Source organism: Cupriavidus phytohabitans, from assembly GCF_017815025.1.
GTDB lineage: Bacteria > Pseudomonadota > Gammaproteobacteria > Burkholderiales > Burkholderiaceae > Cupriavidus.
This window is the reverse complement of sequence record NZ_JAGIQB010000025.1, coordinates 1-56,894: the sequence shown is the minus strand read 5'-3', so window position 1 is coordinate 56,894 and position 56,894 is coordinate 1. Positions and strand designations below refer to the sequence as shown.

At 66.3% G+C, this 56,894-nt stretch carries 51 protein-coding genes and 3 pseudogenes (1 of these 54 running past the window's edge); 25 read left to right on the top strand and 29 right to left on the bottom strand.

The window, feature by feature from the left end:
• The 6 genes from J8I34_RS18330 to J8I34_RS18305 all read right to left on the bottom strand — a co-directional run.
• Positions 1-426 carry the 5' portion of a DUF484 family protein gene (locus J8I34_RS18330; protein WP_029047788.1) on the bottom strand. It extends 255 nt beyond the left edge of the window, so the window shows 426 of its 681 coding nt (coding positions 1-426); it begins with the start codon at positions 424-426; its stop codon lies beyond the left edge, outside the window.
• Positions 427-504: 78 nt separating this feature from the next.
• Positions 505-1,647, bottom strand: coding sequence for a rod shape-determining protein RodA (gene rodA, locus J8I34_RS18325; RefSeq protein WP_029047789.1), 1,143 nt, complete (start codon positions 1,645-1,647; stop codon positions 505-507).
• Positions 1,648-1,658: 11 nt separating this feature from the next.
• On the bottom strand, positions 1,659-3,947 hold the full coding sequence (mrdA, locus tag J8I34_RS18320) for a penicillin-binding protein 2 (protein ID WP_029047790.1): 2,289 nt from the start codon (positions 3,945-3,947) through the stop codon (positions 1,659-1,661).
• Positions 3,948-3,994: 47 nt separating this feature from the next.
• The gene (gene mreD, locus J8I34_RS18315; RefSeq protein ID WP_029047791.1) at positions 3,995-4,507 is read right to left on the bottom strand and encodes a rod shape-determining protein MreD; all 513 of its coding nucleotides are present in this window, start codon (positions 4,505-4,507) and stop codon (positions 3,995-3,997) included.
• Positions 4,504-5,463: a rod shape-determining protein MreC gene (mreC, locus tag J8I34_RS18310; RefSeq protein ID WP_209775902.1), complete on the bottom strand. Its 960-nt coding sequence runs from the start codon at positions 5,461-5,463 to the stop codon at positions 4,504-4,506. Before mreC ends, mreD begins: the two co-directional genes overlap by 4 nt.
• 196 nt (positions 5,464-5,659) lie before the next feature.
• A complete protein-coding gene (locus J8I34_RS18305) occupies positions 5,660-6,703 on the bottom strand; it encodes a rod shape-determining protein (protein ID WP_008648066.1) in 1,044 nt (347 codons plus the stop codon).
• Positions 6,704-7,328: 625 nt separating this feature from the next.
• Between J8I34_RS18305 and gatC the strand changes: the two genes are divergently transcribed.
• From gatC to gatB, 5 genes are all read left to right on the top strand, one after another.
• Positions 7,329-7,628, top strand: a complete 300-nt coding sequence (gene gatC / locus J8I34_RS18300; RefSeq protein WP_029047793.1) for an Asp-tRNA(Asn)/Glu-tRNA(Gln) amidotransferase subunit GatC — start codon at positions 7,329-7,331, stop codon at positions 7,626-7,628.
• Positions 7,629-7,731: 103 nt separating this feature from the next.
• The gene (gene gatA / locus J8I34_RS18295) at positions 7,732-9,237 is read left to right on the top strand and encodes an Asp-tRNA(Asn)/Glu-tRNA(Gln) amidotransferase subunit GatA (protein ID WP_029047794.1); all 1,506 of its coding nucleotides are present in this window, start codon (positions 7,732-7,734) and stop codon (positions 9,235-9,237) included.
• Between the two features lie 2 nt (positions 9,238-9,239).
• A complete protein-coding gene (locus J8I34_RS18290) occupies positions 9,240-9,698 on the top strand; it encodes a hypothetical protein (protein WP_029047795.1) in 459 nt (152 codons plus the stop codon).
• A 23-nt stretch (positions 9,699-9,721) separates the two neighbouring features.
• Positions 9,722-10,840: a dienelactone hydrolase family protein gene (locus J8I34_RS18285; protein WP_029047796.1), complete on the top strand. Its 1,119-nt coding sequence runs from the start codon at positions 9,722-9,724 to the stop codon at positions 10,838-10,840.
• Between the two features lie 97 nt (positions 10,841-10,937).
• Positions 10,938-12,395, top strand: a complete 1,458-nt coding sequence (gatB, locus tag J8I34_RS18280; RefSeq protein ID WP_029047797.1) for an Asp-tRNA(Asn)/Glu-tRNA(Gln) amidotransferase subunit GatB — start codon at positions 10,938-10,940, stop codon at positions 12,393-12,395.
• 97 nt (positions 12,396-12,492) lie between these two features.
• Here gatB and J8I34_RS18275 read toward each other — a convergent pair whose 3' ends face one another.
• Together J8I34_RS18275 and J8I34_RS18270 are read right to left on the bottom strand one after the other, a co-directional pair.
• Positions 12,493-13,194 (bottom strand): tetratricopeptide repeat protein, encoded by a 702-nt coding sequence (locus tag J8I34_RS18275; protein ID WP_029047798.1) that lies wholly within the window; start codon positions 13,192-13,194, stop codon positions 12,493-12,495.
• A 147-nt stretch (positions 13,195-13,341) separates the two neighbouring features.
• Positions 13,342-14,313, bottom strand: coding sequence for a magnesium and cobalt transport protein CorA (locus J8I34_RS18270; protein ID WP_029047799.1), 972 nt, complete (start codon positions 14,311-14,313; stop codon positions 13,342-13,344).
• Positions 14,314-14,555: 242 nt separating this feature from the next.
• On the opposite strand from J8I34_RS18270, the gene minC reads away from it, so the two are divergent.
• The 4 genes from minC (at position 14,556) to J8I34_RS18250 (ending at position 17,959) form a co-directional block, all read left to right on the top strand.
• Positions 14,556-15,386: a septum site-determining protein MinC gene (minC, locus tag J8I34_RS18265; RefSeq protein WP_029047800.1), complete on the top strand. Its 831-nt coding sequence runs from the start codon at positions 14,556-14,558 to the stop codon at positions 15,384-15,386.
• Between the two features lie 67 nt (positions 15,387-15,453).
• Positions 15,454-16,269 (top strand): septum site-determining protein MinD, encoded by an 816-nt coding sequence (gene minD, locus J8I34_RS18260; protein WP_029047801.1) that lies wholly within the window; start codon positions 15,454-15,456, stop codon positions 16,267-16,269.
• Positions 16,270-16,290: 21 nt separating this feature from the next.
• Complete coding sequence (gene minE / locus J8I34_RS18255; RefSeq protein WP_006164360.1) at positions 16,291-16,545, top strand: cell division topological specificity factor MinE; 255 nt, start codon at positions 16,291-16,293, stop codon at positions 16,543-16,545.
• A gap of 334 nt (positions 16,546-16,879) precedes the next feature.
• Entirely contained in the window at positions 16,880-17,959 is a 1,080-nt protein-coding gene (locus J8I34_RS18250; RefSeq protein WP_029047802.1) for a porin, read from the top strand.
• Positions 17,960-18,030: 71 nt separating this feature from the next.
• Here the strand turns inward: J8I34_RS18250 and J8I34_RS18245 are convergent, their stop codons facing one another.
• Entirely contained in the window at positions 18,031-18,738 is a 708-nt protein-coding gene (locus J8I34_RS18245; protein ID WP_029047803.1) for a response regulator transcription factor, read from the bottom strand.
• Positions 18,739-19,024: 286 nt separating this feature from the next.
• On the opposite strand from J8I34_RS18245, the gene J8I34_RS18240 reads away from it, so the two are divergent.
• Positions 19,025-19,705 carry a response regulator transcription factor gene (locus J8I34_RS18240; protein ID WP_029047804.1) on the top strand — a complete coding sequence of 227 codons (681 nt, stop codon included), beginning with the start codon at positions 19,025-19,027 and terminating at the stop codon, positions 19,703-19,705.
• Between the two features lie 15 nt (positions 19,706-19,720).
• Here J8I34_RS18240 and J8I34_RS18235 read toward each other — a convergent pair whose 3' ends face one another.
• From J8I34_RS18235 to J8I34_RS18225, 3 genes are all read right to left on the bottom strand, one after another.
• Complete coding sequence (locus J8I34_RS18235) at positions 19,721-20,710, bottom strand: Bug family tripartite tricarboxylate transporter substrate binding protein (RefSeq protein WP_029047805.1); 990 nt, start codon at positions 20,708-20,710, stop codon at positions 19,721-19,723.
• Positions 20,711-20,832: 122 nt separating this feature from the next.
• The gene (locus J8I34_RS18230; RefSeq protein WP_029047806.1) at positions 20,833-21,156 is read right to left on the bottom strand and encodes a hypothetical protein; all 324 of its coding nucleotides are present in this window, start codon (positions 21,154-21,156) and stop codon (positions 20,833-20,835) included.
• A 162-nt stretch (positions 21,157-21,318) separates the two neighbouring features.
• Complete coding sequence (locus J8I34_RS18225; RefSeq protein ID WP_209806649.1) at positions 21,319-22,554, bottom strand: MFS transporter; 1,236 nt, start codon at positions 22,552-22,554, stop codon at positions 21,319-21,321.
• Between the two features lie 127 nt (positions 22,555-22,681).
• On the opposite strand from J8I34_RS18225, the gene J8I34_RS18220 reads away from it, so the two are divergent.
• A complete protein-coding gene (locus tag J8I34_RS18220; RefSeq protein ID WP_029047808.1) occupies positions 22,682-23,500 on the top strand; it encodes an AraC family transcriptional regulator in 819 nt (272 codons plus the stop codon).
• 17 nt (positions 23,501-23,517) lie between these two features.
• On the opposite strand, the gene J8I34_RS18215 is transcribed toward J8I34_RS18220, so the two are convergent.
• The 3 genes from J8I34_RS18215 to J8I34_RS18205 all read right to left on the bottom strand — a co-directional run bounded on the left by J8I34_RS18215 (position 23,518) and on the right by J8I34_RS18205 (position 26,594).
• The gene (locus J8I34_RS18215) at positions 23,518-24,741 is read right to left on the bottom strand and encodes a M20 aminoacylase family protein (RefSeq protein ID WP_029047809.1); all 1,224 of its coding nucleotides are present in this window, start codon (positions 24,739-24,741) and stop codon (positions 23,518-23,520) included.
• A 292-nt stretch (positions 24,742-25,033) separates the two neighbouring features.
• Positions 25,034-25,894 (bottom strand): fumarylacetoacetate hydrolase family protein, encoded by an 861-nt coding sequence (locus tag J8I34_RS18210; RefSeq protein ID WP_029047810.1) that lies wholly within the window; start codon positions 25,892-25,894, stop codon positions 25,034-25,036.
• Between the two features lie 25 nt (positions 25,895-25,919).
• A complete protein-coding gene (locus J8I34_RS18205) occupies positions 25,920-26,594 on the bottom strand; it encodes a GntR family transcriptional regulator (protein WP_245175994.1) in 675 nt (224 codons plus the stop codon).
• Positions 26,595-26,827: 233 nt separating this feature from the next.
• Here J8I34_RS18205 and J8I34_RS18200 point away from each other — a divergent pair, with 233 nt between their 5' ends.
• The 3 genes from J8I34_RS18200 to gstA all read left to right on the top strand — a co-directional run bounded on the left by J8I34_RS18200 (position 26,828) and on the right by gstA (position 29,755).
• Complete coding sequence (locus tag J8I34_RS18200) at positions 26,828-28,126, top strand: MFS transporter (protein WP_209806648.1); 1,299 nt, start codon at positions 26,828-26,830, stop codon at positions 28,124-28,126.
• An 88-nt stretch (positions 28,127-28,214) separates the two neighbouring features.
• Positions 28,215-28,943 carry a maleate cis-trans isomerase family protein gene (locus J8I34_RS18195; RefSeq protein ID WP_029047813.1) on the top strand — a complete coding sequence of 243 codons (729 nt, stop codon included), beginning with the start codon at positions 28,215-28,217 and terminating at the stop codon, positions 28,941-28,943.
• A gap of 185 nt (positions 28,944-29,128) precedes the next feature.
• The gene (gstA, locus tag J8I34_RS18190; protein WP_209806647.1) at positions 29,129-29,755 is read left to right on the top strand and encodes a glutathione transferase GstA; all 627 of its coding nucleotides are present in this window, start codon (positions 29,129-29,131) and stop codon (positions 29,753-29,755) included.
• A 22-nt stretch (positions 29,756-29,777) separates the two neighbouring features.
• On the opposite strand, the gene J8I34_RS18185 is transcribed toward gstA, so the two are convergent.
• The 6 genes and pseudogenes from J8I34_RS18185 to J8I34_RS18160 form a co-directional block, all read right to left on the bottom strand.
• Positions 29,778-30,395: a glutathione peroxidase gene (locus J8I34_RS18185; RefSeq protein ID WP_029047815.1), complete on the bottom strand. Its 618-nt coding sequence runs from the start codon at positions 30,393-30,395 to the stop codon at positions 29,778-29,780.
• Between the two features lie 81 nt (positions 30,396-30,476).
• Entirely contained in the window at positions 30,477-32,030 is a 1,554-nt protein-coding gene (locus J8I34_RS18180; RefSeq protein ID WP_209806646.1) for an MDR family MFS transporter, read from the bottom strand.
• Positions 32,031-32,300: 270 nt separating this feature from the next.
• Positions 32,301-32,741: a CBS domain-containing protein gene (locus J8I34_RS18175; protein ID WP_029047817.1), complete on the bottom strand. Its 441-nt coding sequence runs from the start codon at positions 32,739-32,741 to the stop codon at positions 32,301-32,303.
• 157 nt (positions 32,742-32,898) lie between these two features.
• Positions 32,899-34,308: an ATP-dependent RNA helicase DbpA gene (gene dbpA, locus J8I34_RS18170; RefSeq protein WP_029047818.1), complete on the bottom strand. Its 1,410-nt coding sequence runs from the start codon at positions 34,306-34,308 to the stop codon at positions 32,899-32,901.
• Positions 34,309-34,330: 22 nt separating this feature from the next.
• Positions 34,331-35,237, bottom strand: a pseudogene (locus J8I34_RS18165) (DUF72 domain-containing protein).
• Positions 35,238-35,399: 162 nt separating this feature from the next.
• Complete coding sequence (locus J8I34_RS18160) at positions 35,400-36,602, bottom strand: DUF4382 domain-containing protein (RefSeq protein ID WP_209775910.1); 1,203 nt, start codon at positions 36,600-36,602, stop codon at positions 35,400-35,402.
• 304 nt (positions 36,603-36,906) lie between these two features.
• On the opposite strand from J8I34_RS18160, the gene J8I34_RS18155 reads away from it, so the two are divergent.
• From J8I34_RS18155 to J8I34_RS18135, 5 genes are all read left to right on the top strand, one after another.
• Positions 36,907-38,706 (top strand): methyl-accepting chemotaxis protein, encoded by a 1,800-nt coding sequence (locus tag J8I34_RS18155; protein WP_029047821.1) that lies wholly within the window; start codon positions 36,907-36,909, stop codon positions 38,704-38,706.
• Between the two features lie 122 nt (positions 38,707-38,828).
• On the top strand, positions 38,829-40,283 hold the full coding sequence (locus J8I34_RS18150; protein ID WP_029047822.1) for a DUF3375 domain-containing protein: 1,455 nt from the start codon (positions 38,829-38,831) through the stop codon (positions 40,281-40,283).
• Entirely contained in the window at positions 40,280-40,966 is a 687-nt protein-coding gene (locus J8I34_RS18145) for a DUF4194 domain-containing protein (protein WP_369796445.1), read from the top strand. Before J8I34_RS18150 ends, J8I34_RS18145 begins: the two co-directional genes overlap by 4 nt.
• On the top strand, positions 40,959-44,333 hold the full coding sequence (locus J8I34_RS18140) for an ATP-binding protein (protein WP_209775912.1): 3,375 nt from the start codon (positions 40,959-40,961) through the stop codon (positions 44,331-44,333). The genes J8I34_RS18145 and J8I34_RS18140 overlap by 8 nt, the downstream gene beginning before the upstream one ends.
• Positions 44,330-45,523, top strand: coding sequence for a DUF3322 domain-containing protein (locus J8I34_RS18135; protein ID WP_209775913.1), 1,194 nt, complete (start codon positions 44,330-44,332; stop codon positions 45,521-45,523). The genes J8I34_RS18140 and J8I34_RS18135 overlap by 4 nt, the downstream gene beginning before the upstream one ends.
• A gap of 122 nt (positions 45,524-45,645) precedes the next feature.
• Here J8I34_RS18135 and J8I34_RS34760 read toward each other — a convergent pair.
• Positions 45,646-45,969 (bottom strand): annotated as a pseudogene (locus J8I34_RS34760) (MerR family DNA-binding protein); the annotation flags it as partial.
• A gap of 120 nt (positions 45,970-46,089) precedes the next feature.
• Positions 46,090-46,247: pseudogene (locus J8I34_RS18130) on the bottom strand (transposase); the annotation flags it as partial.
• 13 nt (positions 46,248-46,260) lie between these two features.
• On the opposite strand from J8I34_RS18130, the gene J8I34_RS18125 reads away from it, so the two are divergent.
• The 3 genes from J8I34_RS18125 to J8I34_RS18115 all read left to right on the top strand — a co-directional run bounded on the left by J8I34_RS18125 (position 46,261) and on the right by J8I34_RS18115 (position 49,767).
• Positions 46,261-47,469: an RNA-guided endonuclease InsQ/TnpB family protein gene (locus J8I34_RS18125; protein ID WP_029047826.1), complete on the top strand. Its 1,209-nt coding sequence runs from the start codon at positions 46,261-46,263 to the stop codon at positions 47,467-47,469.
• A 119-nt stretch (positions 47,470-47,588) separates the two neighbouring features.
• Complete coding sequence (locus J8I34_RS18120) at positions 47,589-48,479, top strand: class I SAM-dependent methyltransferase (protein ID WP_029047827.1); 891 nt, start codon at positions 47,589-47,591, stop codon at positions 48,477-48,479.
• A gap of 145 nt (positions 48,480-48,624) precedes the next feature.
• Positions 48,625-49,767, top strand: coding sequence for a hypothetical protein (locus tag J8I34_RS18115; RefSeq protein ID WP_051320508.1), 1,143 nt, complete (start codon positions 48,625-48,627; stop codon positions 49,765-49,767).
• A 20-nt stretch (positions 49,768-49,787) separates the two neighbouring features.
• Here J8I34_RS18115 and J8I34_RS18110 read toward each other — a convergent pair whose 3' ends face one another.
• A complete protein-coding gene (locus tag J8I34_RS18110) occupies positions 49,788-50,321 on the bottom strand; it encodes a lecithin retinol acyltransferase family protein (RefSeq protein ID WP_232232417.1) in 534 nt (177 codons plus the stop codon).
• Positions 50,322-50,744: 423 nt separating this feature from the next.
• Here J8I34_RS18110 and J8I34_RS18105 point away from each other — a divergent pair, with 423 nt between their 5' ends.
• Positions 50,745-51,617 carry a hypothetical protein gene (locus J8I34_RS18105; protein WP_035877839.1) on the top strand — a complete coding sequence of 291 codons (873 nt, stop codon included), beginning with the start codon at positions 50,745-50,747 and terminating at the stop codon, positions 51,615-51,617.
• 69 nt (positions 51,618-51,686) lie between these two features.
• Here J8I34_RS18105 and J8I34_RS18100 read toward each other — a convergent pair whose 3' ends face one another.
• Positions 51,687-52,010, bottom strand: coding sequence for a nucleotide pyrophosphohydrolase (locus tag J8I34_RS18100; protein WP_029047828.1), 324 nt, complete (start codon positions 52,008-52,010; stop codon positions 51,687-51,689).
• 160 nt (positions 52,011-52,170) lie between these two features.
• On the opposite strand from J8I34_RS18100, the gene J8I34_RS18095 reads away from it, so the two are divergent.
• Positions 52,171-52,830 carry a methyltransferase family protein gene (locus tag J8I34_RS18095; protein ID WP_209806645.1) on the top strand — a complete coding sequence of 220 codons (660 nt, stop codon included), beginning with the start codon at positions 52,171-52,173 and terminating at the stop codon, positions 52,828-52,830.
• A 195-nt stretch (positions 52,831-53,025) separates the two neighbouring features.
• Here the strand turns inward: J8I34_RS18095 and J8I34_RS18090 are convergent, their stop codons facing one another.
• Both J8I34_RS18090 and J8I34_RS18085 read right to left on the bottom strand, forming a co-directional pair.
• Entirely contained in the window at positions 53,026-53,484 is a 459-nt protein-coding gene (locus tag J8I34_RS18090) for a DUF2846 domain-containing protein (RefSeq protein WP_029050086.1), read from the bottom strand.
• On the bottom strand, positions 53,481-53,951 hold the full coding sequence (locus tag J8I34_RS18085) for a hypothetical protein (protein WP_245175993.1): 471 nt from the start codon (positions 53,949-53,951) through the stop codon (positions 53,481-53,483). Before J8I34_RS18085 ends, J8I34_RS18090 begins: the two co-directional genes overlap by 4 nt.
• Before the next feature lie 911 nt (positions 53,952-54,862).
• Here J8I34_RS18085 and J8I34_RS18080 point away from each other — a divergent pair.
• Complete coding sequence (locus J8I34_RS18080) at positions 54,863-55,159, top strand: hypothetical protein (RefSeq protein WP_029050084.1); 297 nt, start codon at positions 54,863-54,865, stop codon at positions 55,157-55,159.
• 288 nt (positions 55,160-55,447) lie between these two features.
• Here the strand turns inward: J8I34_RS18080 and J8I34_RS18075 are convergent, their stop codons facing one another.
• The gene (locus J8I34_RS18075) at positions 55,448-56,098 is read right to left on the bottom strand and encodes a reverse transcriptase domain-containing protein (RefSeq protein ID WP_209806644.1); all 651 of its coding nucleotides are present in this window, start codon (positions 56,096-56,098) and stop codon (positions 55,448-55,450) included.
• A partial coding sequence (locus tag J8I34_RS18070) for a recombinase zinc ribbon domain-containing protein (RefSeq protein ID WP_209806643.1) occupies positions 56,088-56,894 on the bottom strand: 807 nt, incomplete at its 5' end. The genes J8I34_RS18075 and J8I34_RS18070, both read right to left, overlap by 11 nt.

Genomic DNA, 56,894 nt, shown 5'->3' with positions numbered 1-56,894 from the left:
CGCGCGCAGGCCGTCGGCAAACAGGCGCAGGTCCTCGCTGGCGCCCTGCGCGACTTCCATATGGGCGTACTGTTCGGCCACGTTCCACAGCCTGAGCGCCACGGCCGGCACGTCGAACACCTGCTGCAGGCCGTCCTGCACGGCGTACGGCAGCGCGTGCGAATCGGCCTCGGCCAGCAGCCGCAGCTGCCAGTCGTGCAGGCGCTGCTGGGTGCGGTCGTTCTCGTGGCCATGGCGCACCAGGTCGGCCAGGCGCAGCTCCAGGCCCTTGTTCTTCTCGCGCAGGATTTCCATCTGGCGTTCCTGCAGCGACACGGCGCGGTGGCTGTGCGGGCTGGTCAGCTGCACCGCGGCCAGCAGCTCGGCGTGCTCTTCGAAGAATTCGGGATGGCTCTGCAGGTAGGCGGCAACGTCTTGGGCGTTCATGAGGCTTGGACCGGTAGAGGAAAATTGGGTGGCAGTTTAGCAAAGGGGCGTCGGTTCCCTTTTTCCGTGCCGCCCGCGCTACGTCTGGATCAACCGTTTCTGCCGCGAAATGCTCAGCAAGATGCCGATGCCCGCCCCCAGCGTCACCAGCGCCGTCCCGCCATAGCTCATCAGCGGCAGCGGCACGCCCACCACCGGCAGGATCCCGCTGACCATGCCCATGTTGACGAAGGCATAGGTAAAGAAAATCAGCGTGATCGACCCCGCCAACAGCCGCGAGAACAGCGTCGGCGCGTTGGCGGCGATGAACAGCCCGCGGAATATCAGCAGCAAGTAAAGCACCAGCAGCAGCGCATTGCCGATCAGGCCGAACTCCTCGGAGTAGACCGCGAAGATGAAGTCGGTGTGCTTCTCGGGGATGAATTCGAGGTGGGTCTGCGTGCCCTTCAGGAAGCCCTTGCCCTCCACCCCGCCCGAGCCGATCGCGATGATCGACTGGATGGTGTGGAAGCCCTTGCCGAGCGGGTCGCTGGTCGGGTCGAGCAGCGTGCACACGCGGTGCTGCTGGTAGTCGTGCAGCACCGGCCAGTTCACGCCCGGCGCGCATATGTCGTTCTGGAACGTGATCAGCAATGTAATTGCCACCACCAGCAGCCCCATCAGCGGCAGGATCAGCTTCCACGACAGTCCGGCGAAGTAGATCACGTACAGGCCCGCCGCCATCACCAGCAGCGCGGTGCCCAGGTCGGGCTGCTTGGCGATCAGGCCGACCGGGATCAGCAGCAGCCCCAGCGCGACAATGAAGTCGAACCACCTGATCACGCCCTCGCGCTTCTGGAAGTACCACGCCAGCATCAGCGGCATCGAGATCTTCATGATCTCCGACGGCTGGATCACCATGCCGACATAGAGCCAGCGGCGCGCGCCCTTGCGGATCAGGCCAAACATCGCCACCGCGATCAGCAGCGCCACGCCGATCGTGTAGATCGGCACCGCCACCCGCATCAGCGTCTGCGTGGGCAGGTAGGCAATCACGAACATCACCACGTAAGACAGCAGGATGTTGCGCAGCTGGTCTTCGACGCGGCCCGGCATGTCGATGGCGGCCGAGTACAGCGCGACGATGCCGGTGGCGAACAGCAGAAAGACGATCAGTGAAAGCGGTTTGTCAAAACCGGTCAGCGCGGTCTTGATCAGGGACATGACGCGGCGGCGATCCATGCGCGTCTCCTTCAGCGGGTGGCGTCGGCACCGCTGGCCGCCTTGGCGGACACGGGCTTGACGCGAGGTTTGGGCGCGGGCGCCCTGGCGGGCTGCACGGCGGGGGCGGAGGCCGGCTGCGGCGCGGGCTTGCTGTGGCCAAGGGCCTGCAGCATGCGCTGGTCCAGCGTCTCGACGGCCGAGGCTGGTGCGATTGCCTCCGCGTTCAGCGCGGCGGCGATGGCTTCCGGCGTCACCGGCTGCGCGCCGGAGGCCGCGGCCACGGCGCTGGCGGCGGCGCCGGAGGACATCACCGTGGCACTGGCGATGCTGGCGGTCTGGCCGGTGGTGAACACGCTCGGCGTATCCACGGGCGGGCGGCCGGCCACGCGCTCGCTGGCCGGCGGCGCCATTGCCTCCAGTTCGGCCGGCCACTTGCCGGTCAGGTAATAGTCCATCAGCTTGCGCGCGATCGGCGCGGCCACCGCGGCGCCGAAGCCGGCGTTCTCGACGATCAGCGCGATCGCGATCTTCGGCTGGCCCGCCGGCGCGAACGCGGTATACAGCGAGTGGTCGCGCTTGTGCTCGGCCAGCGCGTGGTGGTTGTACTTCTCGCCCTTGGACAGGCTGTAGGTCTGCGCCGTGCCGGTCTTGCCGGCCGACTCATACGAGGCGCCGGCGAATACGCGCGCCGCCGTGCCTGAGTGCGTCACCGCAACCATGGCGCGCTTGATCACGTCGATGTCGGCCTGCTTGAACGGGATCGTGTAGCTTTCCTTGGGCACCGTCAGCGTGCGCTTGCGCGTGACCGCGTCTTCGACCGCCTTGACCAGGTGAGGCTTCATCACCTTGCCGTTGTTGACGATCACCGAGGTGGCCTGCGCCAGCTGCAGGATGGTGAAGCTGTTGTAGCCCTGGCCGATGCCCAGCGAGATGGTCTCGCCGTCATACCATTTCTGCTGCTCGGGCTTGCGGTAGGCCTTGCGCTTCCAGTCGGTCGACGGCAGGATGCCGCGGCTTTCGCCCTCGATATCGATGCCGGTGATCTGGCCGAAGCCCAGCGGCTTCATGAAGTCATGGATGCCGTTGACGCCCATGTCGCGCGCCAGCGCGTAGTAGTAGGTGTCGCACGAATGCACGATCGAGCTGTGCATGTCGACCCAGCCGTGGCCGCCCGGCTTGTCGTCGCGGAAGGTGTGGTTGCCCAGCGTGAAGAAGCCCGGATCCGACATGCCCCAGTTTGCGGTGCGCTTGCCGGTGCTCAGCGCCGCCAGCGCCATGAACGGCTTGTAGGTCGAGCCTGGCGGATAGGTGCCACGCAGCGGGCGGTTCAGCAGCGGCTTGTCGGGCGAGCCGTTGAGTTCGTTCCAGGTATTGGTGTCGATGCCCTCGACGAACAGGTTGGGATCGAAGGTCGGCTTGGAAACGAACGCCAGGATGTCGCCGGTGGTCGGCTCGATCGCCACCAGCGCGCCGCGGCGGTCGCCGTAGAGCGCCTCGGCCAGCTGCTGCAGGCGGATATCGAGCGACAGGATCAGGTTGTTGCCCGGCGTGGCGGGCGAGGTCGAAAGCGTGCGGATCGGGCGCCCGCCGGCGCTGACTTCCACTTCCTCGAAGCCGGTCAGGCCATGCAGCTCGGTCTCGTAGCTCTGCTCCAGGCCGATCTTGCCGATGTAGTTGGTGCCCTTGTAGTTGTCGGCGTCCCTGCGCGGATCGTATTTGGCGCTGTCGGCATCGTTGGCCTCGTCCATGGCCTCGATCCGCTCCTGGTCGCGCTGCGAGATGCGCCCCAGGTAGCCGATCACGTGCGAGGCTGACTCGCCCAGCGGGTACTGGCGGAACAGCCGCGCGCGCACGTCCACGCCGGGGAAGCGGAAACGCTGCGCGGAGAAGCGCGCCACTTCCGCATCGGTCAGCTGGCTGCGGATCGGCAGGCTTTCAAAGCTGCGCGACTCTTCCATCAGCCGCTTGAAGCGGCGCCGGTCGCGCGGCTGGATCTCCACCAGCCCCGACAGGCCCTCGATGGTGTTGTCCAGCGTATCGGTCAGCTTGGACGGCGTGATCTCCAGCGTGTACGCCGAATAATTGCGCGCCAGCACGATGCCGTTGCGGTCCATGATGATGCCGCGGTTGGGCTCGATCGGCGCCACCGAGATGCGGTTGTCCTCCGCCTTGGCCGAGTACTGGTCATGCTTGTACCACTGCAGCCACAGGAAGCGCGAGAACAGCAGGCCAAAGCAGATCACCGTGAACAGGGCCGCGGCCGCCACGCGGATGCGGAAGCGGCCGATTTCCAGTTCGACGTTGCGGATTTCGGTCATGGTACTGCGCGGGGCCTGTTAGGGATGAGTGGCGTCAAATCCGGGCGTCAGATCGGACGCGTCTCGTCGACATCGCTCGAACGGCGCTGCGGCGCCAGCAGCAGGCTGGTCGCCAGCGGCCACAGCAGCGCCTCGATCGCCGGCGCGAGCAGCAGCGGCCAGCCCGGCAGCGGCGCGCCCATCGCCAGGCGGATCAGCACCGGCACCGCGTGCGCGATGAACAGCAGCGGCAGCACGTGCAGCGCCTGCGTATAGACCGTGAACCACAGCACGCGGCGGTGGATGGTGATGGCAAAGTAGGCCAGCAGCGTATAGGCCAGCGCATGCTCGCCCAGCAGGCGCGCATCGTGCACGTCCATCAGCAGGCCCAGCGCAAAGGCCACGCCCATGCCCACCTTGCGCGGCTGGTGGATGTTCCAGAACACCAGCACCAGCGCCACCATGTCGGGGATCCACAGCGTGTCGCCCCACGGCATCAGGTTGAACAGGAATGCCAGCACGAAGCTGAGCGCGATAAACGCGGGATTGACGGGCCGCAGCAGGTATTGGGGATTGGTCACCGTTGACCCTCCTTGGCATCCCTGGCCGCCGCGGCGCTGGCCGCGGCCGCGCGTGCCGCGGCGGACTTGGCGCCCTTGGCCGGCGCGTCGGGCTTGGCCTCGACCGATTCGCGCGGCGGGATGGCGGAGTCATAGCGCACCACCAGCAGCTGACGGTGCGCGCGCACGCCGGCCACCGGCTCGCAGTAGATGCGCGAGAACGCGGTGTCGGCCTTGCGCTCGATTTGGACGATCTTCGCCACCGGCAGCCCCGGCGGATAGATGCCGTCCAGCCCCGATGTCACCAGCAGGTCGCCCTGCTGCAGATCGGCGGCGGCGGCCATGAAGCGCAGGTCCAGCTGGCCCGCGCGCGCGCCGCCGAAGGCCACGCTGCGCAGGCCGTTGCGCACCACCTGCACGGGAATCGCCTGGTCCTTGTCGGTCAGCAGCGTCACTTCGGACTGGAACGGCGACACCCGCGTGACCTGGCCCACCACGCCGCGCTCGTCGATCACCGGGTAGCCGGCGCGCATGCCTTGCTGGCTGCCCTTGTCGATCACGATGCGCTGGCTGTAGGGGTCGCGTGCGTCATAGAGGATCTCGGCCGCCGTCACCGGCGTGGCCGATTGCCGGGCCAGCCCCAGCAGCTTGCGCAGCTGGTTGTTCTCGGCCTCCAGCTGTGCCTGGCGCACCGAGGCCTCGGCCTGCTGCACCGCGATCTGGCGCAGCTCGCGGTTCTCGGAGGCGAGTATCGCCGACGACTGCGCGTAGTCGAACGCGGTGCGCAGCGCGTCGCGCGGCACCAGCACCAGGCGCTCGACCGGCATCAGCACGGTGGCGGCCACCTGCCGGCCCACGCTGAGCGCATTGAAACGGGCGTCGACCACCAGCAGCGCCAGCGCGATGCCCACGTAGAGCACCAGCCTGGCGACAGCGGAGGAGCCTTGCTTGAAGAGCGGCGGAGGAGAGTAATCCATTTACCCGAACGCAGGCCGGTGCACGCATGCGAATGCCGCAAACACCGCGCCGCCCGCGGTGCCGCGCCCGGCGGGGGCACGGCGCCGCAGGGCGGCGGGCGTTGCCGGGGCGATCCCCCGGCCGATGCGGCGCCGCGACACCGCCCTGATCCAACGATCCGGCAGCCCGCGCATCGCCACGTGCAGTTCCTGGTGCTTACTCGTAGGAGAAGATGCTGCCCAGCTTGTCCATGCGCTCCAGCGCCATGCCGGAGCCGCGCACCACGCAGGTCAGCGGGTCTTCGGCGACCAGCACCGGCAGGCCGGTTTCCTCGGCCAGCAGGCGATCCAGGTCGCGCAGCAGCGCGCCGCCGCCGGTCAGCATCATGCCGCGCTCGGCGATGTCGGCGCCCAGTTCCGGCGGGGTCTGTTCCAGCGCGATCTTCACCGCCGACACGATCTGGTTCAGCGGATCGGTCAGGGCTTCCAGGATTTCATTGGACGAAACGGTAAAGGCGCGCGGGATGCCCTCGGACAGGTTGCGGCCCTTGACTTCCATCTCGCGGACTTCGGAGCCCGGGAAGGCCGAGCCGATTTCCTTCTTGATCGCTTCGGCGGTCTGCTCGCCGATCAGCATGCCGTAGTTGCGGCGGATGTAGTTGACGATGGCCTCGTCGAACTTGTCGCCGCCGACGCGCACCGAACCCTTGTAGACCATGCCGCCCAGCGAGATGATGCCCACCTCGGTGGTGCCGCCGCCGATGTCCACCACCATCGAGCCCGACGGCTCCGACACCGGCAGGCCGGCGCCGATCGCGGCCGACATCGGCTCCTCGATCAGGTACACCTGGCTGGCACCGGCGCCCAGGGCCGATTCACGGATGGCGCGACGCTCGACCTGGGTCGAGCCGCACGGCACGCAGATGATGATCCGCGGGCTCGGGCGCAGCAGTTTGCTGTCGTGCACCATCTTGATGAATTGCTTGAGCATCTGCTCGGTGACGGTGAAGTCGGCGATCACGCCGTCCTTCATCGGACGGATCGCTTCGATGTTGCCCGGCACCTTGCCCAGCATCTGCTTGGCTTCCTTGCCCACCGCCGTGATCGTCTTCTTGGCGTTGGGACCGCCTTCCTGGCGGATCGCGACGACCGAGGGCTCGTCCAGCACGATGCCCTTGTCGCGCATGTAGATCAGCGTGTTGGCGGTGCCGAGGTCGATCGCCAGGTCGTTGGAGAAGTAGCTGCGGAGAAATCCGAACATCAGGAATCCTGTCTGTGATGGTGTTCGCGGGTAGGCGAAGCGGCCGGCGCCGCGGGCGGCCCGGCCACGAAGTACTTGGGTGTTGAATACGGAACGGTTCTCGGCTTCCCGGCCCGCCCACGCTCCGGCGCGGGGTGCCCGGCCGGGGTGCTGGATTGGAGTCGGGGTCGGCGCCGCCGCCGGCATGCCGCGCGGGCCAGCCCTACGGGAACCTTTGATTAGGCCTCGCGAAAAAGTTCGCGACAATGCGCACGAAAATGTGCAGGCACCGGCGCGTCAGGACCCGTTGAATTCGGGCTGTCGTGGCCGGTGGCAAAGGCCTAATCAGAGGACCCAGGTTCGCCCTTCGGGCACCTTCGGCCGCCAGGCACGGCGGGCCAGCCGGGGAGCGGCCTGCGGCAAAGTGACGAAGGCGTTGCCAAAGGTCGGGAGCACGCAATGATACCTTATAATTCCTGCTGCTTCGGGCGTTTACGGCCTGAAAAACCCTGTAATTCCGACGACTCCGTTGCGCCGTTGCAGCGCTCCGGAGACGCCTTGGCCGACCGCGCGACGTCACCGCCGCACGGCCGGCCGCCGGCCGCTGCCGGCACCTTCCGCATCCGAGCATCCGAACCACCACGCCATGGCCCTCGACCTATCCGACGTCAAGCGCATCGCCCACCTGGCCCGCATCGAAACCAGCGATGCCGAGGCCGAACAGACGCTTGCGCAGCTGAACAACTTTTTCTCGCTGGTCGAGCAGATGCAGGCGGTCGACACCACCGGCATCGAACCGCTGGCGCACCCGCTGTCGGCCGTACGCGACATGGTGCAGCGCCTGCGCGACGACGCGGTCACCGAGAACGACCGCCGCGACGATTACCAGCGTCCCGCCCCGGCCACCGAGAACGGGCTGTACCTGGTGCCCAAGGTCATCGAGTGACCTGCGCCGGCCGCGCGCCTTGCCGAACCTGGCGAATCTCGCAGAACCTTGCCGCCCCGGCCGCCCCAGCCAGTACGCCACCCCGAATGCCAACCCGACTGTCATGCCCTTTTCCGCTGATTCCGTGACCTCCCTGCGCCAGCTCGCCGACGCCCTGGCCGCGCGCACCGTCTCCGCCGAGGAACTCGCGCGCGAGTACCTGTCCCGCATCGAGCAGGCCGCCGCGCTCAACGCCTTTATCCACGTCGACCCCGAGCGCACCCTGGCGCAGGCGCGCGCCGCCGACGAGCGCCGCGCGCGCGGCGAAGCCGCGCCGCTGACCGGCGTGCCGGTCGCGCACAAGGACGTGTTCGTCACCCGCGGCTGGCGCGCCACCGCCGGCTCGAAGATGCTGGACAGCTACGAAAGCCCGTTTGACGCCACCGTGGTCGAGCGCATGGCCGCCGCCGGCATGGTCACGCTGGGCAAGACCAACATGGACGAATTCGCGATGGGCTCGTCCAACGAGAACTCGCATTTCGGGCCGGTGCGCAATCCCTGGGACACCAGCCGCGTGCCCGGCGGTTCGTCGGGCGGCTCGGCCGCGGCCGTCGCCGCGGGCCTGGCGCCCGCCGCCACCGGCACCGACACCGGCGGCTCGATCCGCCAGCCGGCGTCGTTCTCGGGCATCACCGGCATCAAGCCGACCTACGGCCGCGTGTCGCGCTACGGCATGATCGCGTTCGCCTCGTCGCTGGACCAGGGCGGCCCGATGGCGCACTCGGCCGAGGACTGCGCGCTGCTGCTCAACGCCATGGCCGGCTTCGACCCGAAGGACTCGACCAGCATCCCGCCGGAGCAAGGCGGCGTGGAGGAGGACTACACCCGCCTGCTGGGCCAGCCGCGCGCCGGCGCCAGCGCCGAGCGCCCGCTGGCGGGCCTGCGCATCGGCCTGCCGAAGGAGTACTTCGGCAAGGGCCTGTCGGCAGACGTCGAGCAGGCCGTGCGCGCCGCGCTGGCCGAGTATGAAAAGCTGGGCGCCACGCTGGTCGAGGTGACGCTGCCCAAGACCGAGCTGTCGATCCCGGTGTACTACGTGATCGCGCCGGCGGAGGCTTCGTCGAACCTGTCGCGCTTCGACGGCGTGCGCTACGGCCACCGCGCCGCCGAGTACCGCGACCTGCTCGACATGTACAAGAAGACCCGTGCCGAAGGCTTCGGCGCCGAGGTCAAGCGCCGCATCATGGTCGGCACGTACGTGCTGTCGCATGGCTACTACGACGCCTACTACCTGCAGGCGCAGAAGATCCGCCGCATCATCGCCGACGACTTCCAGCGCGCCTTCGCCCAGTGTGACGTGATCATGGGTCCGGTGGCGCCGACGGTGGCCTGGAAGCTGGGCGAGAAGTCCTCGGACCCGGTGCAGATGTACCTGGCCGATATCTTCACGCTGTCGACCAGCCTGGCCGGCCTGCCCGGCATGAGCGTGCCGTGCGGCTTCGGCGATGGCAACATGCCGGTCGGCCTGCAACTGATCGGCAACTACTTCGACGAAGCGCGCCTGCTGCAGACCGCGCATGCGTTCCAGCAGGCGACCGACTGGCACCTGCGCCGCCCCGCCAAGGCCTGACCATGACCCCGACCTTCCTCCGGCTGCTCGCCGCCCTGGTATTCGCCACGCTGGTGGCGGGCTGCATCCAGCTGCCGATCATCGGCAAGCCCACGCCCATCGCCAGCCGCGACATCGACCTGGCCGGCGACTGCCGCCGCACCGAGGAAGACGGCTTCCGCGAGGATGCCCAGTTGCGCGTTTCCGACAACACCGTGCAGCAGCTCTCGTGGAAACTGTGGGTGGGCCGGCGCGGCTCGTGCACCTTCAACCTGGCCGACTTCCGCCAGGTCCAGAAGAGGCCGCATATCGAGCTGCGCGCCAACGACGGCAGCGGCTGCAAGCTGATGGTCTGGCAGGACCCGCGCCGCGTCACGCTGGCGCATGCCAACTGCCAGCAGCGCTGCACGGCCGGCATCTACGAACAGGCCTGGCCCGTGATGTTCGAGCCCGGCAGCGGCGGCTGCGCCGCCACGCGCTGATACCCGCTGATATCGCCACCGCCATGCCGCGCACACCCGCCTTCCGGCCCCGACCCGACACCGCAAGCGCCGTCCGCGCCGCGCGCCGCACTGCGGCAGCGGTGCTGGCGTTCGGCCTGGTTGCATGGTCGGGCGGCGCCGCGGCGCATACACCCGACCTGCCGGCGCCGGCGCTGGTGCAGCCGCCGCTGCTGTCGCCGGCCGGCGCGCTGGCGCCCGGCACGGTGACGCGCCAGGGAGCCGCGCCGGCAACGGCAGCCCCGAGCTCAGCTCCTGTGCCCGCGCAACGCGTGCTGCTGCGCGGCGACGCGGCCACGCCGGCGCTGACCGCCTACTGGTTCGTGCCGCGCGAAGGCGCCTCGCCACGTGCGCTGCCGGTGGTGGTAGCGCTGCATGGCTGCGGCGGCCTGCTGTCCCCGCACGAGCCCATGACCACCGTGGCCGCAGATTACGGCGCCGACGCGTCGGCGCTGCTGCAGCAACGCTACCGCGAATACGCCCAGTGGCTGACCGCGCGCGGCTACGCGGTGCTGATGCCGGACAGCTTCAGCGCCCGTGGCAAGCCTCACGGCACCTGCACCGAGCCGATCGACAACCGCGGCATCGACGACCGCACGCGCCGCGCCGATGCGCTGGCAGCATTGCGCTGGCTGGGCACCCAGCCGGGCGTCGACCCCGCGCGCATCGTGCTGCTGGGCTGGTCCAACGGCGCGCAGGCGGTGCTGGCCACCGTCGACGCCAGCCGTCCGTGGCCGACGGGCACGCCGCAAGTGGAGCGCGCCGTCGCGTTCTACCCCGGCTGCAAGCGCGCGGTGCGCCAGCACGATTACCGGCTGCGCGCGCCCGTGCTGCTGATGATCGGCGGCGCCGACGACTGGACGCCCGCCACGCGCTGCGCCATGCTGCAGTCCGCCGTGCTGGCGCGCCAGCCCAACGCGCGCTTCCGGCTGGAGATCTACCCCGGCGCCCATCACGGCTTTGACGGCACCAGCGAGCTGCACGTCCGCCGCGACGTGCCCGCGAGCAGCAACAGCGCCGGCGGCGTACGCAAGGCGCGCGCGGTTACCGTCGGCGGCGACGCGGTCGCGCGCGCCGCGGCGCTTGCGCAACTCGATTCCTGGCTTGCCAGCCCCGAGCCCTGAGGGCCACAGCCGGACAGACGCCAGACAGACCGAACCCGGGGCGGCCCGCCGCCCCGCCGCAACAGACAGAACGAAAGAACCGAACAGGAATACCGCCATGCAATGGGAAGTGGTGATCGGCCTCGAAACGCACGCGCAGCTTTCGACGGCCTCCAAGATTTTCTCCGGCACCTCGACCGCCTTCGGGGCCGAGGCCAACACGCAAGCCTCGCCGGTGGACCTGGCGCTGCCCGGCGTGCTGCCGGTGCTCAACAAGGGCGCGGTCGAGCGCGCGATCCAGTTCGGCCTGGCAATCGGCGCCACCATCGCGCCGCGCAGCGTCTTCGCGCGCAAGAATTACTTCTACCCTGACCTGCCCAAGGGCTACCAGATCAGCCAGTACGAGATCCCGGTGGTCCAGGGCGGCACCATCACCATCCAGGTCGAAGGCAAGAAGGGCGAATTCTACGAAAAGACCGTCAACCTGACGCGCGCGCACCTGGAAGAAGACGCGGGCAAGTCGCTGCACGAGGACTTTGCCGGCATGACCGGGATCGACCTCAACCGCGCCGGCACGCCGCTGCTCGAGATCGTCACCGAGCCCGACATGCGCAGCGCCGCCGAAGCGGTGGCCTACGCCAAGGCGCTGCATTCGCTGGTAGTGTGGCTGGGCATCTGCGACGGCAACATGCAGGAAGGCAGCTTCCGCTGCGACGCCAACGTATCGGTGCGCCCGTACGGGCAGAAGGAATTCGGCACCCGCCGCGAGATCAAGAACCTGAACTCGTTCCGCTTCCTGCAGCAGGCCATCGAATACGAAGTGCAGTGGCAGATCGCCGAGATCGAGGACGGCCGCAAGATCCAGCAGGCCACCGTGCTGTTCGATCCGGACACCGGCGAAACCCGCGCGATGCGCACCAAGGAAGACGCGCACGACTACCGCTACTTCCCGGATCCGGACCTGATGCCGCTGGAGATCGAACCGGCCTGGATCGAGCGCGTGCGCGATGCCCTGCCCGAGCTGCCGGCCGCGATGCAGGCGCGCTTCGTGTCGCAATACGGCCTGTCAGCGTATGACGCGACCACGCTGACCTCGACCAAGGCATTTGCCGCCTACTACGAGGCCGTGGTTGCCGATGCCGGCACCGCCAACGCCAAGCCCGCCGCCAACTGGCTGATGGGCGACGTGGCGTCGCAGCTGAACCGCGAAGGCATCGCCATCGACGACGCACCGGTCAAGCCGGCGCAGCTGGCCAGGCTGCTGGCGCGCATCGCGGACGGCACGGTATCGAACAACACCGCCAAGAAGGACGTGTTCCCGGCCATGTGGGCGGGCGAGCACGACGGCGATGCCGACGCCATCATCGCCGCCAAGGGCCTGAAGCAGATGTCGGACAGCGGCGAGCTGGAAAAGATCATCGACGACGTGCTGGCGGCCAATGCCAAGTCGGTGGAGGAATTCCGCTCGGGCAAGGAAAAGGCGTTCAACGCGCTGGTCGGCCAGGCGATGAAGGCGACCAAGGGCAAGGCGAATCCGGCGCAGGTGAACGAGCTGCTGAGGAAGAAACTGGGCTGAGAGGCCGCACCTAACCCGATTGTTTGCTCCCTCTCCCGCTTGCGGGAGAGGGAGCCGGCCTTCAGTCAATGAAGGTTTGCGTACTCCGACGCGCCCTTCACATCCCCGCCCTCCCCCTCACCGTCTCCTCCAGCAGCGACCGCAACTTCGCCAGCGCCCCCGGATCTCCGTGTGCCGCCGAGCGCGCGTACCAGATCTTCGCCTGCTCGATATCCCGGTCCACCACGCCAGGCTCGCCGTGCTCATAGAAGCTGCCGACGATGTACTGCGCGCCACCATCCCCCGCACTCGCCGCGCGCCGGTACCACGCAAACGCCTGCGCATAGTCGCGCGGCAAGCCACGCCCGGTGAAGTAATTCGTCGCCAGCTCCATCTGCGCCTGCACGTGCCCGCCTTGCGCCGCGCGCTCATACCAGCGGTTCGCCTCTTCCAGCGATTTCGGCACCAGCTCGCCGCGCTCGTAAAGATCGCCCCAGGTGTATTGCGCATGCGTCATGCCATTGTCGGCCGCCTTGCGCAGCCACACTAATGCCTCTTGTGGCCGCGCGGCAGTGCCCTCGCCACGCAGCAGCATCATCGCGTAGTTGAATTGCGCAAGGCGGTTGCCCTGGCGCGCGGCGCTGGAGAAGCCCTGCAAGGCCTCGTCGAAGCGGCCCAACTCATAGGCGGCAACAGCGTCGCGGGTCTGCGCCTGCGCGGGAGCGGGCGGCTGGGGTGCGGCGGCAGCCGGCGGCAGGCACAGCCATGCGCAGAGGATGCCGGCCAGCACGGCGGCATGCGGGGAACGGGCTTTCGACATGGCGGACTCCGGGCGCGGCGCCTACTTTGCTCCAGTGTAGGAGTCAGCGAAGGCGCCCGGTAGGCCACCAGCTTATCGATACGAATAATCAACCACCATAAAAACATGGATTAATCATTCTTCGCATCGATAAATCATCTGCAAGGATCATATCCATCCCGCGCGGTGCAGCCGGCGCCACAGCAGTCCGCACGCCACCGCCGTCACGCCGATCACCGCCGGATAGGCATAGTGGAATTTCAGCTCCGGCATGAAATTGAAGTTCATCCCGTACAGGCTGAACACGACCGTGGGGATCGCCAGGATTGCACCCCAGCCGGCAAGCCGCTTGACCACCTCGTTCTGGCCCACCGTCACCAGCGCCAGGTTGACCTGCACCGCGGTGGTCAGCATTTCGCGGACCACGTCGAGCGTGCGCACCAGCCGGCTGGCGTGGTCCTCGATGTCGCGAAAGTAAGCGCGCAATTCGCGTGGCACCAGTTGCTCATGCAGCCGGATCAGCTGGCCGCACATGTCCTCTACGGGGCTGACCGCATTGCGCAGGCGCAGCACCTGGCGCTTGACCCGGTACAGGTGCTCGATCGCCCCGCGATCGAACTCGTCGTGGAAGATGCCCTGCTCAAGGTCCTCCAGCGTGTCTTCCAGCCGCGTGACGATCGGCATGTAATGGTCGACCACGAAGTCCATCAGCGCATACAGCACGTAGCCGGGTCCGTTGGACAGGCCCTGCGGATCGCTTTCGCAGCGCTCGCGCACCGGGGTGTAGGCGCTGCTCGCGCCGTGGCGCACCGAGACCACGTAGTTGGGACCGACGAACAGGTGCGTCTCGCCGACCACCACTTCGTCTTCGACCAGCTGCGCCGTGTTGAGCACGACGAAGACCGAATCGCCATAGGCCTCGAGCTTGGGCCGCTGGTGCGCATCGAGCGCGTCTTCCACCGCGAGGTCGTGCAGGCCGAAGGCGAGCTGCACCTGGCGCAGCAGTATCAGGTCGGGCTCATGCAGCCCGAGCCAGACAAAAGTGCCGGGCACGCCAAGCACCGAGGGAATCTCTTCCATGCCGACCGTGCCGAGCCGCTTGCCCTGCCGGTAGGCCACGCAATTGACGATGGCGCCCATGGAACCTCCGCTATCAGATGGCGCAATCGTAACAAGGCTTTGCAAATTGCTACGGCGGCGCGTGCCGGTGCTGCGTGTCACCCATCACTCGGGATTTGATTCGCGAGCCGCCTGAGGCACAACGCGGGCGCGGATGGAACGCACAGGGCACCCATCTCTCTCCGATCTCACGTATCGCGCCAATTGTTACAGTTAGCGAGTAAGAGAACGTTAGAATGTGGCATTTCCACGGTCACCCGGCTATGTCCCAGAAGAAATCGCCACGCTTCGAGCTGCGCAGTGGCAACGTCGACGCCCTCCTTCTCGCCCTCCAGACCGCCGACATGGCTGCGCTGCGGGATGACCTCCTCTCCCGGTTCGAAGCCACTCCCGATTTCTTCTCCAATGACGTGATCGCACTGGACCTGCGCGCGCTCGAGGACGATAGCGAAGTCGCGCTCGGCACGGTGATCGAGACTCTTGCCACGCTCAAGGCACGCGCCATCGGCGTGGTGGCCCGCGCGGGCCAGCGCGAATGGGCCGAGCGCTTCGGCCTGCCGCTGCTCGACAGCCAGAGCCGCCGCGGCAGCGGGGCCGGCGCCGACCGTGCCGCCGAGGCCAAGGCCGCTGCCGAGGCGGAACAGGCTGCCGCACAAGCCGCCGCACAGGCCGCGGCCGAGCAGGCCGCGCGCGAAGAAGCCGCCCGCGCCGCCGCCCAGGCCACCACCGATGCCGCGGTCGCCGCCGCAGTGCGCCAGCACCAGACCCTGCTGATCGACAAGCCGCTGCGCTCGGGCCAGCAGGTCTACGCGCACGGCGACGTGGTGATCCTCGACGTGGTCAGCTATGGCGCCGAGGTCATCGCCGAAGGCAACATCCATATCTATGCCCCGCTGCGCGGCCGCGCGCTGGCGGGAGTCAAGGGCAACACCGCCGCGCGCATCTTCAGCACGTGCATGGAGCCCGAGCTCATTTCCATCGCCGGCATCTACCGCACCGCGGAGCAGACGCTCCCGGCCGATGTGCTCGGCAAGACGGCCCAGGTACGCCTGGCCGAAGAAAAACTGATCCTCGAGGCGCTGCGGCTCAAGTAACCGCACCGGCATCGGGGACCCCAATCAAGCAGCGCAAGCTTCAACCTAATTACTGGACCAAAGAGCCATGGCAAAAATCATCGTTGTGACCTCCGGCAAGGGAGGCGTCGGCAAGACCACCACCAGCGCCAGCTTTGCCGCCGGCCTGGCCCTGCGCGGCCACAAGACTGCCGTGATCGACTTCGACGTCGGCCTGCGCAACCTCGACCTGATCATGGGTTGCGAGCGCCGCGTGGTGTACGACCTGATCAACGTGGTGCAGGGCGAAGCCAACCTGCGCCAGGCGCTGATCAAGGACAAGAAGTGCGAGAACCTGTTCATCCTGCCGGCCTCGCAGACTCGCGACAAGGACGCGCTGACCAAGGAAGGCGTGGAGAAGGTCATCAACGGCCTGATCGAGATGGACTTCGAGTACATCGTGTGCGATTCGCCCGCCGGCATCGAGTCGGGCGCGCTGATGGCGATGTACTTTGCCGATGAGGCACTGATCGTCACCAACCCCGAAGTGTCGTCGGTGCGCGATTCGGACCGCATCCTCGGCATCCTGTCGTCCAAGACTAAGCGCGCCAGCGAGGGCGGCGACCCGATCAAGGAGCACCTGCTGATCACGCGCTACAACCCCAAGCGCGTGCATGGCGGCGAGATGCTGTCGCTGACCGACATCCAGGAAATCCTGCGCATCAAGCTGATCGGCGTGGTGCCTGAATCCGAAGCCGTGCTGCACGCATCGAACCAGGGCACGCCCGCCATCCACCTGGAAGGCAGCGACGTGGCCGACGCCTATGGCGACGTGGTGGACCGCTTCCTCGGCAAGGACAAGCCGATGCGCTTCACCGACTACCAGAAGCCGGGGCTGTTCTCCCGCATCTTCGGCAACAAATAAACGGTCCGGAGGCACATCCCAATGTCGATCCTTTCCTTCCTGCTGGGGGAGAAGAAAAAGTCCGCGTCGGTCGCCAAGGAGCGGCTGCAGATCATCCTCGCCCACGAGCGCACCGGCCATTCCGCCCCCGCCGACTACCTGCCCGCGCTGCAGCGCGAACTGGTGGCGGTGATTTCCAAGTACGTCAAAATCAGCGACCAGGACCTGCGCGTCAGCCTCGAACGCCAGGACAACCTGGAGGTGCTCGAAGTCAAGATCGAGATCCCGCAAGGCTGATCCGGGCCGGCCCGCGCGGCCGGTCCCCATCCGTTCCGCTACAGGCCAGGGCGCAGTGTCTGCGCCCTGGCCTGTCGTCTTTTGCGCACCGCCGTGGCCTCTCAGCCCAGTGCCCAAGCTGCATGGCGGCATTTGCGCGACGCACCAAAACTGGAATATGTAGCGGCCAGACAACGGATTCGCACCAAAATCCTGCTTGAAAGCCGGGCTTGGCGGACATTTGTGTCCTTACTGCTAACGTTTTGTTAAATTTTCGCCGGCGTTTACACGAAACGTAGACCTTCGTCCCTGCCGTGATCCGGCGGAGAACAGTACAAGACAGAAAAGGAGCACCATGAAGAAATCGGCCATCGTCCTCGCAGCCGGCAGCCTGTTGGCGGGTTCGGCATTCGCCCAGTCGTCCGTCACCCTGTACGGTATCGTTGACCAGAGCATCCGCTTCCAGACGAACTCGAGCGCCAACAACGACAACTCGTGGGAACTGACCAACGGCGCAGTGACCAACAGCCGCTGGGGCCTGAAGGGCAGCGAGGCCCTGGGCAACAACCTGAAGGCGATCTTCCAGCTGGAAAACGGCTTCGATCCGGACACCGGCCGTGCCAACCAGGGTGGCCGTCTGTTCGGCCGTCAAGCCTATGTGGGCCTGTCGGGCGACTTCGGCACGATCAAGCTGGGCCGCCAGTACACCGAAGGCTTTAATTTCTTCGGCGACTACGATCCGCTGACCATCGGCAACTACACCAACAACGCCTGGCCGTTCTTCCTGACCAACTTCCGTAACGACAACGTCGTCAGCTACGGCGGCAAGTTCGGCGGCCTGGACGTTGGCGCCAGCTACGGCTTCGGCGAGCAGCCGGGCAGCATGAGCCAGAACCAGTACTGGGGCGCGCGTGCCGCTTACACCTACGGTCCGTTCGGCATCGGCGGCGTGTACCAGGAAGTCCGCAACACCACCGGCCAGAAGCAGCAAATGTGGGGCGCTGCCGGTAAGTACTCGATCGGCCCGGCAAAGATCTTCCTGGGCTACATCGGCGGCCAGGACCGCACCGGCTCGGTCGACGCTTCGCTGAACTTCACCGGCGGCGCGACGCAGAACCCGGTCCCCGCTGGCGGCAACTTCGCGGCTAATCCGCGCAAGGACACCATCGGCTACATCGGCATGACCTACCAGGCCACCCCGGCACTGGCCCTGACCGGCGTGTTCTACGGCGACTACGTCGAGAACGTGAACGGCGTGAACGACAACAACGGCCGCCGCTACACCGGCGTGCTGCTGGCCGAGTACTCGCTGTCCAAGCGCACCCAGGTCTATGGCACCGTGGACTTCAACAAGGTCTCGGGCGGCACCATCACCGAAATGCCGGGCCGCAACAACCAGACCGGCGCCGCCGTCGGTATCCGCCACATCTTCTGAGCGTTACACGATCAGCAGTCGATGGCGAAAGGCACCTCCGGGTGCCTTTTTTCATGGGCGCGCGCCTGCCCTCATGCGGCAGCGCGCTCGATCCGTTCCAGCCGGTAGCCATGCGTGTAGACCGGCGTCAGCCGCAGCGCCCGCGACGCCTGCAGGCCGAGCTTGCTGCGCACGCGCGACACATGGGTATCGATGGTGCGCGACAGCGACGAGATCTCGCGCCCCCAGACCGCGGCGGTGATATGGTCGCGCGTGACGATGCGGCCCTCGTTGCGGAACAACAGCACGGCGAGGTCGAACTCCTTGGGCGTCAGGCAGACAGGATGTCCGTTGCAGGTGGCTGAGCGCATGGCGCAGTCGAAGGCGTATTCGCCCAGCCGCAGCGGGGCGTGCGGCGACTGCACCGCAGGATAGGCGCGCCGCAGCAGGCATTCCACGCGGGCCGAAAGTTCGGCGGGACGCACCGGCTTGACCATATAGTCGTCGGCGCCGGCGGCGAGCGCGCTGATGATGTCCTGCTCGGCATCGCGCCCGCTGAGAAACATCACCGGCACGCGCCGGTCGAGATGCGTGCGCACCCACGCCAGCACCTCGCGCCCGGACAGGTCCGGCATCGACCAGTCGAGCAGCAGCAGGTCGAAGCACGCATTGCGCAGCGCCAGCAGCAGCTTGCGGCTTTCAGTGAAGGTCACGCACTCATGCCCGCCGCCGGCAATGATCCGGCGGATCAGCGCCGCATCGGCGGGCGCGTCTTCCAGCGATGCAATCTTCTTTCCCATGTGTGGTCTCCGGCGACGTTTGCCGGCCAGGGCAGCGCACCATGGCTGCCGGCCGTAGCGGGTCATTTAAGACCGCGCGACCGGCGGGACGAATAGGAAAGACCTCAATTCAGGCTTTCAACAATCTTTTACTTCTTGCCTCGGCACCGTGCCCATAACATGGCATCGCCGCGGCGCCGGGCAACCGGCGCCGATGGCACAACCGCGTCAGCATTTGCGTTTGAGTTCCCGTTTGCATTCCTGCCCGCATTCTTTGCCGGTGGCACGCCCCGGCAGGAGCACGACCGTGAAGATTGCCTCGCTGCAGACCGATCCGACCCTTGCCATCCGCATCGAACAGACCCTGCGCCTGGACGGCCACCAGTGCCGCCGCTACCTGAGCGGCCGCACGCTGCTGGGCGCGCTGCACGCCGAGACGTTCGACCTGCTGATCCTCGATTGCGAAACGCCGGGAATCCCGGCACTGGATGTGCTGGCGTGGGTGCGGCGCTCGCTCGGCCATGACCTGCCGGTGATGCTGACCGGCGGCTCGAACGAAGAGGGCTTTGTCGCGGCCTGCTTTGCGCAGGGCGCCGACAGCTACCTGCCCGCGCCGCTGCGGCTGGGCGAGCTGGGCGCGCGCGCGCAGGCGCTGCTGCGGCGCGTGCGGCCGGCCACGCAGGCCTGCGACGTAGCGCATGGCGCGTTCCGTTTCGCCCCCTCGGAGCGGCGTGCCTGGGTGCATGGCAGGCCGGTGCCGCTGGCGCCCAAGGAGTTCGACCTGGCCGTGCTGCTGTTCCGGAATCTCGGCAGCGTGGTGCCGCGCCAGACCATGGTCGACCAGGTGTGGCGCCACCACGTCGAGCCGACCTCGCGCACGGTGGACAGCCACCTGTCGCGCGTGCGCACCAAGCTGTCGCTGTGGCCGCACAACGGCGTGCGGCTGTCGTCGGTCTATGGGCTGGGAAGCCGGCTCGATACCGCCTGAGCCGGCGGTCGCCGGTCAATCGGCCTTGATGCCGGCTTCCTTGACGATGCGCGCGTTCTCCGCGTACTCCTCGCGGATCGCCTTGGCGAATTGCGCCGCCGTGCCGCCGGTAGGCACTTCGCCGCCCTTGAGCAGGCGCTCGTGGACTTCCGGTTCGGCCAGTGCCTTGTTCAACTCGGCATTCAGGCGATCGATGATCGCCGCGGGGGTCTTGCCCGGCGCGAAGACGCCGAAGGTCGAAGTCAGGTTGGCCTTGGGATAGCCAAGCTCGGCGAGCGTGGGCACCTGCGCCAGGCTATCCAGCCGCCTGGGAGCGCCGACCGCCAGCGCGCGCAGGCGGCCGGCCTGCATATGCTGGGTCAGTGCCGGGCTGGCGTTGGTGCTCATCACCTCGAACTGGCCACCCAGCGCATCGTTCATCTGCTGGCCGGCGCCCTTGTACGGGATCAGCGTGATGTCGGCCTTCGACTTCTGCCTGACCTGTTCCAGCACCACATGGCCGACCGTGCCCAGGCCCGAGGTCGCCCAGCGCACCGAACCCGGCCTGGCGCGGGCCTGGCCGACCATGTCGGCGAAGCCCTTGCCGCTGAAACCGTTGGTGGCGACCACCAGCACCGGCGAGTACATCACGCTCATCACCGGCGCCACGTCCTTCTGCGGGTCGTAGTTGACGTGGCCGACATGCGGGTTCAGCGTCAGCGGGCTGGTCGAGGCGAAGCCGAGCGTATAGCCGTCCGGCGCTGACTTGGCGACGGCGTCGATGCCGATACTGCCGCCGGCGCCGGCCTTGTTCTCGACCACCACGGAGGTGCCCATCTGCGCCGACAGGCGCTCGCCGAGCGCGCGCGCCACGGTGTCGCTGATGCCGCCAGTCGGATAGGCGACGATCAGGCGGATCGGGCGGCTGGGGTAGTTGTCTGCGGCGGCGGCGGGCAGTGCGGCGGCGGCGAGCAGGCCGGCGGCAACGGTGGCTGCCAGCAGGGTCGGGCGGAACAGGAAGGCCATGATGTCGGGAATACCGGGAGAGGGTCTGGGGCGCGCCTTCGCCGGGCAGAGCCGCCGGCCGGCGCGCGACAGCCGCTATCTTAGCCGATCGGTTGCGCGCTCAACGGTGCTCAGCGAACCACTCAGCGCACCAGCGGGCGCTCCGGCACCCAGGAGACAAAGAGTTCATTGGCGCGGTCATAGAGGCGCCAGACCGTGCCGCAGTCGCGGCAGGCAAAGGTCAGCATGCTGAACGGCACGCCCGCGGCGCTCTGGCTGACCAGCGGCGCGGTATTGCGCAGCGCCAGGCAAGCAGGCGGCTCGCGCCGGCGTGGGTCGGCAGCCAGTTCCAGGCAGCGCTCGCAGGCCGGCGTGGCATTGGCCGGCGTCGGGACAGGCTGGGAGCTGACCGGAGTAAGCGGAGTAAGCGGAGGCAGCGGGGGCATGGCGGACTTCATGCTCGCCATGATGCCGCAAAACGCCGGCCGGCAGCAGTCCACCGCAGCAGCGGAAGTGCCCACGCACTCAGCTTGCCGCGCGCTGACCGGGCTCAGCAAGGCCCAGCGCCCCCCGCCGGCGACGGCATGCGCCCCACCCTGCGGCCCCGGCGCACCGGGAAGCCAACCGCGTCAGGCGTGCACGCGCTCGCGCAGGTCCGGCAAGAACACCGTCAGCAGCCCCAGCAGCGGCAGATAGGCACAGTACTCATACACCACGCGGATGCCGTGCGTATCCGCCATTCCGCCCAGCACCGCGGCGCCGATGCCGCCCATGCCGAAGGCAAAGCCGAAGAACAGCCCAGACACCATGCCGACCTTGCCGGGAATCAGTTCCTGCGCGAACACCAGGATCGCCGAGAACGCCGACGCCAGGATAAAGCCGATGATGAAGGTCAGCACCGTGGTCCAGAGCAGGCCCACGTGCGGCAGCAGCAGCGTGAACGGCGCCACGCCCAGGATCGATGCCCAGATCACACGCTTGCGCCCGATGCGGTCGCCGATCGGCCCGCCCAGGATGGTGCCAGCCGCCACCGCGAACAGGAACAGGTGCAGCTGCGCGTTCTGCTGCGCCAGCCCGAAGCGCTCCATCAGGTAGAACGTGTAGTACGAGGTCAGGCTGGCCATGTAGAAGTACTTGGAGAACACCAGCACCATCAGCACCAGCATCGCCCGCACCACCACGCGCGCCGGCACCGCGCTGGCCGCGGCCCCCGCGGCCTTGCGCTTGCGCGCGCCCTGCGCCAGCTGGCGCGAATACCAGCCGCCGATGCGCCACAGCACCACGATGCCCACCAGCGCCGCCAGCGAGAACCACGCCAGGCTGGCCTGCTGGTGCACGATCAGCGCCGCCAGCAGCGGCCCCATGGCGCTGCCGCCGTTGCCGCCGACCTGGAAGATCGATTGCGCCAGCCCGTGCCGGCCGCCCGACGCCATGCGCGCCACGCGCGACGACTCGGGATGGAAGATCGACGAGCCCGTGCCGACCAGCGCCGCCGCAACCAGCAGCACGCCGTAGGTCGGCGCCACTGACAGCAGCAGCAGGCCGCCGAGCGTGAAGGCCATCGCCACCGCCAGCGAATGCGGCTTGGGGTGCTTGTCGGTGTACAGGCCAACCACCGGCTGCAGCAGCGAGGCGGTGACCTGGTACGTCATGGTCAGCAGCCCGATCTGCGTGAAGCTCAGGTTGAAGCCGCCCTTGAGCATCGGGTAGATCGCCAGGATCAACGACTGGATCATGTCGTTGAGGAAGTGGGCGAAGCTGATCGCCGACAGCACGCGGAAGCCGGTGCGTTCGGCCTGTGCCGGCGTGGCGGAGGTACTGGCTGCTGAGGCGCCGGCTGGCGCGGAGTCGATGGTTGTGCTCATTGGCGGCTCTCGACAAACGGAAAACGCCAGCGGGGGCGCTGGCCAGTCAGGACTGTGAGCAGGGATGCTAGCTGGCGCGCACGCGCCTGTCCTGCGAGAATGGGTCCGCAACCTTGGAGAAAAGGACATGCCGCGCGCGCTCCGTGCTTCCGACGACACTGCCCCGCCGGGCGACACCGACAGTAATCCGCCGCGCTACGTCCGCTACGACCGCAGCCCGATGCCGGTCGCCGCGATGGCCGCCGACTACCTGCCCGGCGAAACGACCAGGCCGCACCAGCACCCGCACGCGCAGCTGATCCACGCGGTGCACGGCGTGATGGTGGTGGCCACCGACGAAGGCCAGTGGATCGTGCCGCCCACGCGCGGCATGTGGATGCCGGGCGGCACCATGCACTGGATCCGCATGGTCGGCCACGTGCAGATGCGCACCGCTTATATCCGCCCGGATGCCGCGCCGGGCCTGCCGCAGCGCTGCACCGTGCTCGGCATCTCGCCGCTGCTGCGCGAGCTGATCCTGGCCGCGATCGACATCCCCCTGCCCTATGAACCGGATACACGCGATGCGCGCCTGATGCGCCTGCTGCTCGATGAAGTCCTGCTGGTGCCATCGCTGCCGCTGCACCTGCCGCGCCCGGCGGACGCGGGCCTGCGGCAGATCTGCGATGCGATCGTGGATACGCCCGACACCGCGCTGACACTGGCGGACTGGGGTGCAAAGCTGGGTGTGGATCCCAAGACCATCCAGCGCCGCTTTGCGCGCGAAACCGGCATGACCTTCGGGCAATGGCGCCAGCAGGCGCGGCTGCTGGCGGCGCTGGAAAAGCTCGCGGCCGGCAGCAAGGTGGTCGACGTGGCGCTGGATCTGGGCTACGACAGCCCCAGCGCGTTCGCGACAATGTTCAGGCGGCAGTTCGGCGTGCCGCCGAGCGCATTCTTCCGGTAGGCGTTTGCTTTCTCCGCTCAACGCCCCAGATAACGCTCCACCAGCCGCGTCCAGTACGCCGCCCCCACCGTCAGGTTCTCGTCGTTGAAGTCATACCCCGCGTTGTGCAACAGCGGCTGGTTGGCCCCGTTGCCCAGCCGCACGAAGCAGCCCGGACGCTGCTGCAGGTAATACGCAAAGTCCTCGCTGCCGGTGATGCGCGCGGCCTGCGATACCACCTTGTCGGCGCCGACCAGTTCCTGCGCCACCTGGCGCGCGAACTCGGTCTCGCGCTCGCTGTTCACCAGCACCGGATAGCCGCGCACGTAGTCGACCTCCGCCACCGCGCCATAGCCCTCGGCCTGCGAGATCGCCAGCTGGCGGATGCGGTTTTCCAGCGACGCGCGCACATCGGGGCTGAAAGAACGCACGCTGATCTCCATGCGCGCGCTGTCCGGGATCACATTGGGTGCGTGCCCGGCGTGCAGCGTGCCGATGCTCACCACCGCGGCCTCGTTCGGGTCCACGAAGCGCGACACTACCGATTGCAGCGCCATCACCAGGCTGCCGGCCACCAGGATCGGATCGACCGACTGGTGCGGACGCGCTGCGTGGCCGCCCTTGCCGCGGATGGTGATGGTGACGGTGTCGCACGCCGCCATGAACGGGCCCGAGCGGAACAGGAAGTTGCCCTGCTCCACGCCCGGATGGTTGTGCAGGCCGAAGATCGCGTCGCACGGGAAGCGTTCGAACAGCCCGTCGGCCAGCATGCGCTCGGCGCCACCGCCCGCGCCGATTTCCTCGGCCGGCTGGAAGATCAGGTGGACAGTGCCGTCGAAGTTGCGCGTACGCGCCAGCTGCCGTGCCGCGCCGAGCAGGATCGCGGTGTGGCCGTCGTGGCCGCAGGCATGCATGCGGCCTGCATTGGCGCTCGCGTAAGGCAGCCCCGTGCGCTCGTGGATCGGCAGCGCGTCCATGTCGGCGCGAATACCGATGCTGCGCCTGCCCTCGCCACATTTCAGCGTCCCGACCACGCCGGTCCCGCCCACGCCACGCGTGACCGCGAAGCCCCACGCATCCAGCAGGCTGGCGACCAGCCCGGAGGTGCGGACCTCGTCAAAAGCAAGTTCGGGATTCTGGTGGATGTTGCGCCGGATCGCCTCGAGCTCGGCGCGGCTCTCCAGGGTGTCGGCCAGCCCGCAGTAGCGGCGCTTGAGTGTGGTACCGAGGTAGGACTCGATCTCGGGGGCGTGCTCTGACATGACGTTTGCTCTCTGGCGAAACCTGTATAACCAGTATTTCACGCAGAAAACGCAAGCGAAATGCCAAGTGTGCGATTTCCTGTAAATCGATGCGATCCGGGCGTTTTCGACACCGGAACCGTTGCGCGCACGGCACGCTTTGTATGGAAACCCAACGCTTTGTGTGAAAGCGTTTCGACGGGGAACCATCGAAACGCGCGCTTTTTACCTGCGTTGCAGCATCGCGCAACGCGCGGCGGCATCACCTTGCCGGGTGACGCCGCGCCCTGCCCGGCTTGCGCCGGGACTGCGATCAGCGCTCGCCGTAGGCGACCACGCGCTGGCTCTGCACACCGAGCCCTTCCACGCCCAGGCGCATCGTGTCGCCCGCCTTCAGGAAGCGCGGCGGCTTGAAGCCCATGCCTACGCCCGGCGGCGTGCCGGTCGCGATCAGGTCGCCTGGCAGCAGTGTCATGAAGCGGCTGACATAGCTGACCACCGTCGCCACGTCGAAGACCATGGTCGCGGTGCTGCCCCGCTGCACGCGCTCGCCGTTGACCTCCAGCCACAGGCCCAGCGCCTGCGGGTCAGCCACTTCATCGCGCGTCACCAGCCACGGGCCGGCCGGGCAGAAGGTGTCGCAGCCCTTGCCCTTGTCCCAGGTGCCGCCGCGCTCGATCTGGAACTCGCGCTCGGACACGTCATTGACCACGCAGTAGCCGGCCACGTGGTTCAGCGCCTCCTCGCGCGAGACATTGCGCGCGACGGTGCCGATGACCACGCCGAGCTCGACCTCCCAGTCGGACTTCTCCGAGCCCAACGGCAGCATCACGTCGTCGTTCGGGCCGTTCAGCGAGCTGTTGGCCTTCAGGAACACGATCGGCTCGGCCGGCAACGGCATGCCGGCCTCGGCGGCGTGATCGGCATAGTTCAGGCCAATCGCCACAATCTTGCCGATGCCTGTCCATGGCACGCCGAAGCGCATAGCATCGGGCTCGCCTTCGACCACAGGAAGGGATGCCACATCCACTTGCGCCAGCCGCGCCAGCGCCGCGGGCGCCAGCTCGCCCGGGCCGATCTCGCCCACCACGCCGCTCAGGTCGCGCACGCGGCCCTCCGCATCGATCACGCCCGGGCGCTCGGCGCCGGGATTGCCTACTCGAACCAGTTTCATTGTCGTTGTCTTCCTTGGGGATTGTTCAGGCGGACTGCTTCAGGCCGGCGTCGCGCGCGCCGGCTTCGGCCAGCGAAGCCGCCACCACCGCGAGTACCTCGGTCGCGGTGTTTTCGGAATGCCGGCGCAGCACCTGCGCCAGGCGCGGCCTGCCGGGCTCGCGCAGCGCGGCCATGATTTCTTCATGTTCCTCATGCGACTCCTGCCAGCGCAGGGTGTCGGCATTGGCGGCGCCGCGCGCGCGGTGGACCTTGCTCATCAGCGTGGCGTAGACGCCGGCCAGCACCGGGTTGGCGGCGCCGTCGATGATCAGCTGGTGGATTTCCTGGTTGATGCGGAAATAGTCGGTGCGCCGCCCCGCGGCATGTGCGTCGATCATGGCCTGGTGGCGCCGCTCCAGCTTCGCCATGGCGGCGTCGCCCAGCCGCCGCGCCGCCAGTTCGCCGGCCAGTGCCTCGAGCCCGTGCAGGGTCTCGAAGGTAGCGCGCAACTCCTCCAGGTCGAGCGGCGCCACGCGGTAGCCGATGTATTGCCGGTGCAGCACCAGTCCCTCGGAGACCAGCACCTTGAGCGCCTCGCGCAGCGGCGTCTTGGAGACGTCGAAGGTTTCGCAGAAGGCGCGTTCGTCGATGCGGGCGCCGGGCGGCAACTCGCCCTCTTCGATCATGGTGCGCAGCCGGGCAGCGATGCCGGCGGACATGCCGAGGGTGCGCAGGCGCGTAGTTGGGGAAAGCGTTTGTGTCACAGACGTCACCAGATTGGGGAAATGCACCACGAGAAGGCTATCACATCCCAAAATTGTGCATCCGCAACATCGTAAAATCAATAACTTACGAGCGTTGTAATTACAGATTACGTATCTTATACTCCGGCCTGTTGCGCGACACCCATTAAAACCGCCCACCCAAAGGACCGAGACAAGGAGACGCCGCCATGCAAACGACAAGCCAGGCGACAGTGTTGACGGAGGCCAAGACCTCCGTGCGCTGGAAGATTTTTTTGATGATGCTGTTCCTCATCGCGATCAACTACATCGATCGCGCCTCGCTCTCGGTGGCCATGCCGCTGATCGCGAAGGAGTTCGACCTTAGTCCCACCATGCAGGGCCTGATCCTCAGTTCGTTCTTCTGGACCTACGCCCTGATGCAGGTGCCGGGCGGCATGCTGGCCGACAAGTACAAGCCGCGCATCGTGATCGCCTGCGCCACCGTGTTCTGGGGTCTCGCTCAGACCATCGCGGCGTTCACCACCAATGCCACCTCGCTGATGCTGACCCGGCTTGGCCTGGGCGCTGCCGAAGCGCCGATCTACCCGGCCGGCGGCAAGCTCAACGCGATCTGGATGACGCAGAACGAACGCGGCCGCGGCGCCACGCTGCTGGACGGCGGCGCGCCGCTGGGCGCGGCCCTCGGCGCGATCATCATCACGTGGCTGATCGCCTCGCTGGGCTCGTGGCGCCTGGCCTTTATCGTCGCCGGCGTGGGCACCGTGCTGGCCGGCTTCATGGCCTGGTACTACGTGCGCAATTCCCCGCGCGAGCACCGCGGCGTAAACGAGATGGAAGCGCGCTATATCGAAGAAGCGCAGGCCAACGAGCACCGCGCCGAGCCGGCCAACCTGTCGGGCCGCTCCATGGATTTCTTCAAGTACCGCTCGGTGTGGTGCATGGCCGCTGGCTGGATGTGCTTCAACACCGTGTTCTACGGCCTGCTGACGTGGATGCCCAACTACCTGAACAAGGTGCACGGCTTCGACATCAAGCAGATGGGCGGCGCCAGCTTCATCATCTTCTTCAGCGGCTTTATCGGCGAACTGATCGGCGGCTGGATCGCCGACAAGTGGAAAGAGGCGGGCGGCCGTCCCAACGTGGTGATGCGCACGCTGTTCGGCATTGCCGCGGTCGTTGCCACGGCGTCGATCTTCTCGGTGGCCTATGTCAGCGACCCGATCATCGTGGTGGTGCTGCTGTCGTCCACGCTGTTCTTCCTGCGCTGGTGCGGCCTGTTCTGGTGTGTCCCGTCGATGCTCGGCACGCGCAACAAGGTCGGCTTCCTGGGCGGCGTGATGAACCTGGGCGGCAATATCGGCGGCATCACCGTGCCCATCATCGTCGGCATGATCGTGCAGTTCACCGGCTCGTACTTCCTGGCGCTGATGTTCTTCGCCGCCGCTGGCGTGGGACTGCTGCTGGCCTCGACCGCCATCGACTACGAGACCAAGATTCCGGTCTGATCCTCGCGGATCGCCGCGATCACCGAATTCCAAGACGAACAGGGGGCCGGCAACGTCCCGGCCCCGCATCCACTCCTGAGACCACAACATGACCAAGCAAATCCGACTCGGCATGCTCACGCCGTCTTCCAACACGGCGCTCGAGCCCATCACCAGCGCGATGGTTGCCGGCCTGCCCAACGTCAGCGCGCATTTCTCGCGCTTCACCGTGACCGAGATCTCGCTGCGCGACCAGGCGCTGGGGCAGTTCAACCTCGACAAGATCCTGGCAGCCGCCAGCCTGCTGGCCGATGCGCGCGTCGACGTCATCGCCTGGAACGGCACCTCGTCCGGCTGGCTCGGCTTTGACAAGGATGAAGCGTTGTGCAGGCAGATCACCGAGGCGACCGGCATCCCGGCCACCACCTCGGTGCTGGCGCTCAACGAGATCCTGGAAAAGACCGGCGCGCGCAACTTTGGCCTGGCCACGCCGTACCTGGACGACGTGCAGCAGCGCATCATCGCCAACTACGAACGCAGCGGCTTTCACTGCGTGGCGGAAAGCCACCTCGACCTGCACGTCAATTACAGCTTTGCCGAAGTCGAAGCGGACACCATCCGCGAGATGGTGCGCGGCCTCGCGCAGCACGGGCCGCAGGCGATCACCACGTTCTGCACCAACCTGCGTGCGGCGCACCTGGCCGAGGAGCTTGAAGCCGAGACGGGAATTCCGCTGTACGACACCATTTCGACGGTGGTGTGGAAATCGCTGCGCCTGTGCGGCGTGGATACACGCGAGCTGAAAGGGTGGGGGCGGTTGTTCCGCGAAGTGGAGTAGGTTTGCTGCAGGTTTGCCCCTCTCCCGCACGCGGGAGAGGGGCAAACCATCGCACGGCGAGACGCTGTGCAAATCTGCAATCGCCCTCCGCACGCCCGCGCATTGCCGCACCGAGCCCGCGATCCTAGACTGCCCACACGGCCCCACAACGGCGTGGCGGCCAGCCAACCCCAAACAGGATCGCGATGAAGCTCTACTACTCCCCAGGTGCATGCTCGATGTCCGTCCACATCGCGCTGCGCGAAGCCGGCCTGCCTGTCACGCTGGCCCGTGTCGACCTCCAGCACCACAAGCTGGCGCAGCCCGAGAATGGCAGCGACGACTACTACGCCATCAACCCGCGCGGCTACGTGCCGCTGCTGCAACTGGACGACGGCTCACGCCATACCGAAGTGGCGTCGTTGCTGCAGTACATTGCCGATCTGGTGCCGGAACGCAACCTGCTGCCGGCCGCCGGCACGCGCGAACGGCTGGAAGCCACCGGCTGGCTGACGCTGGTTTCCACCGAACTGCACAAGGTGTTCAGCCCGTGGCTGTGGCACAAAGAAACCGCGCCAAGCACGCAGCAGGAATGCAAGGCCAGGCTGCAGGCGCGCTTCGCCGAGCTTGACCGCCACCTGCAAACCCGCCAATACCTGATGGGTGACCGCTACACCGTGGCTGATGCGTACTGCTTCACCATCCTGGGCTGGGCGCGCATGCTGATGATGCCGCTGAGCGCATACCCGTCGCTGCAGCAATACCTGTCGCGCGTGGCCGCACGGCCCGCGGTGCAGGACGCGATGCGCGCGGAAGGGCTGGTGCGCGACTGAGCCGACCGGGGCAGGGCGCTGCTCAGCGCTGCGCGCCGAGCAGCGATTCGATCTTCGCCACCAGTTCCTTGTCGTCCGGTCTGGTGCGGCTGTCGTAGCTGGCCACCACCTTGCCGTCGCGGCCGATCAGGTATTTGTAGAAGTTCCACTTGGGCGCGGTGCCGGTCTGCCTGGCCAGCAGCGCGTACATCGGATTGGCGTCGCTGCCGCGCACGTGCGACTTGCCCAGCATCGGGAACTTGACGCCGTAGGTGTTGTAGCAGAAGTCCGCGATCTGCTTCTCCGAGCCCGGCTCCTGCGAGAAATCGTTGGACGGGAATCCAAGCACCACCAGGCCGCGCGCATTGTATTTGGCGTGCAGCGCCTCGAGCCCTTCATATTGCGGCGTGAAGCCGCAATAGCTGGCCGTGTTGACCACCAGCACCACCTTGCCGGCGTACTGGCACAGGTTCTGCGGCGCTTCGTCCTGCAGGCGCGGGAAGGTGAAGTTGAGCGATGCGGGGCAAGTGCCGGCCGGCGCCGTGGCAGCGGGCGCTGCGGGCTTGTCGGCGGCGCGGGCAGGCGAGGGCAGCAGTGCCGACGCGGCAAACGCGACGGCAGCGAAGGCGAGGGGATGGACAGTCAGGGAACGACGGAACATGGCGACGGGCTCCAGGGATCGGCTCGCTGTATCGGGTACGCGTAGTCTACGCCGATGACGTGCCCGCTGCCGCCCGCCGCTTCAGTCCATCGCCAGCGTGGCCGCGTGCTCGGTGACGCTGCCGCGCAACTCCAGGTCCGGCATGCTGCGCACGACCAGCAGCGCCAGCACCGACGCGACCGCACCGACGGCAAAGATCAGGTGGAAACCCGACTCGACGCCGCCAGCCAGCACCTGCCGCACCGCCGGCGACAGCTGCGCCAGTGCCTCGCTGCCATGGCGCAGCGCGCCCAGGTCGAGCGCCTGCGTCACGCCCGAAGCCGCCAGCGCATGGCGGAATTCCAGCGTCAGCAGCGTGCCCGCCAGCGCCCCGCCCAGCGCGCTGCCGAGCGAGCGCAGCACCAGCAGCGCGCCAGTGCCGGCGCCGGTATCGCGGCGCTCCAGCACGTTCTGCACGCTCATCAGCGTGGCCACCATGGTGATGCCCAGGCCAACGCCGGCCAGCGTCATCGCCATCAGCACAACAGCCAGCGGCACCGCCGGCGTCACGAGGGCCAGCACGATCAAGCCGAGCGCACCGGCGACATAGCCCGCCGTCAGGATGCCGCGCATGCGGCCCACGCGCGGCGCGACCCAGGCCACGATAAAGTTGCCCGCCACCGTCGCCACCAGGAACGGCATCACCAGCAGGCCGGAGGTCGAGGCATCGGCGCCGCGCACCAGCTGGAAGTGCAGCGGCAGCGCAAAGATGCACAGGAAGATATTGAGCGCCGACAGCGCCGATGCCGCCACGCCCATCACATAGGCGCGGTTGCCGAACAGCCGCGGCGGCAGCATCGGGTCGGCGGCACGGCGCTCCTGCCACGCCAGCAGCGCCACCGCCACGGCCGCGGCGACGAGCAGTGCAGCCAGCTCCGGCGACAGCCAGTCATAGACATCGCCACCCCAGCTCATCGCCAGCAGGAAAGCGACGATGGCCACCGCCAGCAGCAGCGCGCCCAGCCAGTCGACACGCGCGCGACCGCCGCGCGACGGCAGCACCGCCAGGCCGCGATAGCACATCACCATCGCCAGCAGGCCCAGCGGCACGTTGACCCAGAACAGCCAGCGCCACGACATGTGGTCCGACACCCAGCCGCCCACCAGCGGCCCCGCGATCGACGCCACCGCCCACACCGTGGCCAGGTAGCCCTGGTAGCGCCCGCGCTGGCGCGGCGCCACCACGTCGGCGATGGCCGCCTGCGCCAGCGACATCAGCCCGCCTCCGCCCACGCCCTGCAGCGCGCGGAACAGGATCAGCTGCCCCAGCGTCTGCGCCAGCGCGCACGCCACCGAGGCGCCGATGAACAGCGTGATCGCCACCATCAGCAGGCGGCGCCGCCCGAAGCTGTCGGAAAGCTTGCCGTACAGCGGCGTGGTCACCGTCGACACGATCAGGTACGCGGTCACGATCCACGACAGGTGGCCAAACCCGTTCAGGTCATTGGCGATGGCCGGCACCGCCGGGATCACCACGGTCTGGTCCAGCGCCGCCAGCAGGATGCACAGCACGATGCCGCCAATCACACGCATGATGGCGCGATGGTCCTGGAGGGGCGTTGGGATGGCTTGGGCGGCGGATGCGGACGACGACATTGCAGACACGGGTACGCGGCAATGTGCCGCGAGGCAAACATAGGAGAAGGGGAATTGGCGGCCGGAAGGTCCGCCAGGAACGGCAGGAAGCCGCAGCGGAGTGACCGTAATTCAGTAACCGCATAATTATATGCGGTAAGCGCATATCGCGCTGAGCGGAGACTACGGGGTGTCGTCAAACCCCTGCGGCTTTCTCCCCTCTCCCGCCCGCGGGAGAAGGGCCGGGGGAGAGGGCCGGCGCGTCAATTCGCCACGGGGCCCATCAATGCCTTAATGCCCACCCCCATGGATGTAATGCTCCAGCTGCTCGATGATGAACTGCTGCTCGGAGATGATGTCCTTCACCAGGTCACCGATCGACAGCATGCCGACCAGCTCATCGTTCTCCATCACCGGCAGGTGGCGCAGTCGGTGCTTGGTCATCAGCGCCATGCATTCGTCGGTGCTCTGGCCGGCGCTGACGTAGATCACCGAGGTGGTCATGATGTCGCGCACCAGCGTCTCGCGCGAGGTGCGCTGCATCAGGATCACCTTGCGTGCATAGTCGCGCTCGCTCAGGATGCCCATGATGGCCCCGTGCTCGATCACCAGCAGGGCCCCGATACCTTTCTCGGCCATCAGCTGCAGCGCGGCATAGACCGTCGCCGTCGGCGGGATGCTGTAGATGGCCTGAGTCGGCTTGGATTCCAGAACCTGGCGTGCAGTTTTCATCACCAACTCCTCTTCCGTCGAGAAATCATGCGGCTGGCGCTACCTGCCTTGCGGCCAATGGAAACAGAGTAGCAAAGGAATGCGCCGGCTTACAGGGTGACTTACACGAATCTTTGTAAGCAATGTTGTGGTGCAACCACGGCTGCCGGCGCCCCGCTCACTCGGTCATGAGGCGCACCTTGACCTTCTTGCCCTTGACCTTGCCCGCATTGAGCCGCTTCACCGCCTCGCGGCCGATGCTGCGCTCCACCGCGATATAGGTCGACATCTCCAGCACATTGATCTTGCCGATCTGCTCCTTGGTGAAGCCGGCCTCGCCGGTCAGCGCGCCCAGGATGTCGCCGGGGCGGATCTTCTCCTTGCGCCCGCCCAGCATCTGCAGCGTCACCATCGGCGGCAGCAGCCGCTCGTTGCTCGCGGGTGTCAGCTCGGCCAGCGCATGCCATTCGAACTCGCCGCCGTGGTGCTGTTCGAGGTTACCCACGCGCCCCATCTCGTCCATGCTGACCAGGCTGAACGCCCAGCCCTCCTGGTCCGCGCGGCCGGTGCGGCCGATGCGGTGCACGTGCACCTCGGGGTCGGGCGTGATCTCGACATTGATCACCGCTTCCAGCTGCGCGATATCGAGCCCGCGCGCGGCCACGTCGGTGGCAACCAGCACCGAGCAGCTGCGGTTGGCAAACTGCACCAGCACCTGGTCGCGATCCCGCTGCTCCAGGTCGCCATGCAGGGCCAGCGCCTGGTAGCCCTGCGCGCGCAGCAGCTCCACCAGTTCGCGGCAGCGCGCCTTGGTATTGCAGAACGCCAGCGTGCTGGCCGGGCGGAAATGGTCGAGCAGCCGCCCCACCGCGCCCAGGCGCTCGCCTTCCTCCACTTCATAGAAGCGCTGGCGGATGGTGGCGTTGTCATGCGTCGCTTCCAGCTTCAGCGACTGCGGCTTGCGCAGGAATTTGTGGGCAAGCTTGTCGATGCCTTCGGGATACGTTGCCGAGAACAGCAGCGTCTGGCGCTCCTTCGGGCAGCGGCTGGCGATGTAGGCGATATCGTCGAAAAAACCCATGTCGAGCATGCGGTCGGCTTCGTCAAGCACCAGCGTGTTGATCGCCGCCAGGTCCAGGCTGCCGCGATCGATATGATCAAGAATGCGGCCCGGCGTGCCCACCACGATATGCGCGCCATGAATAAGACTGTCCACCTGCGGGCGCATCGGCGAGCCGCCGCACAGCGACAGCACCTTGATGTTTTCTTCGGCGCGCGCGAGGCGGCGGATTTCCTGCGTGACCTGGTCGGCCAGTTCGCGCGTCGGGCACAGCACCATGGCCTGCACGTCGAAGCGGCGCGGATCGAGCCGGTTCAGCAGCGCCAGCGCGAACGCCGCAGTCTTGCCGCTGCCGGTCTTGGCCTGCGCGACCAGGTCCTGGCCGGCCAACGTGATTGGCAGGCTGGCCGCCTGGATCGGCGTCATCTCGTCATAGCCGAGCTGCGCCAGCGTGGCGAGCATGGCGGGCGACAGTGGGAGCGTGGAAAAAGCGGGGCCGGCTTGCGGCTGGGCGGGGGTCGAGTTCATGCGGGATTATAGCGATCCGGCGTCAGCCATCCGCATCGGCGGGCGGCGTCCAGCCAAGCCGCTCCAGCAACGCCTGCGCGGCGGCCGGCGCGCGTTCCTTGGCGCCGTTGATGAAGAAGACAAAGACCTCGCGCTTGCGTGCGGCCGGCTTGCGGTCTTCGAGCACCGGCAGGTCGGCCGGCTGCGCGCCCTGCGCCCATGACTGCGCGCGTTCGGCCCATTCGTCGAGCGCCTTGGGACCATAGCCGGTCTTCAGCTTCTCGCTGCTTTCCATCAGGCGCGCATAGACAAAATCCGCGGTCAGGTCCGCCATCGACGGGAATTTCGGCGAATCGGTGAACACCGTGGCGGCCTTGTACTTGCGTGCGAGCTTCAGGTAGTCCGGCGACATGAAGCTGTCATGCCGCACCTCCAGCACGTGACGCAGTTTCACGCCTTCGACGGACGCCGGCAGCAATTGCAGGAAGCCCTCGAAATCCTCCGCATCGAACTGCTTGGTCGGCGCGAACTGCCATACCAATGGACCGAGCTTGCGGCCCAGTTCGGCAATGCCGCTGTCGATAAAGCGTCCGATCGATTCGGCCGATTCCGCCAGCACGCGCCGGTTGGTGGCAAAGCGCGACGCCTTCACCGCGAACACGAAATCGTCCGGCGTTTCGCCACTTGATAAACGACGAACGCTTCTGCGTGCCGTGATAAGTGCTGTTGATTTCGATCGCGCTGAGGTGCCGGCTGGCGTAGGCCAGTTCGCGCGATTGCGGCAGCCTGGCCGGATAGAAGTTGTCGCGCCAGGGTGCGAAATTCCAGCCGCCGATGCCGACCCGGAACAGGCCGCCGGCCTTGCGCCGCGCCGCTGGCGCCGCTGTGGGCGCAGACGCAGGCTTTGGTGACGGCTCAGGTGCGGACTTGGCCGCGGTGCGTGCTGCCATGGCGCGATCTCCCGGGACGCGAGAATCCAAGTCTAGCGGGAAACCGCGGCCAGCGGGGCGCCAGGCCGAACCGGGGCAGGGCACCAGAAACGAAGAAGCCGGAGGCAGGCTTGCGCCCGCTTCCGGCTGGTCCCCCGCTAAACGACCGCTAACCTGGTCCGCTTAGAACGACAGGTTCTGGATCACGTCGGCGGTATTCACATCGACCTGCTGCGTCACCACCGCACCGCTGTTGCTGGTGGCCTGCACGCTGTACTTGCCGCCCGCGGCGCCGTCAGGCTGCAGCGGGATCGGCAGCGAAGCCTGGTAGGTGCCGATCACGGGCGCGGCCACCGGCAGCGCCGGCTCGGTCGCGAACAGGCTGTAGGCACCGGTATCGGTGGCCGCGGCGGTCGCCGCGATCTCGAAGGTGCCGCCATTGACCAGTTGCAGCGCGCGCAGCGTCGCTTCGGCCGAAGCCGGCGTAACCGTGCCGGAGACGCGGCGGTACGCGGAAGTCGGCAACGTCATCGGCGATGCCGAATTCGAGATCGCCGTGCTGCCGCCAGCCACCACCGGCACGCTACGCACGATGCCCGTGCCGCGGCCATTGGCGGCGCCCGGCACCACCACCACGTCGACCGCGCCGGCGGTGCTGCTCTGCTCGATCGGCGACAGCGTGAAGTTGCCGTTGGCATCGGCCACCGTGGCCTTCACCACCACGCCGTTGCGCTCGGCATAGACGCGCGCGCCAGGGGCAGAGGCCACCACGCCGGTGACCGCGCCGCTGACCACCGTCGGGATCGCCGTCACCACCGGCTTCAGGCCATAGGTGCCGTTACCGCGCGTGACCACCGACTTGCAGGCGTCGAAGTCCAGCACCAGGTCGGTCAGCGTGCCGGACGCGACCGTGAACGGACGGTTGATCTTGATGCCGGACTGCACCGCGCTCGGCGTGTCCAGCGACTGCTCGGTGCCGCCGGTAGGCACCACCGAGTTGGCCAGCGCGCCCGAACCGCCCCCGCGGTTCGCATCGAGCACCAGCCGTACCTGTTGATAGTTGCCGGCCGGCAGCACGGTCTGGCCCAGCGTGGTCAGCACGCCGTTGGTCAGCGACAGCAGGTCGATCTTGCGTGCGGGCACCACATCGATATCGACCCAGCCGCCGGCGCCCGGATCGGCGTTGGCGCTGCTGTGCACGCGCACCTTGTTGACGGTCACAAAGACATTGTCATAGCCGCAGGCGGGCGCATCGGTCATCGAGACCTTCAGCGTTCCCTGGCCACCGGAATCATCTCCACCGCCGCCGCCGCAGGCTGCCAGCGCGAGCGCGCCGCTCAGCGCCAGGATGCGCAGCGGCGTGGATGTATGAGAAAGGTTCAGCACGGCGTCTCTCCGCTTGTTGTTGTGGGGTTGACCGGAGAATATGTTGCGAAACGCATAACCGGTGTAAGCCTTTGTAAAGCGTTGTAAAGAAGCTTCGCCTTCAACACCCTGACAGCCATGCCTTCAACACCCTGACGACGCTCCGATCACACAGCAAACTGGCAGGTTGCGTCGTCAACTTCGGCGAATTCCCGAACATCTCGCGTTCCGCTCTCAAGTCGGCAAGGGGCGCACCCGTATACAGCGGGGTGGAAATCCCACGAGACAACTGCCCCCCACGATTCCCTACAAAGGAACTCCCCAGATGTTCACTACTCTCCGCGCCCGGATCATGGCCCTGTGCGTGGCCATTGTCGTGGCCGCGCTCGCCATCAATACCGCGCTGAACCAGTTAGTCGCCAGCCGCTATAACGAAGACGCCATCGATAGCAGCCTGGCCGCCGTGCAGAGCGGGCATAGCAGCGCCATCGCCGAGTGGGTGGCGTCGCACAGCCAGATGATCGATTCGCTGCAGGACGCCGCGCTGCAGCCCGAACCCGACGCTGCGCTCAGGCAGATCGCCGACGCCGGCCGCTTTGCCAATGTCTACGTGGGCTATGCCGACAAGACTGCCAAATTTTCCAAGCCGGAAGGCATCCCGCCCGACTACGATCCCACCGGCCGTCCGTGGTACAAGCAGGCCGCCGCGGCAGGCAAGCCGGTGGTCACGCCGCCCTATGTCGATGCCGGCACCGGCAAGCTGGTGGTGGCGTTCGCCGTGCCGGTGATCCGCGACGGCGGCGTCAAGGCCGTGGTCTCGGGCGACGTCGCCATGGACACCGTGATCGCCAACGTCAAGGCGATCCATCCCACGCCGGCGAGCTTCGGCATGCTGGTCGCCAAATCCGGCGAAATCGTCGCGCATACCGACGGCAAGCTGACACTCAAGCCCGTCACCGATCTCGTTCCCGCGCTGACCGCCGACAAGCTCGGCGCGCTCGCCGGCGCGAAGCCCCCGCTGCAGGTCGACATCGGCGGCAGCGCCAAGCTGCTCGGCGCGCGCGCCATCCCCGGCACCGACTGGATGCTCATCGTCGCGCTCGACCAGGCCGAGGCCACGGCCGGCATGCGCTCGGTGCTGATCGCCTCGGTGATCGCGCTGGTTCTGATCGCGGGCGTTGCCGCCATCGTGGTATGGGGCGTGGCGACCATGTCGCTGCGCGGCCTCGGCACCGTGCGCGACGCCATGGACGCCATCGGCTCCGGCGACGGCGACCTGACCCAGCGCCTGCCCGCGCACGGGAACGACGAAGTCGCCCAGATCGCGCGCGCCTTCAATACCTTTGCCGACAAGCTCTGCATCACCATGCGCCAGATCCGCGACGCCAGCGAATCCGTGCGCGCCGCGTCCGACGAGATCGCCGCCGGCAATATCGACCTGTCGCGCCGTACCGAATCCGCCGCCGCCAGCCTGGAACAGACTGCGGCGTCGATGGAAGAGATCACCGCCACCGTCAGCCAGTCGGCCAACTCGGCGCAGCATGCCAACGCGTCGGTCAGCGCCGCCTCGCGCGTGGCCGCCGATGGCGGCGTGGTAATCGGCGAAGTCATCGCCACCATGGGGCAGATCGAGAATGCCTCGGTCAAGGTCTCCGACATCATCGGCGTGATCGAAGGCATCGCCTTCCAGACCAACATCCTGGCGCTGAACGCCGCGGTGGAAGCGGCGCGTGCCGGCGACCAGGGTCGGGGCTTTGCCGTGGTGGCCGGCGAAGTGCGCGCGCTGGCCCAGCGCAGTGCGCAGGCGGCCAAGGAGATCAAGACGCTGATCGAATCCACGGTGGGCAGCGTCACCTCCGGCTCGGGGCAGGTCCGGCGCGCCGGCGAGACGATGGACGAGATCGTCGGCAATGTGTCGAAGGTGACCGGAATTATTAATGAGATCACTCACGCTGCGATGGAACAGACACACGGCATTCAAGAGGTGAATAAGGCGGTCAGCCAGCTCGACGAAATGGTCCAGCAGAACGCGGCGCTGGTTGAGCAGTCGACCGCGGCGGCCGCGGCGTTGCAAACGCAGGCAGGAAGCCTGGCGGGGGCGGTAGGTCAGTTCAGGCTGGGATAAGGGAACACCAAAGCCATGTCACACGATCCACGCATCACATCGCGCCTGGTATCGCTGGCGTAAAATCCGGGGCTCACCCTGCCAACCTGCCAGCGCACTGCCGAAGCGCCTGGCTTGTCCCTGTGAGCCTCGATTTCGACACCCTTGAGCGCCTGCGCCAGAGCCATCCCGCCTGGCGCCTGCTGCGCTCCGACCATGCCAGCCTTGTCGCGGCGTTTCTCCATCGTGCATTCGTCGAACCCAATCGTCGTTCGATCGGGCAATCCGATCTCGCCGAAGCGCTCGAGGACGAGTTGTTTGCCCTGCGCGAACGACTTGGCCAGGATGCCTTTCCCAAAGCCGCACTCGATTACCTGAACGACTGGGCCGCCAACGAGAGGGGTTGGCTGCGCAAGTTCTACCGGCAGGGCTCGGACGAGCCGCAGTTCGACCTGACGCCGGCCACCGAAAAGGCGATCGCCTGGCTCGGCACGCTGGCCGAACGCAGCTTCGTCGGCACGGAGTCGCGCCTGCTGACGCTGTTCGACCTGCTCAAGCAGATGCAAGAAGGCACGCAGACCGACCCGCAGGCGCGCATGGCGGAACTGCACCGGCGACGCGACGAGCTGGATGCGGAAATCGCGCGCGTGGCAGGCGGCGACCTGTCACTGCTGGACGACACCGCGCTGAAAGACCGCTTCCAGCAGTTCGTCTCGCTGGCGCGCGAACTGCTGACAGACTTCCGCGAAGTGGAAGACAATTTCCGCTCGCTGGACCGCCGCGTGCGCGAGCGCATTGCGCTGTGGGAAGGCTCAAGGGGCGCACTGCTCGAAGAGATCATGGGCGAGCGCGATGCCATCGCCGATTCCGACCAGGGCCGCAGTTTCCGCGCCTTTTGGGATTTCCTGATGAGCAGCCGCCGCCAGGAAGAACTTTCGTCCCTGCTCGAACATGTGCTGGCACTGCCGCCGGTATCGGAACTCAAGCCCGACACGCGCCTGCGCCGCGTGCATTACGATTGGCTGGAGGCCGGCGAGCATACCCAGCGCACCGTGGCCCAGCTCTCGCAACAACTGCGGCGCTTCCTCGACGACAAGGCCTGGCTGGAGAACCGCCGCATCATGGATATCCTGCGCGGCATCGAGGCCCGCGCGCTGGCCGTGCGCGACGCGCCGCCGCCTGGTGTTGTGATGGCGGTAGACGATACCGCCGCCGATATCGAACTGCCGATGGAGCGGCCGTTGTTCGTGCCGGCCCTGAAGCCGCGCATTGCCGAGCGCGACATCGAAGCCGGCGACGCCGAGGTCGATGCGGAAGCCTTGTTCTCGCAAGTCGTGATCGACAAGGCAGAACTGGCCGGACACGTACGCCACGCGCTGCAAAGCCGCACACAGGTCACGCTGCAGGCGCTGTGCGACATGCGCCCGCTCCAGCATGGCCTGGCTGAACTGGTCGCCTACCTGCAGCTCTCGGGCGACACCTTCCGCACCGTGGTGGATGAAGACGCGACCGACACCGTCAGCTGGACGGTGCAGAGCCCGGAGGCGGGCACCGTGGTCAGGCAGGCCAGCCTGCCCAGGGTAATTTTTGTCCGATGAACATGACACCAGACCAGAATGAAATTGCCGCAGCCGGCTCGTCTTCGGCGCCGCCTGACCTTGCCCTGTCGGCGCTGGTGGTGCCGCTGCTGAAGGGCGTCCTTTACCGCGACGCCGATGCCGCGGCGTGGCATGCGCTGCTCAACCTGCAGCCGACGGTGCGCGACTACGTTGCGGTGCTCGGGCTGGAACTGGTGCTCGATGAGGCCGAAGGCTACGCCTTCCTGCGCTCGCAGCCGGACAGCGACGACGACAGCACAGGGCGCCCGCCACGGCTGATCGCGCGCAGGCAGCTGTCGTTCCCGGTGAGCCTGACGCTGGCCCTGTTGCGCAAAAAGCTCGCCGAGTTCGACGCCACCGGCGGCGATACGCGGCTGGTCCTGACGCTCGATGAAATCGCCGAACTGCTGCGCGTGTTCCTGCCGGCCGGGACAAACGAAGTCAAGCTGATCGACCAGATCGAACTGCATGTGAACAAGATCGTTGAGCTGGGCTTCCTGCGCCGGCTGAAGACGGACCCCGGCGCGCGCGCGGGCAACCGGACCGGCTTTGAAGTACGCCGCATCCTGAAGGCCTTTATCGACGCGCAATGGCTGTCTGAATTCGATTCCCGCCTGGCGGCCTACCAGATCCAGCTGAGCGGCCAGGCAGGCGCGCCCAATGGAGGGCTGTCCGATGCATGAGCCGCAAAACCTGAGCCTGGACTTCACCGACGACGACACGCTGTCCGGCTTTCGCCTGTCGCGGCTGGAGGTCTTCAACTGGGGCACGTTCGACAAGCGCGTCTGGATCATCCGCCCGGAAGGCAGGAACGGCCTGCTGACCGGCGACATTGGTTCAGGCAAGTCAACGCTGGTCGACGCCGTGACCACGCTGCTGGTGCCCGCCCAGCGCATCGCCTACAACAAGGCCGCCGGCGCCGAAAGCCGCGAGCGCACCCTGCGCAGCTATGTCCTCGGGCACTACAAGTCCGAGCGCAACGAAGTCACCGGCACCGCGCGCCCCGTGGCGCTGCGCGACCAGAACAGCTACTCCGTCATCCTCGGCGTCTTCCACAACGCCGGGTACGACCAGACTGTGACGCTGGCGCAAGTGTTCTGGATGAAGGAAGCCCATGGGCAGCCGGCACGCTTCTATGTCGGCGCGGAACAGGAACTGTCCATTGCCAGCGACTTTGCCCACTTCGGTACGGATATCGCCGCGCTGCGCAAGAAGCTGCGCGGGCTGAAGGCCGAGGTGTTTGACGCATTCAATCCCTATGGCGCCTGGTTCCGCCGGCGCTTCGGCATCGAGAACGATCAGGCGCTGGAGCTGTTCCACCAGACCGTGTCGATGAAGTCCGTCGGCAACCTGACCGATTTCGTGCGCAGCCACATGCTGGAGCCGTTCGACGTCGCGCCGCGCATCGAAGCCTTGCTGGGACACTTCGACGACCTGGATCGCGCGCATGAGGCGGTCCTCAAGGCCAAGCGGCAAGAGGCGATGCTGACGCCGCTGGTCGCCGATTGCGAGCGCCATGCCGAACGGGTCGCAGCCTCCGAGCAGCTGCGTGCCTGCCGCGAGGCGCTGCGCCCCTATTTTGCAAAGCTCAAGCTGGCGCTGCTCGACAAGCGCATTGCCGGCCAGACCGAGGAATGGGAGCGCGAAGACTGCCACGTGCGCCGCCTGCAGGAGCGCCGCGACACCCAGCGCAACGACGAGGCAGAACTGCGCCGCAATATCGCCGAGAACGGCGGCGACCGCCTCGGCCGGCTCGCCGAAGACATCCGCGTGCAGACCGACGAGAGCGCCAGGCGCCGGCACAGGGCGGAGCGCTACGGCGAGCTGGTCCGCGCGGTCGGCGAGACGCCGGCGGAAGACGAGCCGGCCTTCCTTGCCATGAAGGCGCGCTTTGCCGCGCTTGCCGACACGGCAAAGTCCCGCCAAGCCGCGTTGGAGAACGACCTGACCGAACACAACGTCGCGTTCCGCCAGGACAAGTTGGATCATGACGCGCTGAGCGAAGAAATCCGCAGCCTGAAAGCGCGCCGCAGCAATATCCCGGCGGCGCAGATCGCGATGCGCAGCGCCATGTGCGAGGCGCTGTCGCTGTCCGAAGACGACATGCCCTTCGCCGGCGAACTGCTGCAGGTACGTGACGATGAGCGCGACTGGGAAGGCGCGGCCGAGCGCCTGCTGCACAACTTCGGCTTGTCGCTGCTGGTGCCCGATGCGCGCTATCCGGAGGTATCGGCATGGGTGGACCGGACGCATCTGAAAGGCCGCCTGGTCTATTTCCGCGTGCGCGAAGGCGCCAGGACGGACAGCGCGGCGCTGCACCGCGACTCGCTCGCGCGCAAGCTCGCCATCAAGCCGGACTCGCCCTTCTACGGCTGGCTGGAACGGGAAGTCGCCGCGCGCTTCGACGTTGCCTGCTGCGCCACGCACGAGCAATTCCGCCGCGAAACCCGCGCCGTCACGCGCGCGGGACAGGTCAAGATGCCGGGCGAGCGCCATGAGAAGGACGACCGGCACCGCCTGGACGATCGCAGCCGCTACGTGCTGGGCTGGAGCAATGCCGCCAAGATTGCAGCGCTGGAAGCGGATGCGCGCGCGCTGGAAACCCGGCTGGCAAAGCTGGCCGCGCTGATGTCCGCGCTGATGAAGGAGCGCGACGCCCTCAGGGACCAGCTTACCGCCCTGTCCCAGCTCGATATTTTTGCCGACTTCGAAGAGCTTGACTGGCAGGCCCCGGCACGCGAAGCCGCGCGGCTGGCCGAAGAGAAGCGTCAGCTGGAATCCGCATCGGATGTGCTGAGGCAACTGACGGACCGGCTGGGCGAGGTCCAGGCCGCGCTGCAAGACACTGAAAGGCAGCTGGACGAGCACCGCGACAAGCGCTCCAAGGCAGAGGGCCGCAAGAGCGACGCCCTGGCATTGCGCGACGAAACCCAGGCAACGCTGGACGCCTGCGCCGACCTGGCGCAAGCCGTGCCGGGCGGCACCATCGATGTGCTGCGCGCGGAGATACTGGGCGAGCACACGCTGACCGTGGAAGCATGCGACGGCCGCGAGCGCGATATGCGCACCGCGCTCCAGGAACGCCTCGACGCCGAAGCCAAGCGGATAGCGCGCCTCAGCGAGAACATCGTGAAAGCGATGTCCGCCTACAAGGATGCATTCAAGCTGGAAACCAGCGAGGTTGATGCCAGCGTCTCGGCTGGCTTTGAATACCGCGGCATGCTCGACAAGCTGCGCGCCGACGATCTGCCCCGCTTCGAGTCCCGCTTCAAGGAACTGCTGAACGTCAACACCATCAACGAGATCGCCAACTTCAACGCGCAACTCGGCAAGGAACAGCAGACCATCCGCGAACGCGTGGAGCGCATCAACGAGTCCCTGACGCAGATCGACTACAACACCGGGCGCTACATCCGGTTGGAAGCACAGGTAACGCCCGATGCAGAAATCCGCGACTTCCAGTCCGAGTTGCGCGCCTGTACCGAAGGCGTGCTGACCGGCTCCGAGGACAGCCAGTACTCCGAAGCCAAGTTCCTGCAGGTCAAGCGCATCATCGAACGTTTTCGCGGCCGCACCGGCCTGACCGAACAGGACCGGCGCTGGACCGCCAAGGTGACCGACGTGCGCAACTGGTTCGTCTTCGGCGCGAGCGAACGCTGGCGTGAAGACAACGCCGAGCATGAACACTACTCCGACTCCGGCGGCAAGTCAGGCGGCCAGAAAGAAAAGCTTGCCTACACCATCCTGGCCGCCAGCCTGGCCTATCAGTTCGGGCTTGAATGGGGCGCGGTGCGTTCGCGCTCGTTCCGCTTTGTCGTGATCGATGAAGCCTTCGGGCGCGGCTCGGACGAGTCGGCGCAATATGGCTTGCGGCTGTTCGCGAAGCTCAATCTGCAACTGTTGATTGTGACGCCGCTGCAGAAAATCCACATCATCGAACCTTACGTATCCAGCGTCGCATTCGTGCAAAACGACGAAGGGCGCGCCTCCAAGGTGCGCAACCTGACGATTGACGAGTACCGCGCCGAGAAAGCCAGGATGACCGCATGAACTGGAGCCGTCCCGCCGACGTGCGCATCCAGGTGCAGCGGCTCTGGGACAAGGGCGACATCCTGCGCGCGCTGCTCGGCCCGGGACCGCAGGAGGCGCTGTTCCCAAGGCGGCTGACGTTGCGCGCACCGTCCTCAGGCGAACTGACGGAGCGCTTCGAGGCAGCGCGCGCCTGGATTGGCGAATTACGGCAACTGCCGCATTGCCGGCTGGAAATGCGCGAATTCCGGCATCGCACGTTTGGTGCCAATGCCATGCCGTGTGCGGCGTGGGTCGATACGCTGGACGATGCCGTCGCACTCCTGGGCAAGCGCCGCGAGGTCGAGCGCTTTAGCGCCATTGCCGCGACCACGCGCGCGACGCAGCCGCTGCTGCTACCCTGGCTGATGCAGCGGCCGTTGCGCGCGCTGGAACTCCACGACGCGTGGGACAGGCTGCTTGCCATCGTCGGCTGGCTGCAGCAGCGCCCGAGACCTGGCGTATATCTGCGCCAGGTCGATCTGCCGGGCGTGCATACCAAATTCATCGAGGCGCATCGCGGCGTGCTGGCCGAGCTGCTCGACCTGTCGCTGCCGCCAGGCGCCATCGCTTCGGAGTACTCCGGCATCCACCAGTTCTCCGCGCGCTATGGCTTTCTCGACAAGCCGCTGCGCATTCGATTCCGCATCCTCGACCGCAACAACCGCACGCTGCCTGGCAACGCACCAACACATGATGTCACGCTGGATGCTGACAGCTTTGCGGCGCTGGCGCCCGGCGTCTCGCGCGTGTTCATCACCGAGAACGAGATAAATTTTCTGGCGTTCCCGGAGGTCACCGACAGCCTGGTGATCTTTGGTGCGGGCTATGGCTTCAGCCTCCTCGCCGGCGCGCGCTGGCTGTCGGATTGCCGGCTTTACTACTGGGGCGACATCGACACCCACGGCTTTGCCATGCTCAGCCAGCTGCGCGGCGTGTTCGGGCACGCCGAATCGCTGCTGATGGACCGCGAGACGTTGATAGCGTTCGAGGCGCAATGGGGCGTGGAGGATAGTCAGATGTTGCGGGATCTGCCCGGGCTGAACGCCGCCGAGCGGGCGCTCTATGACGACTTGCGGGACAACCGCATCCGCAAAAACCTGAGGCTGGAACAAGAGCGTATTGGGTTCGAGTGGGTTCGCGCCGCTGTGTGGAATATCGTGCGCGACTGAGAACCGCCCGTGTTCTCCCCTATGGAGGGCAGAGGACCGGCGCTTCCCATGGCGACGCCCTTCACTTCATGGCACGGCCAGCTTCTTCCTGCCCCCAATCGCCCCCGATGCCGGCCCGCCCGGATCCGCCGGAACGTCGGGCATTCCATATGGCTCAGCGCCGGACACACGGCCGCGTACCGCAGTCAGTCCCGCATCGCCGTGAGCTTGCGGATCGTGCGGTCCAGTTCATTGGCCTTGGCTGCGCGCAACTTCCTATCGACCTGCGACCCGCCCCCCCCGGTGAGAACATCTTGGCGATGTCATCCAGCGAGAACCCCGCCGCCCGCCCCAGCGAGCGCCAGCCGCTCGAGTACTCCGGCTGCGTACACGCGTCACATGCCACGCCGACCGATCGGGGCGAGCAGGCCCTTTTCCTCATAGGAGGGTAGCCTCGACGCAGGTATACTCGCGCGCTACGCCAAGGCGATATCCAGGCTTTTCACCGCTTAACCCTGTGCGCGGCAAGCCCCGCCGTTCAGGGCGGGTAAGGATAGCGCGGACGGCGTAGCCGTCCTTGGGCTTGAATGTTGCGTCTGTTGCTGTTCGATGTATTGGCGCACGATGGAGCTCGGAGCGCCGCCGCAGGATGAGACGAAGTAAGACGGCGACCAGAGGACGCCCAGTAGCGGTTTTGGATGTCGGGCCGTTCCTTGCGCAGCAGGCAGCTGGACATGCCTTTGAGGTATTGTTGAGCCATGCAACGACTTCAAGCCTTCAAGTACGAGTTGATGCCCACCAGCGAGCAGCAGCGCAACATGCGCCGCTTCGCCGGATCGTGCCGGTTCGCGTTCAATAAGGCGCTGGCGTTGCAGAAGGAACGCCATGAGCAGGGCGAGAAGAAGCTCGGCTACGCCGGCCTGTGCAAGCTGCTCACCCAGTGGCGCAACAGCACAGACACCGCCTGGCTGGCCGATGCGCCCACTCATCCGCTGCAACAGACTCTCAAGGATTTGGAGCGGGCTTACGCGCACTTCTTCGCCAGGCGGGCCAGCTTCCCACGCTTTAAGAAGAAGGGCCAAAGCGACAGCTTCCGCTATCCCGACCCGAAGCAGATCAAGCAGGATCAGGCCAACAGCCGCCTGTTCCTCCCGAAGCTCGGCTGGCTGCGCTACCGCAACAGCCGTGAGACGCTCGGCACGGTGAAAAACGTCACCGTGAGCCTGTCGGGCGGCAGGTGGTTTGTGTCGATCCAGACCGAGCGAGAGGTCGAGCAGCACGTCCCCAACGGCGGCGCGGTTGGCATCGACATGGGCGTGGCGCGGTTCGCTACGCTCTCGGACGGCACGTTCTACGCGCCGCTCAACAGCGTCAAGCGGCATGAAACCGCGCTGCGCAAGGCCCAGCAGGCGATGAGCCGCAAAAAAAAGTTCAGCAAAAACTGGAACAAGGCGAAAGCCCGCGTTCAGCACATTCATTCCCGGATCGGCAACGCCCGCCGCGACTACCTGCACAAGACCACGACCGCGATCAGCCAAAACCACGCGATGGTGTGTATCGAGGACTTGCAGGTGCGGAATATGTCCAATTCGGCCGCAGGCACGGCGGAGGCGCCGGGAAGAAACGTGCGGGCCAAGTCTGGCCTGAACAAGGCCATCCTCGATCAAGGCTGGTCCGAGTTCCGCCGCCAGCTGGACTACAAGCTGGCGTGGAACGGCGGCTATCTCATTGCCGTGTCGCCGAAGAATACAAGCCGCACCTGCCCGTGCTGTGGCCACATATCGGCACACAACAGGCAGACCCAAGCTTGGTTCGAGTGTGTGGAATGCGGCTTCGAGGAAAACGCCGATGTGGTTGGCGCAATCAATGTTCTAAGGGCGGGACACGCCCGGTTAGCCTGTGAAGTGAGCGATGCAGTCGGGTCGCCAGCAGCAGGAACCCACCGAAGCGACTCAGGGGCGGTTTAATGCCGCGCCTGAGCGCCGTAGGGATCGCCGGACTTCAGGCCGGCGAGGATGTCAACTCAAGTTGGCTTGAACACACAGTGTAGCTTCAATACCATGAAGGCGAGCAAGGAGAGGCAACCATGGGTGACAAGCAAGCAGAGCGCAGCAATGGCGGCGACCAGGCCGCGTTGTGGAACGGCCCGACCGGCCAGGCCTGGGTCGCGCAGCAGGCGCTGCTCGACCGGATGCTCCAGCCGCTGGAAGCGCTGCTGGTCGGCGCGGTCGATGCCGGCACGGCGCAGCATGTGCTCGACGTGGGATGCGGCGCGGGCGCGACGACGCTGGCGCTGGCGCGGCTGCTCGGGGCGCGCGGGCATTGCACGGGAATCGACATCTCCGGCCCGCTGGTGGACGTTGCGCGGTCGCGCGCGCAACGGGAAGGCGTTCAGGCGGCCTTTGTCCATTCGGATGCGCAAACCCATGCCTTCGCGCCGGGCAGCTTCGACGCCATCGTGTCGCGCCTTGGCGTGATGTTCTTCACCGACCCGGTCGCCGCCTTTGCCAACCTGCGACGTGCCGGGAAGCCGGGTGCCGCGTTGCACTGCCTCGCCTGGCGCAGCGCCGCGGACAACCCCTTCATGACCACCGCCGAGCGCGCCGCGGCGCCACTGTTGCCGAACCTGCTGCCACGGCAACCCGGTGCCCCCGGCCAGTTCGCGTTCGGCGGTCGCCGGTTCGTGCGGTCCATCCTCGAAGGCAGCGGCTGGACCGCCATCGACATCACGCCGATCGACGTGGCATGCGCGCTTCCAGCGCGCGCGCTGGAAGACTATTTCACGAACCTGGGCCCAGTCGGCCTGGCACTGGGTGATGCAGACGCAGGCACGCGTGCCCGGGTTGTCGAAGTCGTCGGCAACGCCTTCAGGCCCTATGTGCATGGCCAGACTGTGCACTTCACCGCTGCCTGCTGGATGATTACCGCGCGGGTGCCTGCCGGCTCGAAGGCAGGGGAGACAGGCTGTCATGGCTGACGCCAGGGTCCCGGGCTTGCCGCGCTCCACCATGAGGAATGTTTGTGTTCCGTGCGCTAACGTACGGAGCATCTGTTGCACAGGGCGAGAATAGGAACCCTTCGGCGCCATCGCGCACCGCATCCCGCTACCGCGGGGTAATTGCATGGCAAGGCTTCCTGGCCGACTGGCCGCCTACGTCGCACTCAGCCTTCTGCTCGCCACCGGTGCGCAGGCTTCGGATATTGCCTGCCATCATGTGGCGGCTCCGCAGGCGGCCCGCTGCGACGGCCAGCCGGCCACAGCGAACACATGCAGGCATGCGGACAAGCCGCCGAGTGGCGTCGCCCTGATCTGCGACTACACGATGCTCCGCGGCACATATGAGCGCGTCTACGCCGAGCAGTTACAGCTCCTGCGCACCGGGGAAATTGGCCCGGATGAAATCGCCGCATGGCGAAGACTGCGCGATGCCTGCACCTCGGTGCCGTGCCTGGACAGGGTCTTTGCCAACTGGCGTGACTACGCGAGCCAGAAGCCTGTTCCCCCCGCTGCCCAGGCGCTCCCGGTACCCGCCAAAGCCGCGAGCAATGCCAGGAAGACCAAACCGGACGCTGGCATGCAGACGGCGGTGCGTCAGCCTCAGCCTGTCGCGAAGCCGGTGCCGCGGGAGAAACAGCAGGAGAGGCAGCAGGAGAAGCCGCAGGAAAAGCAGCGGGACACCCAGCCCGCCACGGCGCGGCCCGCGTCTCCCGCCGCTTCGCAGCCGTTGGCGGAGGCCGTGTTGCCTGCAGAAGGCCGGGAGCAACCTGTCGCCCCTGTCGTGAAGAGCAGGCCGCTCCCCGATACGGTCCCACCACCTGCGCCGCAGCCTCCGCCTGAGTTCGTGGCCGACAGGAAAATCAACGAGCACCCCATCGCTCCGGCCACGACCGATCGGCCGCTCCCGGATGCCGCCCCTCTGGCCGCGCCGCAGCCTCCGCACCGGGCCGTGACCGAAAGAGAAACCCCAGAGCGCCCCGTCGCCCCGGTAGCGACCAATCAACCGCCTCCCGGCCCTGCCACCCGATGGACCCCCATCTACCCCATAGAGGGATCTTTGCCTGGCAGATGGGAACCACTTGGCGCGCTGGCATGGTTGATCCTGTGCGGCGTGTGCGTGGTCCGGTGGTGCCGGAGGAGACGGGTTGAATGGCTACCGGATGCCGCGCGCCGGCGCGAGCGGGCGCGGACCGCGACGCGGATCGTGCTGGTATCGGCGGGACTGATCGCCGTGAACAGCATCGTACTGTTCTGGATCCTGGCGTAACGCCAGCCGTTGCCTTGCGCTCAGGCCGGGACACCGTCCCATGCCTGCCTGGCTGCCGTCTTCCACCAGCAGGCCAGCAGGCTCGCCAACAGCCGCAAGCCACTGAGCGGATGCATCATGCATTGCCGCACCTGCTCGCTGCGGCTTTCGCCATAGAGGCACCACGTGCAGAAGTGCTCGCAGTTGTTGGTCAGCAGCCGGTAACGGTCTTCGCCCAGGCGCGAGCGCGCGCGCCTGACAGATTCGGCGACACCGTAGCGCGCCATCGGCGTGGCCAGCACGGTAATGCCGCGCCCGGCGGCAAACGCAGCCAGGCCCAGTTCCTCCACCGGGCCGCGCTGCTGACGGTGGCAATAGCCAGCGTAGTGGACCACCTTGCCATCGCCGACGTAGATGCCGTGGTGCGCGTAACCGTGGCGCGGCGTCACAAGGTGCGCGCCGAGCGGCGGCTCGACGTCGGCAGCGAACGGCAATGGCGAGGACAGTGAGGCTTCGGCTGGCAGGTAGCAAGCAGACCGTGCCGTCGCCATCCCTATTGTGTTGCAGAGCCTCATTGCCGTCTCCCCTGTTGCCGGCCGCTAGCGGCGGCCCTGCCCGGTAACTGCATGGGGCATGCCAGTCGCGGCGCGGCTGGGAGCCAGGTGCAGCGGGGAACGCGTGGAGCCTTCGTATGCGGACGCCGGGAGACAAAGCCGGCTGGGGCGCAGGCTGTACGCCACCGCATCCGCAGCATTGGACTTCATGAAATGATCAAGCGCCGGGGAGGCTTTTGATCAAATGAGCAAGGCGCGCAGGAAGCGATCGCAAGGGCAGTGCGCCGCGCTCAATATGCAGTCCGCGGTGCGCCAGTGCCCGGGACACATCGCTGCCGTACCGTGTGCGACCGCACCGAACATCCGCGACAGAGCCGCAGAATAGGAGCCCATCGACGCCCCGTTTGCGCCGCCCCTCCCTCGGCATGCCCCCGGGGCGACAGGATGAAAAGGCTTCCGGCCCGTCTGGCCGCCTGCATCTCGATCAACCTTCTGCTCACCGCCGGTGCGCAGGCGTCGGATATCGCCTGCAAGCACGCGCTGCGTCACCCAGCCGCCCGCTGCGACGATCTGTTCGCCTCAGGAAGCCCATGCAGGGAAAGCCGGCAACCAAGCGCCGCCACCCTGATCTGCGACTACGCGATGCTCTATCGCAATCATGAACGCATTCATGCACAGCAGCAGCGACTGCTGCGCGCCGGCGCAATCGGGCAGGACGAGGTCATCGCATGGCGCCGGCGCCGGGATGCCTGCACGTCGGTGGCATGCCTGGACAGCGTCTTTGCCAGCTGGCGCCCGCACAGGAGCCGCAAGCCGGCTCCGCGCGCCACCGCATCGCAACCCAACGCGCCCGAGGCGCCTGTGCACAACATTGCGAAGAACGAGCCGCAAGCGACGCCAAAGATGGCGCCCAGGCTGACGCGCCCAGGCCGGCCGCAGCCCGCGCCCCCGGACATCGCGCCCCAGCCTCCGCCTGGTTCCGTAGCCGGGTCGGGCGTTCTTGAAGACCCCGTCACACGCGCCGCAATCGATCGTCCGCCCCCGGCTCCCATACCGCTACGTACATCGCCGACTCGCGTGCAGGCATCGCGGCAAACCGGATGGGAATCGCTTGGCACGCTGGCGTGGCTGGGCATGTGCAGCGCGGGTATTTGCTGCTGGTCCCGCCGGACGCGGGGGGAATGGCTGCCGGGCGGACACCGCCTGCGCGAGCGCCTGCGCGACGCGTCGGCCATGGTGCTGACGGTCTGGGGGCTGTCGATGCTGAATGCCGTGCTGTTCCTGTGCATCCTGGTGACAGGAGCATCCGCCTCATGAGGCCAGGCCGCCGTCGCGCAATGCAACGCAGGCCTGGGCTTTCGGCATCAGTTCATCCAACCCGCTGACTCACTCCGGCAACGGGTACTTCCTGGCATTCATCTCCATCTTGGCGCGCACCGCGGCATCAAGGTCGACACCCAGCGCCGTCACCAGTTGCGTCAGGTAGATGGTGATATCGGCCAGCTCCTGCTCCACGTGCTCGCGCTTGTGCGTCGACATGACCTGGCGCGACTCATCCTCGGTCTGCCACTGGAAGATCTCGACCAGCTCGGCCACCTCCACGCTCAGCGCCATCGCCAGGTTCTTGGGGCTGTGGTACTTGCCCCAGTTGCGGGCCTCGCCAAAGGCAAGGGCGGCTTGCTGGAGGTTATGGATGTCGATCAGTGGCATGACGGGATGGCGTTGGGGCTTCATGGCGGGCGGCCCTGCGACGGCGGCGCATCCGACAGCGGGGCGAAGCCGCAATTTAAGCACGTCCACGCCCGCTCGACAGCCCGTCATGCCGGGCTTACGCTACACGGGTGCATCGATCGTCGCAGCGGAGGTCCCCATGCGCCCGACTCCCGGCCTGGCATTCGCCACCCTTGCCGGCACCGTTGCCTACCTGGCCATCGCGATCGCAGGCTGGGGCGGCATCGGCGCCTTCTTCGCGCATCCCGCGCGCGTGGCCCTCACCATCGTGCTGTTTGCACTGGCCGTGGCCGCGCTGTTCTCCGGCGGCAACATCAGCAGCGGCATGCGCGAAGACCGCGGCAACCGCTGGGTCTTGGGCGCGTTCGGCGTGCTGGGGCTGCTCGCGGCTTACCTCCCGGCCTATACCGACCGCATCGGCTTCTGGACGCTGGATGGCGATACCGTGCGCTGGATCGGCGTGGCCCTGTTTGCAGCCGGCGGCGTGCTGCGCTTGTGGCCGGTGTTCGTGCTCGGGCGCCGGTTCAGCGGGTTGGTGGCGATCCAGCCCGGGCATACGCTGGTGACGACCGGCATCTACGGCGTGATCCGGCATCCGAGCTACCTCGGGTTCGTGATCAGTTCGCTGGGATGGGTGCTCGGATTCCGCTCGGGCGTGGGGGTGGTGCTGACGCTGGCGATGGTGCCGGTACTGCTGGCGCGCATCCGGGCGGAGGAAGCGCTGTTGCTCGACCAGTTTGGCGACGAGTACGCGGCGTACCGCGCCAGTACGTGGCGGTTGTTGCCGGGCCTCTATTGATTACCGCCCGCGGAGCCGGCCCACGCCGGAGGCAACCAGCGCTAGACTTTCCCGGTGCGCCGGGCCACAAGCGGGAAAAAGAGGGACAGATTTATTTCTGATCCAGATCTTGAAATAGATCTGCCCCTTTTCTCGATTGCATCGCGCGGCGGGCCGCGGTCTAGCCGGTACCGGCCCAGTGACTCGCCGTGCCTCCTACTTCGCCGGCGCCTTGACGAGATCCCCGGTGTAGCTCAGCGAGGCTAGGTCTGCCTTCGCCTTCTCCGGCGTTTCCAACTCCAGCACGACGCGGCCCACCATCAGCCCCATCGACGGCGAGCTGCGCACGTACTTCGTCTCACCGGCATCCAGCACGAAGCTCAACGTCTTCTCCGTTTCGGTTGCAGCCGAGGCCACATACTTGCCGGCCGGCCGATCCACAAAGAAGAAGCCGCCGGGCTTGGACTCGCCCACCACCTGGTTGTTAAGACGCAGATCCGGCTGGATCGCGGCGCCGAACATCGACGCCGAGCGCAGGAAGTAGACCCGACCCTCGCCCGGCTTCAGCGTCGGCATCGACGCTGCCATGTCGGCGTGTTTCACACCCGAAGCACACCCAGCCAGCAGTGACGATACCGCCAGCCCGGCGATCACCATGCGTGCAACCCGTTTCATTCCGATTCTCCCAAGTTCAAAGGTACCGCGGTGGACAGCGGGGAATAGTTCTGTTCCCCGGGCAAATAGAAGCCCACCAGGGTCTTGTCGCGGATGACCAGGTAGGCCTCGTGGACCTGACGGCCCTCGATCGTGAAAATGGTGCCGATGGGCCGGTAAACGTCGCCCTGCGGAACACGACCCATCCTCGACCAGACAGACCTCTCGGGCAGCGTGCGGGAATAGCTCGTGTCCAGTTGGACGGTTGTAGCGATCAGGATCTGGATGCGTCGGGCGGCCACGTTTGGTTGGGTGACCTCGTCGATGGGGCCGTCGCAATCATCGGGGCACAGGCGGAAAGCGCCACGCAATAGCACGCGGCGAGCCGCGTGCGGCTTGAGCTGCGACGGAAGGGGGCTTTCATCATTGGATCCGCTTGAATCTATATTTCGCGAAATGCCTAGCCGTTCCGGTCGGGATTGCGCCAAGTCGCAGGCTCATGTGAACTTGGGTCGATTCCTCACTGATCAGATTGCCTTGGTTGTCCAAATATAGTGTTGCCACAGAGTCCGTTGTATTGGGTCCAAACTCTGATCGCCCCCTTTTGCTAGCCCCGCCCCAAATGATTTTTCCACTCGCACCGGTACAGACAAATCTGTTGGTGTCTTCGAACGAAAATTCATGAGTCGCGGCTTTACCGTTCGGGTAGGCGAAACTCAGCTTAAGGACTCTCGTCCTTATCAAGGCGACCTGGACAGCGCCGGGATACTTTAGACGTCCATTTTCCGTTCGGGCGGCCGCTTGAATTCTATGCAAATCCTCGTCGTTGGCGAAAGGGAAGACGTAATCGATTCGCATCGATTTCTCTAGTCGTTGAGCTGTAGCATCCCCATCTAATAACTCTCCGCTACCCTCATAGCTGCCACTGAGGTTCGGGCACGCTGTGGTCACATAGTCGGCCGGATTGATATTGTCACCGCCGCCACCTGGGTAATTGGGGGGCGAATGGAGACATCCGGAGCAGACTAAGGCCAGCATCAATGGAATAGATATCGCTCGATTCATTTGCCATCCTTCGACTGCTGGGTCTGATTATGAAAAATCGACCAATCGATACCATACTGATTGAGCAGCGTTACCCATATCTCAATTACGCCGTGGCGTCCGTAGCGCTACTCTCCGCGCTGAGTTGGCGCGACAGTACCAAGCGGACTTTAGGGCGAATGTAGGACGCTTCCTAAGCCTTATCGGAATTTACATTTCGTTGGGTGGCGTCAACAGAATTTCAGCGAAGCTGTAGCATTGACGAGGATAGAAATGAACCTTGACTCAAGTCATTTTTATATCCACGGCGATATGGATGAGAGGACGATCTGATTTGGTGGACGCAAGACCGGCAATGAAACGCAGCACACACTGGATACGCCTCGGCCTGTCACTGGTTGGGGCCATCCTGCTTGGCGATGCTGTCGCGCTGTCGGGGATGGGGTTATTCAACTTCGGCATTGTGTTGCCGGGGTCTATTGGAATCGCGTTCCTGTTGCTCGGCCTGTGTTGGAATGGCGTGGCTCGGTGGCGGAAGGCGGATCGGCGGCGGCTGGTGCTTTGGCGCGCGGGATGGATTGCATTTGCGAACACTTTTCTCTCCGGCGCCTCACCAGTGTGTTCGTTTGGCACCGCGCAAATGCCGCCTTGATCTGCATCAACGGTTGTGACCCATCCCGCCACTATGCTGGCGAACGCTAACGGGTAGCGCTGCACAACAAAAAGGCACAGAGAGTACGGGAACAACATGCCGCATCACACCTTGGAAATCGAGATCGAACGCCTGGTATCGAAATCAACACTAGAGTGCGAGCCCCAAACTCCCGTCAGCGAAGTCGTCGCCCGAATGGCAGAGCACCGCTGCAGTCGAGTAGCGCAAGGGAATCGCACCCTCCCGCCCTCACCGAACCGGACGTGAACCTCTCGATTCATCCGGCTCCTATCGTCCAACCGAGGTCTCCACGGCCCAGTGCGCAAAGAGGCCCGGCTGCCGAGACTTGACGTCTCGTAACCATGCCGCTGCACGCCGCTTACGACCGCGTAGATGTTTGTACTTCCGTTGCGCCCAGCGGACCAGTGCGGCATCGAGCACAAGCAGCACCCGCCCCAGCGCAGACCGATAGAATCGACCGTAGTAGTGAATCCAACCAAGCAACGTCGGACGCGTTCGGTCCGCCAACTCAGTCAAACTCAAGTCATAGCGGTGCAACACACTGCGGCGACGCAACTCTTGCCGCATCGCTTTTGCAGCCTTGTTACTGACTGCAGGCACGAAGCCAACCGACAGCTTACCCACCCGACTTCTGACACTTCGCGGTCTGAACGTATAGCCCAGGAAGTCGAACTGACATAGCGGATAGCTTGCATGCCTGTTGGCCTGCTTGCAATACACGATCTTGGTCTTCTCTGGATGCAAATCCAGCTTGCATTCGGCCAGCCGCGTCTCTAGCCCCTGCTTGAGCAGCCGCGCCTGCGCTTCGCTCTTGCAATGACAGATGACATCATCGGCATAACGCGCGAATGGCACGTCCGGATGATGCTTCTGCATCCACCGGTCGAACGCATAGTGGAGGAACAGGTTAGCCAGCACCGGACTGACTACGCCGCCTACAATGTTGCATATTTTCCAGTCCCTCGTCTGAGTCGTTCGAATTTTCGCTGCTTGGAGCCGGCGGCTGCGGATCGACGCGGAACACAACGACGATTTCATCCTTGTGGATCTCGACACGTTTGACCAGACCCAGAACGATCTTGCGTTTGGTTTCAAGGTCAATCGTATCGAGCCTCTCGGTGACAGCGGTTGCAAATTCCTCAAGCCGGTTGATGACCAGAAACAGCTCGCTTTGCACTGCTCCGTGGCGCCGTGATTCCAGGATCTGCTGTTCAATCTGCTCAAGCCGGTTCTTCAACTGCTGCATCTTCGGCTCGAAGTCGGCCTTGTCGATGATACCGTCAGCGTAGCTGTCAATCAGTCGTGATTTGCCTTTTTCAAGCTGAAGCCGCTGCTTGTCCAGGCTGGTGGTATCGAAGCCGCTCTGTTCATTTCGCTCCAACACGTCCAGTCGACGTTCGTATTCTCTCTTCAGTCGATCTGGTTGCCTGAGCAACTCCACAACTTGCTGCCACACAAGATCGTCGAGCTTGTCGGTTCGTACCTGCAGATTGTCACAGATGCGTTCGCCGCCGAAACGATAGGCGTCGGTTCCTACGCAGCGGTAATAGGCGTAATCCCGCTGATGTCCTTTGGCTGCGGCTTTGCTCACCTTCTTCGCGTAATAGGCGTAACGGCACTGTCCGCATACAGTCAGTCCCTGCAGCAGGCGCAGCGGCGCATTATCCCGTCGCTGACGTGCCCGCTTGCGGTTCTCTGCAAGCTGCTCCTGGAC

Coding starts and splice junctions, on each gene's coding strand:
- rodA (WP_029047789.1), bottom strand. CDS start 1,647: ATGGATCGCCGCCGCGTCATGTCCCTGATCAAGACCGCGCTGACCGGT.
- mrdA (WP_029047790.1), bottom strand. CDS start 3,947: ATGACCGAAATCCGCAACGTCGAACTGGAAATCGGCCGCTTCCGCATC.
- mreC (WP_209775902.1), bottom strand. CDS start 5,463: ATGGATTACTCTCCTCCGCCGCTCTTCAAGCAAGGCTCCTCCGCTGTC.
- J8I34_RS18305 (WP_008648066.1), bottom strand. CDS start 6,703: ATGTTCGGATTTCTCCGCAGCTACTTCTCCAACGACCTGGCGATCGAC.
- gatC (WP_029047793.1), top strand. CDS start 7,329: ATGGCCCTCGACCTATCCGACGTCAAGCGCATCGCCCACCTGGCCCGC.
- gatA (WP_029047794.1), top strand. CDS start 7,732: ATGCCCTTTTCCGCTGATTCCGTGACCTCCCTGCGCCAGCTCGCCGAC.
- J8I34_RS18290 (WP_029047795.1), top strand. CDS start 9,240: ATGACCCCGACCTTCCTCCGGCTGCTCGCCGCCCTGGTATTCGCCACG.
- J8I34_RS18285 (WP_029047796.1), top strand. CDS start 9,722: ATGCCGCGCACACCCGCCTTCCGGCCCCGACCCGACACCGCAAGCGCC.
- gatB (WP_029047797.1), top strand. CDS start 10,938: ATGCAATGGGAAGTGGTGATCGGCCTCGAAACGCACGCGCAGCTTTCG.
- J8I34_RS18275 (WP_029047798.1), bottom strand. CDS start 13,194: ATGTCGAAAGCCCGTTCCCCGCATGCCGCCGTGCTGGCCGGCATCCTC.
- J8I34_RS18270 (WP_029047799.1), bottom strand. CDS start 14,313: ATGGGCGCCATCGTCAATTGCGTGGCCTACCGGCAGGGCAAGCGGCTC.
- minC (WP_029047800.1), top strand. CDS start 14,556: ATGTCCCAGAAGAAATCGCCACGCTTCGAGCTGCGCAGTGGCAACGTC.
- minD (WP_029047801.1), top strand. CDS start 15,454: ATGGCAAAAATCATCGTTGTGACCTCCGGCAAGGGAGGCGTCGGCAAG.
- minE (WP_006164360.1), top strand. CDS start 16,291: ATGTCGATCCTTTCCTTCCTGCTGGGGGAGAAGAAAAAGTCCGCGTCG.
- J8I34_RS18250 (WP_029047802.1), top strand. CDS start 16,880: ATGAAGAAATCGGCCATCGTCCTCGCAGCCGGCAGCCTGTTGGCGGGT.
- J8I34_RS18245 (WP_029047803.1), bottom strand. CDS start 18,738: ATGGGAAAGAAGATTGCATCGCTGGAAGACGCGCCCGCCGATGCGGCG.
- J8I34_RS18235 (WP_029047805.1), bottom strand. CDS start 20,710: ATGGCCTTCCTGTTCCGCCCGACCCTGCTGGCAGCCACCGTTGCCGCC.
- J8I34_RS18230 (WP_029047806.1), bottom strand. CDS start 21,156: ATGGCGAGCATGAAGTCCGCCATGCCCCCGCTGCCTCCGCTTACTCCG.
- J8I34_RS18225 (WP_209806649.1), bottom strand. CDS start 22,554: ATGAGCACAACCATCGACTCCGCGCCAGCCGGCGCCTCAGCAGCCAGT.
- J8I34_RS18220 (WP_029047808.1), top strand. CDS start 22,682: ATGCCGCGCGCGCTCCGTGCTTCCGACGACACTGCCCCGCCGGGCGAC.
- J8I34_RS18215 (WP_029047809.1), bottom strand. CDS start 24,741: ATGTCAGAGCACGCCCCCGAGATCGAGTCCTACCTCGGTACCACACTC.
- J8I34_RS18210 (WP_029047810.1), bottom strand. CDS start 25,894: ATGAAACTGGTTCGAGTAGGCAATCCCGGCGCCGAGCGCCCGGGCGTG.
- J8I34_RS18205 (WP_245175994.1), bottom strand. CDS start 26,594: ATGTCCGCCGGCATCGCTGCCCGGCTGCGCACCATGATCGAAGAGGGC.
- J8I34_RS18200 (WP_209806648.1), top strand. CDS start 26,828: ATGCAAACGACAAGCCAGGCGACAGTGTTGACGGAGGCCAAGACCTCC.
- J8I34_RS18195 (WP_029047813.1), top strand. CDS start 28,215: ATGACCAAGCAAATCCGACTCGGCATGCTCACGCCGTCTTCCAACACG.
- gstA (WP_209806647.1), top strand. CDS start 29,129: ATGAAGCTCTACTACTCCCCAGGTGCATGCTCGATGTCCGTCCACATC.
- J8I34_RS18185 (WP_029047815.1), bottom strand. CDS start 30,395: ATGTTCCGTCGTTCCCTGACTGTCCATCCCCTCGCCTTCGCTGCCGTC.
- J8I34_RS18180 (WP_209806646.1), bottom strand. CDS start 32,030: ATGTCGTCGTCCGCATCCGCCGCCCAAGCCATCCCAACGCCCCTCCAG.
- J8I34_RS18175 (WP_029047817.1), bottom strand. CDS start 32,741: ATGAAAACTGCACGCCAGGTTCTGGAATCCAAGCCGACTCAGGCCATC.
- dbpA (WP_029047818.1), bottom strand. CDS start 34,308: ATGAACTCGACCCCCGCCCAGCCGCAAGCCGGCCCCGCTTTTTCCACG.
- J8I34_RS18155 (WP_029047821.1), top strand. CDS start 36,907: ATGTTCACTACTCTCCGCGCCCGGATCATGGCCCTGTGCGTGGCCATT.
- J8I34_RS18145 (WP_369796445.1), top strand. CDS start 40,280: ATGAACATGACACCAGACCAGAATGAAATTGCCGCAGCCGGCTCGTCT.
- J8I34_RS18140 (WP_209775912.1), top strand. CDS start 40,959: ATGCATGAGCCGCAAAACCTGAGCCTGGACTTCACCGACGACGACACG.
- J8I34_RS18135 (WP_209775913.1), top strand. CDS start 44,330: ATGAACTGGAGCCGTCCCGCCGACGTGCGCATCCAGGTGCAGCGGCTC.
- J8I34_RS18125 (WP_029047826.1), top strand. CDS start 46,261: ATGCAACGACTTCAAGCCTTCAAGTACGAGTTGATGCCCACCAGCGAG.
- J8I34_RS18120 (WP_029047827.1), top strand. CDS start 47,589: ATGGGTGACAAGCAAGCAGAGCGCAGCAATGGCGGCGACCAGGCCGCG.
- J8I34_RS18115 (WP_051320508.1), top strand. CDS start 48,625: ATGGCAAGGCTTCCTGGCCGACTGGCCGCCTACGTCGCACTCAGCCTT.
- J8I34_RS18110 (WP_232232417.1), bottom strand. CDS start 50,321: ATGAGGCTCTGCAACACAATAGGGATGGCGACGGCACGGTCTGCTTGC.
- J8I34_RS18105 (WP_035877839.1), top strand. CDS start 50,745: ATGAAAAGGCTTCCGGCCCGTCTGGCCGCCTGCATCTCGATCAACCTT.
- J8I34_RS18100 (WP_029047828.1), bottom strand. CDS start 52,010: ATGCCACTGATCGACATCCATAACCTCCAGCAAGCCGCCCTTGCCTTT.
- J8I34_RS18095 (WP_209806645.1), top strand. CDS start 52,171: ATGCGCCCGACTCCCGGCCTGGCATTCGCCACCCTTGCCGGCACCGTT.
- J8I34_RS18090 (WP_029050086.1), bottom strand. CDS start 53,484: ATGAAACGGGTTGCACGCATGGTGATCGCCGGGCTGGCGGTATCGTCA.
- J8I34_RS18080 (WP_029050084.1), top strand. CDS start 54,863: ATGAAACGCAGCACACACTGGATACGCCTCGGCCTGTCACTGGTTGGG.